We start from the raw sequence: 47,225 nt of genomic DNA, 5'->3' as shown, positions 1-47,225 counted from the left end.
AGTACAAGTGAAGGCGGATCTTCTGTAGGAAAGGCAAGTGCTCCTCTTCATGAAGAAATTCAAACTTCCGGTTACGGCGGAAGTACAAGTGAAGGCGGATCTTCTGTAGGAAAGGCAAGTGCTCCTCTTCATGAAGAAATTCAAACTTCCGGTTACGGTGGAAGTACAAGCGAAGGCGGATCTTCTGTAGGAAGTATGAGTACACCTGTTCATGAGGAAATTCAAGCTTCCGGTTACGGCGAAAGTACAAGTGAAGGTGGCTCTTCTGTAGAAAACGTAAGCTATCCTACACCAACAAGAGAACCTTCTACTTCCATGCCGACAGGGATGGATCAAGCACAAGCACAAGTGGCAGCTACACAGGAACCTCGTCAAGTAAAACAACCAATTGAACAAGACACAGTTCCTGCTTCAACAGAAGACATTCCAATGCCACATCAACATCGAACAGAAACACGTAATATTGCACAAGTGGTACGGGATAATGTCAAAGAGAGCGTAGGAAAGGTAAGAGAACGTATTGATAACTCACAGACGATTCATAAAACAAAACGTTCTTATCAGATTGGACGAAATACAGGACGAGATTTACGAAACCTTGGATCAAAGAAGCGAAATAAACCAGAAGAGAAGTAACAAGCGTTACTTCTCTTTTTTATGGAAAGGAGAAGAGTCATGGCAAACTATAACATTCCGAAAGAAATCTCTACGGAATTAAAGATTAATAAATCTCTTTATCTCTTTGATTTGCTGTTTATTATTGGCTTACTGATGGTCACGATGATGTTACGTTTTTTTATTCATCCAACGCTTCAAATTCCCTTTTATATCTTCATGGGCGTATTTGGTCTATTGATGATTGTTAGACCAAGTACGAACCCTAAAAAACGGATGTATAAGGCGTTATTGCTTACATTGGTACGAAAGAAGAGCACGTATTGTGCCATAGATCGGGATCAAGAATAAAGGAGGGTATGATTGATGGCATTATTTAATGAAAGAATCCTAGAAAAAGAGAAACCTATTTTAAAAGAAAAAAAGGCAAGTACCTCCCTTCTCTTTGATGAAAAGGAACTGGATAAACAGATTGCTCGTACAAAGAAAAAGAATCCTTTTTCTCTGTTACAACTTCCAAAGGCTGAAAAGGAAAAAAAGAAAGAGAAGCTACCGGAGGTAAAGAAAAGTGTAGCTGATATTATTCCTATCATCGATCAAACGGATAGTGGGTTATTTCAACTAAAGGATGAGGGAGGCTTTTTTGGGATCTGGCAACTTCAGAGTACAGATATCAATGCCATGCATGACCAAGAGGCAGGGCGCAACATCTATACATTGGCGAAAACATATCAGGGCGACAAAGATCCGTTTAAAATTATCTCATTAAACTTGCCTGTTTCCACACAAAAGCAACAACAGTATCTTGAGAAAAAAATTCGAGAGGCTAACAATGCGTTATCGCTTCGATTCTTACGAAAAAAGTTAAAAGAACTTCAATATTTAGAATGGGGGCGAACCAATCGAGAATACTTTCTTTTCCTATATGGACCGACTGAACTGGCTGTAAAAGAACGAAAAGACCAATTTATGCGAGATATTCAACTGGCTATCCCTCTGTTACCTGTTTCGGATGAAAAACAGATTAACCTTCTTTACAAACTCTACAATCAAAACGCCAAGCTTGGTAATAAACAATAAGAAAGGATGATAAAACCATGATAACTTTACCTTTTGGTAAAAAAGAGAAAACACCTCAAGAGATCAAGCAGAAAAAAGGATACAATCCTCATTTTGTGGCACAGATTCAACCACAAGGGGGCGTGAGCTTTAAAGAAAACCTCGTTCGAAACGGAGATGGATATTCGACTTGCATTCATATTTATGAGTACCCAACGAACGTGAATGATTTTTGGCTGGAACCGATCATGAATATGCCCAATGCCATTACTACCTTAGATGTGGTAAGCGATGAGCGAAAACAAGTCGTAGAAGCCATCAATAAAAATATGTCGGAACAAAATGCACGGCATGTAAATGCCAAAGAAAACATTGATCGTATGGATGCCCAAGAACAGTATTTAGATATGAAAGAGCTATACCGTCAAGTCACAAATGGTGAAGTGATTAAACGAATACACCTTCGCATTTATATTGCAGAAAAAACGATTCCTGACTTAGAAAAGCGATTAAAAGAAGTCATTCATCATCTGGAAACGCATAACTTCAGAGGATCCATTTTCTTAAATGAACAAGAGTATGAGTGGGAATCGTTAGTGACGCATTTTGACATACAGAAGAAATACCCTAATAAGCGAAAAGGAAAGGAAATCCCCGCATTAGCACTAGCTGGAGGGTTTCCTTTTCATTTTACACACCTAGATGATCCATACGGCACGTATCAAGGGACAACTCGTACAGGTGGCAGCGTCATTTTTGATTTGTTTCATAAAGATCAACAACGAAAAAGTTATAATGCGGTGTTGATGGGTTTAATGGGCGCAGGTAAGTCCACGTTTTTAAAAAAAGTCACCACAGATAATGCCATTAAAGGCTATAAAATTCGAGGGTTCGATATTGTAGGAGAGTTTGAAAGTCTCGTCAGAGAATTAGGAGGAAAACAGATTGCCCTAGATGGATCGGAAGGGCAAATTAATCCTTTACAGGTATTTAAAACACATGAGCATGAGATTAATAGCTTTACGCAGCATTTATCTAAACTAACCGTTTTTTATCGCTTTATTGCACCAGAAGCAAAAGATGATGAATTAAAAGAGTATGAAAAGCTCCTTCGTAAACTCTATATTCAAAAGCAGTTATGGAACGATGAAAAAGGCGCAAGTAATCACATTACAGGGCTTTCACCAGAAGCCTATCCAACGTTTAGTGAGTTTCTACACCTCATTCGAAAAGAGTTATATACCGATGAGAAAACAAGAGAACACCATCCGAACTTAGGAGAGTATCGAAAACGTAGACTTGAGCTCATCGAGCTGAATATTGAAAACTTGGTTGAAACATACGCTCATTTGTTTGATGGGATTTCAACCATTGAAGATTTTAACGACGAGCAAGTCGTATTTTTCTCCATCCGTCATTTATCGAAATTAAAAGATGAAATTGCACAAGCACAGCTTTTCAACGTCATGAGTTTATTATGGGATGGTATGCTGCAGAATGGTGAACCACAATTGGCAGCCTATACAAAAGGGACATTATCCTTTGAAGATGCCATTCGTTATTTGATTGTCATCGACGAGGCGCACCACATTGTGAACACGAAAAAGGGCAATGAACATGCCTTAGATTTCCTAACAGAGTTTAGTCGAGAAGCACGTAAATACTTTGCAGGCTTGATTTATGCGAGTCATTTAATCAGTGACTTTGTGCCAGATGGATCGGAACAAACAGCGATTGAAAAAATTAAAAAGCTTTTTGATTTAACGCAATATAAATTCATCATGCAGCAAGATGATAACAACTTAGATACGATTCAACGAGTGTTTAAAACAGGGATTACGGACAGCGAATTGACTGAAATTCCGAAGCTACCAATTGGGGATGTGCTGCTTTGTATTAAGTCCGTAAAAAACATTTTGTTTCATATTGAAATCGATGAGGAAGAAAAAGTGCTGTACGGTGGAGGTGCATAAGTCTTGCATATCGTTTTACAGCTCATTCCCAAAAAATATTTGATTGGAGGCACGTTGATCCTGTTAGGATTATCGGGCCTCTTAATCATGAGTACGATTGTAGCCATTACTGGTGAATTTGAAAAAGACAGTCAACAAAGTGAGGTAACAGAGATTGAAGGCGGAGGCATTGGCGTAGGAACGGCTAATGTGTCACCAGAAGTCATGAAGTATCAACCCTTGCTTGAAAAATACGCACAAAAACATGGGTTAGATGCCTCGTATGTGCCGATTATGATGGCACTTATGATGCAAGAAAGTGGAGGACGAGGCAATGATCCCATGCAAAGCAGTGAGTCATTTTGTGGCTCGGTTGGATGTATTTCTAGTCCTGAATTATCGATCGATAAAGGAGTTTTACATTTTAAAAGTGTCCTAGAAAAAGCGCATTATGATTTGAAGCTTTGCCTTCAGTCCTACAATTTTGGCGGTGGATTTATCAATTATGTCATGAAAAATGGAGGGAAATATACACCAGAGTTAGCGATTTCTTTTTCACAATCGCAATATCAAAAAGTAAAACATACTGGTATTTATCACTGTGTCCGTCCCGAAATGGTACCCTATCAAGCTTGCTATGGCGATGCCAAGTATGTTGATGCCGTGCTGAAATATTACACCGGAACGATTACAGCTGATGGAAAACCAGCAGCTCCTGCAAGTGGTGGAAGTGGCGGTAAATCGGGTGTGAAAGTGATTGATGCAGGCAAAACGTTGATTGGTAAAACACGCTATGTCTTTGGGGGTGGACGCTCTCAATCTGATATTAACGCAGGACGTTTTGATTGTTCAAGTTTTGTCAGATGGGCATTCGAACAGGTAGGAATGAATGTTGGTCCAATGTCGGGCGTAACAACCGATACACTCAAAACACAAGGGCAAGCAATTAATCCAAAAGACATGAAGCCTGGGGATGTGGTGTTTTTTGATACCTATAAGATAGACGGTCACGTTGGGATAGTGCGCCCTTAAGGGCTCGAAAGGATTCTACCCTAGCAAGGTAGTAGGCAAAGAACACAAATAGTCTATCGTCACCTAACTTATCCGGATGGGAAACCAATGGGGAGTGTAGCATGTTAGGAAAGCTATAAGTTACCAAGTTGCCATGGTAAGACTGAATAGCAAGACGAAATGTTGTAAATAAGGATGAAAGCTAAACTGCTTGAATGACAGCCCGAGCGAGTATAACGTGGCTTACGACGAAAGGTAACTAGAAGACGTCGTATAACTCTAAGGAAAGACTAATATATGCCGAGTCTTTGCGAGTGTTTTAAGAGTTACGCAGCCCTAATGAAGGGAAAAGGACGAACGTCACATCCGACATTATAACAAGCTATCCTTAGAGTGCTAAAAGGGGATTACCTAAGTTGAAATGCCCAATGAAAAAGGCTATTGAGGATGATACCAAGTGGTAAAAAGCGAGGTATGTGGCTCATGAAAATTCAATAAGGTAACGGAGTTTCCATAGTAGTCAGAGATGGGGAAAGCCTATTACGAGGCGAAGGGAAACAGCTTAATCGTTTAATACAACATATGGAGGGAGCGTGAGGCTTCTTGAGAAGTCCAAATAACGTATTAAACAGTCTAGCTTCCAAATCTAATGATTCCACCTATAAGTTTAAGCGTCTCTATAGGAACTTATATAACCCCGAGTTTTACTATATTGCATATCAAAAGATGTATGCAAAAGAAGGAAATATGACTCAAGGGACAGATGGAAAAACTATAGATGGAATGAGTATCAAACGCATAGACAATCTCATTGAAGCGTTAAAGACTGAATCTTATCAACCCAAACCAGTTAGAAGAGTATATATCCCGAAGAAGAACGGGAATCGTAGACCACTAGGTATCCCTTCAATAGAAGACAAATTAATACAAGAAATAATTAGAATGATACTTGAGTCTATATATGAAGGCACATTCTCTAAATTTTCGCATGGCTTCAGACCTCAAAAAAGCTGTCATACAGCGTTGATGCAAATCAAAACACATTTCGATGGTGCAAGATGGTTTGTAGAAGGTGACATTGAAAGTTTTTTTGATAATATCAACCATCATAAGCTTATACAGATACTCAGGAAAAGAATTCATGACGAAAAATTTATCAATTTAATTTGGAAATTTCTTCGAGCAGGATACTTGGAAAATTGGGAATATCATAAAACGTATAGTGGCACACCGCAAGGTGGAATTATTAGTCCTATCCTAGCAAATGTTTATCTTAATGAGTTTGATAAATATGTAGAACAACTCGTACTGAAATTTAACAAGGGTACTAAAAGAAAGCCGAGTTCTGAATACAAAAGAATCTGTAACAAAATAGGTAGAATAAGAAACATTTTGCGAAATGACGAACTTAGTACAGATAAACAAAGGGATATCATTCTGATGATTAAAGAGCTGAGAGAGGAACGGAGTAAGATACCTGTTGTAAAACCCAATGACGAAGACTTTAAAAGAATGTACTACACAAGGTATGCAGATGACTTCTTGATAGGAATGATTGGGAGTAAGCAAGAGGCACAACAAGTAAAACAAAAACTAACTAAATTTCTTAAGGAAGAACTTCAATTAAATCTCTCACAAGAAAAGACACTAATTACGCACTCGAGTAAACCAGCTCAATTCTTAGGATATGACGTGATGGTATCGCGAAATCAAGATCGGAAAATGTGTAAGGACGGACGGATGAGAAGGTCTAAATCTTACACATGCACACTATACGTACCACATAAAAAATGGGTTGATAAGTTAAAAGATTTAAGGGTCTTAAAAATAACGCCAGATGGCACTTGGAAACCAGTTCACAGAACCAGTCTCATAGATCTAGACGATTTAGAGATTCTCCGAATCTATAACGCCCAAATTAGAGGAATGTACAATTACTACAGGTTAGCTAAGAATGTAAGTGTGCTTAATAAGTTTTACTACCATATGAAATATAGCATGTATAAAACGTTCGCTAACAAATATAAAACAACCATAAAGAAAATCACTAGGAAATACTGTGAAAATGGAGTATTTACAGTGACCTATTCCACAAAAAAAGGTCTACAGAAATGTACTCTATACTCAGACGGCTTCACCTGCAATCCATCTGTAAAAGACAATTCGACCACCGATTTATTAGTGAACGAGCAGAAGAATAAAGGTGAAACAAGTCTAATAGATAGGCTTAAAGCGACAACATGCGAGTGGTGTGGTAAAACAAATTCTCCCCTTGAAATGCATCATGTTAGAAAAATCAAAGATTTAAAAGGGAAAGCAAAGTGGGAAAAGTGGATGATTGGAAGACAAAGAAAAACTGTAGCACTGTGTCTAAAGTGTCATCGAGACCTGCACAATGGAAAGCTAGACTAAGGTTAAGTGGAGAGCCGTATACACCGAGAGGTGTACGTACGGTTCGGAGGGAAGTTCTTGGAAACCTATCATAGTAATATGAAAAGGCGCTGGGTTCTTACCTTACTACGTTGGCAATAATCAGTTTTTAGGCTGCCAAGGAAAAACAGGTGTAGCCATCGCAAGTATGGCAAAAGGAACGTATTTTGGTGAACGATTCAATGGAAGAGTAAAACGATTTTAAAAGGAGAAAAGGCGATGAAAAATAAAGCAGCACTACTATTTGGAGCGCTTGCCGTTGTGGTGGCAGGCGTAACCATTTTCAACATTTACCTGAACCACAATATCTCCAACACAACAGCTTCGAAACAAATTCAAGTCACGAATGAAAGCTTACAAGAAGAAAATAAAGAGTTAAAAAAACAACTACGTGAAGTTCGCCCTTCTGCCCAAGAACAACAAAAACGAGATTACTTGAATACGGTTCATCAATTCATCGATGTGTCTTATCATCGTGAAAAAGAAGGATTTGAGGAACGAAAGAAGGTTGCAAAATCCATCATGGACAAAGAGCTTTATGAGCAATTTTATCCTTCTGAAAAGTTCGTATATGGAGATAGTTACACTTCAGTTCCAAACGATGTACAGCTTTATGTACAACAATATGATGGAGGGCAAGAAGAGGTCGAAGTCATTGCTGAATTTACGAATCATCTTGTCATAAAAGATGAGAATGTCGACGATCAAACGCATGACATTATTAAAGTTTCTCTACGGAAAGAAGAGAATAAATGGGTGGTTTATAGTATCGAAGAATTGAAAACAGAAATCATGAAATGAGGTGGAGCAGATGGCATTGAAGAAGCAATTTGAAGATTATCGATTTAATTTAAATCGCAATCGGTCATGGAAGTATACAGCCGTGTTGATCTTTTTCTTTATCGGTTTTTTATCCTTACTGACATCAAAATTCTATTTAAAAACGGAAGATCCTTTGTATCATACCAAAACCTATGAGGCAGTTTCTTCTAACATAACAGGAACCGTCACGATTGAAAATCGTGTGTATCATCCGGCTAATGGCTCACTGGATATGGTGATCAAAATGGATCAAACAGATGAAGAGGAAGTAAGCTTTGTTGCACAAGAAAAAGCGAATCCAAACATCAAATTACCTGTTCATTTATTGTATGAAGATGATGGCTATTATGTGGTGAGAATCAGTGATCTATCTCCAAATTGGGAAGCACTTGCCTTTGATCTGTATCAAGAAAATGAAGAAAAAGAAACGGTAAATGTGGATGATGTAACGAGTGATTCAGAAACAGATTCAACAGAGGAAATAGACGCTCATGCGTTAATTACGACACTCTATTCTGACCAACGAAAAACAAAAAGTGAAGCAGGAAAAGGAACAAAAACTAAACAAGAATATGCGCTTTTGGTCAATGATTTAGAGAAACAGCTTGTCAAAAAGAAAATGAAAAACTATGAAAAAGCCATCACAGTAGAAGCCAAACATAAACGTCAAACGCAACAAGAAATGAACGAGTTACAACGTGATATGAAGTACCAAGTACAGGAGGAAAAAGCCGATACAGAATCAAAAATTGCGATAAAAAAGGATGCCATTCAATCGAGTGATGCAAGCATTCAGCTCTATAAAGATGAACAAAAAAGTTTACAAGAAAAGCTTCAAAAATTGAGTGAAAAGCAACAAGATTTAGCCATGAAGTGAAAAAACACATGTTAACAGTAGGTCAACATGTGTTTTTTTGAGGTTCACAGTAGGTTCACATCACTGATTTTTTATGTTAACAGTAGGTTCACTTGGCAGGGTTTAGGTCAACAGTAGGTTCACATTCAACAGGTTTTCTTGTACCCACGGTTTCGCTAGGCTCTGCCTAGCCCCACACCTATGGTGGGGGCAAAAAACCCTTATGCTCTTCTCTCTTTTTAAGGGGAAGAGCACTACTACAAAAGAGAGGTCGGATAAAATGGAAATTAAAATTCGATATGTTGATCCAGTTGCACTTAAAAAAATTGATAAAATCGCAAAAGAAAAAAAGATTTCTCGGCAAGAATTTTTAAAAGGTCAGATTGAAACACTGGCAGTTTTTCAAGAACAAAAAGATCGTGAAGCAGAGCTAGAACGTCTCATTGATCGGAATATAAAGATGATGGAAAGGTGTGCAGTTGCAATTGAAACAATCAATGGATTTATTGAAGATATGATGGGAGAAGGTGAGGAATGAGTACATCTCCTGTTATTCCAGGCGTAGTGTTGAAAACAAAATTTGTTACATCTGATAAGAAAGCTTTTCAAGATTATGTCGATTATGTAGATCGTGATGATGCGAAAAAAGAACAGCATACACATGAGAAACTGTTTACTCTTTATCAAGATTATATGGATAACCCTGATAAGACATCTTCGTTGTTTACCGAACAGTCAAATCAATTGAATGACGAGGAGAAAAAACAATTAAAAAAGGTGTTTGAAAAAGCACAGAAAAATAACAGTATTATGTGGCAAGATGTCATTACATTTCATAACCCGTGGCTCCAAGAAAATGGTTTATATGATGCTGATACTCATACAGTGGATGAGAAAAAATTAATGGATATTACCCGTGAGTCTATGAAGGAAATGCTTAAAAGGGAAAGGCTAAATGAGTCGGCTGTTTGGTCAGCTGCCATTCACTACAATACAGGAAACATTCATATTCATATTGCGACAGTAGAACCACAACCTACTCGTGAACGAGGCAAAAGAAAGCCTAAAACATTGGATGCGATGAAATCAACAGTCGTGAATCAAATTTTAAATCGAGGTGAGCAGCACCAAAAAATAAATGAGTTAATTCGAAAGGATATGGTCGGGAAAAAGAAACAGGATTCTTCATTAAGGTGGAAGAATCGTGACATTCAACCATTGTTTCTACAAATCTATAATCATCTTCCAGAAGATAAAAGGCAGTGGCAATATAGTTACCGAACATTAAAACCAATGAAGCCATTTATTGATGTGTTGAGTCAAAAATATATTGAAAAGTATCATCGCAATGAGTATCAACAATTACTTGGAAAATTAGATAAAGAAGTAGAGGAATTAAAGAAAGCATATGGAGAAGGAAAGGTTGATGAGAAACGATACAAGAACTACAAGCAAACAAAAATAGATGATCTCTATAAGCGAATGGGAAATGCTTTTTTAAAAGAAATGAAGGATTACGATAAGCAGCAGCAACAGATTAAAAGAATGATAGAAAGCCGAAAACAATCAAAACGTCCTGCAAATTTCAATCAACATGTCTCCATGCACTTTGCGTTAAAAAAGATGGAAAGAGCGTTTAAATCAGAATATGACAGTTGGAAGAACCAAAAACATTATGAGCAATTGCAAAAAGATATTGAACATAATGGAGAAGCTGAAAGGGGTTATGAATGATGGAGAAACATCGACGTACCATTTCATTAGATACGAAAACAGATGAATATATTCAAGCCTATATGGAAGAACATCACTTTCGTTTTCCTGGGGAAGCCATTATGGATATTTGCCAAAAGTATCAAGAAACCAAGGAAAAGGAATGGTCATTACAATATATTTCGGAAGTGGTCAGCAATAACTTACATCAGGTTTTAAAAGATGAATTAACAAGAATTCGTCTTGGGGCAAATAGTGCTGATAAAAACACACAAATTTTAATTGAATATATGAACGGTCTTTTCTTCCATCACGGTTTTGATGGATTAATGACAACCGATTTACAAGAGTTAGATAGCACAAAGGTTGCGAAGGAAGCTGTTGAGAAGCGTATTGCAAATCAACGTCAAAAACGGATTGATTGGGAAGAGTCCAAAGGGAAACAACCATCTTAATGATGGATTTATATAAAGGTAGTTTTAAACATGTAGAGGAGGAATCAAATATGTTTTTTAACAAAGATTTAGTGTTAGCTTCGATTAAAGCTGTAGGAGAGGATCATGCTATTGTACAGTATCAAGACAAAGAAGTAGAGGTGAATTTAAGTCCAGAAGAAGCGAAGGAGTTTCATCAATATGTGGTGCATCAGGAAAATATGTTGGTGCCAATGAATATTAAAACACAGAAGCTTTTTGTGGATTTAGAGGAGCCTTGGTATGAACAAGAATTAGAAGAGCTCAAGGGGATCTCCTATCGAGAAGAGGAGGGAGAAGATGAGTAAAGCCTATACAAAGAAATCAGCCGAAGATAAGCGTAAAGAGGTGGAGGAGCTAACTAAAGGGATGGAGAAAAAGGTGGAGCAACATTTTCATTCTGCCGAAGAATTAAAAGACTACTTATCTTTTATGGGTAAGTTTTATCAATACTCCATGTCGAACACAGCTCTTATTCAAGAACAGTTCTTTGGTGCTCAAGCTGTTGGATCATTTAAGTTTTGGAAGGATAAAGGGTTCTCTGCCAATAAAGGGGAAAAGGGTATTAAAATTCTAGTTCCAAATAAAACGGTTCCCAAATTTAAAGATGAAAATGGGAAGTTAAAGTCTATTAATAAAGCTACTCCTCAAGAAAAAAAGCTCATTCAAGAGGGGAAAAAAGAAGTTACTCAAGGCCGACTGTACTTTTCAGTCGGCCATGTTTTTGAGATTTCACAAACAAATGCAAAAGCAAGTGATTTACCTAAGATTTTCCCGAATCGTTGGTTAGAAGGCAACGTGGAGGACTACAAGGCACTTTATAAAGGGATGGAAGCCATTGCCGAAAAGAATGGTATTTCTATTATTCAACCAAAAGAGGAGCTTGGCGCTGCAAAAGGAGTTTCATATACATTAACAAAAGAAGTTGCGTTAAATCCTCGTAACTCTGAGCGTCAAAATGTAAAAACTTTGGTGCATGAGTTAGCTCATGCGAAACTTCATACCAAAGAGACACATCTAAACTATACAGCTGCCGAAAAAGAGTTTCAGGCAGAAATGACAGCCTATACGGTTTCCTCTTATTTTGGAATTAACACCAGTTCTTATTCGTTGGATTACTTGTCACATTGGACGAAAGGAAAGAGCTTTGAAGATAAAACGAAGCTTTTAAAAGAAGTACATGAAACGTCTGTTGGCTTTATTGAAACAATCGAAGAAACGTTGGTAAAAGAACGAGAAAAAAATCAATCACCAGAAAAAAGCGATGAAAAACAGCAGCAATCAGATCCTCTTTCTTCTGAAAATGTACAAGAGAAAATGAAAGAAGGATATGAAGATTATAAACAAAAGCAGCAACAGGAATCGGCACAAAATGTAGATAGTATTTTAGATCGTGTCACAGCTGAAGAGAAATATTATTCAACCAAAACCCAAGCGATCAAAAATGGATGGATGACAAAGGAGGAAGTCGTGAAACTTGAACATCAGATTGATTCAACCATGACTAAAAACGAAAAGGGGGTCATGAATGGTCAAATTCAGGAACAATCTCTTACTTTTCAAGACCGTATGGAAGTGGGCAGTCAAATGCAATTCCAAAAACGTACAGGCACCGTCAAAAAGAAAAAAGAAGAACAGGAACTCGAAAGGTAAGGGAGCATAAAAAGCTCTCTTTTTTATTGTCCAAATACTACTTTAATGGAGGAATTTATGATGAAAAAAATTACGTCTCTTTCAAATGACCAATTTAAAACGCTTGTTTCCGATAAACGAGAATTAAAGAAGTTTATGAAGCACCCACAAAATGAAAAAATTGAGGCAGATTGGGCAAACATCAGTGAGAAACAGCTGCATGACATCCCTTCTGGTGCTGTTTACTTAACACAATCAGCTCTAGGAGAGGAAAAACCGCAGGTTTTACTTGTTTCTACGGATGAAAAAGGGCAAAAACAAGCCTATAAAAGTGAAACAACAGTTGATTTTTTGAGAAGTCATGATGTGAATCCTGTTTTAGAGAAAGATCGAGAAACGCAGCTCAAAACAAGCTATCTTACATTTTTACAAGCTCATGAAAAAGAAAAGCCTCAAGATATTGATAGTATGTTAGCCCGTGTGAACGCAGAAAACGATTATGTGATGTTGAAATCAAGTGCTTTAAAGGAAAAACAGTTCACCCCTGACCAATTGAAAGGAATGGAAAATGAACTTTCTCATCAGTTTCAAGCACGAAAACAAGCACAAGAAAAGGAGCAATATCAAGACGATTACAAACAAGAAGTGCTAGAAGTTATGCAGCAGCCTAGTGAAGAAACACAGTATAAGCAGCTATTTAAACAAAGCTTGCTGGCCCAATTAGGCATATCAGATGAAAAAGAGTCTTCTAAAGAAGTGAAAAAGGAAGCTGAATTAGAAAAGGCTCCTGTCGAAAAGCAGCTCAAACAAGAAACACCTCAAGAGAAAGAACAGCGTTTGGCCAAAATGAAGGAATTTGAACAAAAGCACTCTTTTGATAAGGTGTACAAATTAAAAAAAGAAGTGTTGCGGGAATTAAAAGAGCTGAATTTGACTGATTCTCAACGTGAGAAATTAACCAAACTTGAAAAGGCTTTGGACACAGAGCAAAAGGATCATGACAAGCAGAAAAAAGAAGAGAAATCACAAAATGGATTTACAAAGTTTTTTGCACGGAATAATGGAGCAAATTCTTCAAAAAAACAGAAAGAGACACAAGAAATAGAACGTTAAAAAAAGCAAAAGTTTAGACGGAATGGGAGGGCTGAAAAGCTCTCCTTTTTCATATCGTGGAGTGAAGGAGGGATTAGATGGGAGAACGAAAACATGTCAAGGAGGAGGAGGTTATGAAGGCGAGAGATATTGATTTGTTGTCGTATCTGGAAGCCAAAGGCGAAACCTTTGTAAAAGAAGGAAAGTATTATCGTCATACGGAACATGATAGCTTACTCATCAAAGGAAATATGTACGCTTGGAATAGCCGGAATGAAAAAGGATACGGAGCGATCAGTTTCGCTCAAATGTATTATGGGATGTCTTTTCCACAAGCTGTATTAGATATCAATAAAGGCGATTATAAAGAGCTTTCTCAGTCGCATAGGCAACCGTCGGTTTCACCATCAAAAGAGCCTTTTCGCTATCCAAAAGAGTTAGAAGTAAAGGATCAAAGCAAAATAAAAGACTATCTCATAAAAGAACGTAAAATAGATTCTCGGTTAGTTGACTGGCTTCTTCAAAAAGATTTAATCGCCCAGGACAAACGGAACAATGTCGTGTTTAAATGGCGTGAACATGGAGGTAAAGGAAAGGTAATTGGGGCGGATCGGCAAGGTACAGCTTCTATAAGCAATAAGCGTGGTTCCTTTAAACAAGTCTTACCGAACGATAACCCACATACAGGCTTTTCAGTTGATGTTGGTCGCCCCAATAAGATTCATTTTTTCGAAAGTCCAATTGATTTGTTTTCTTATTGGAGTATACAAGAAAACCAATTGCAGAATACACGCCTTATTAGTATGAATGGTTTAAAGCCTAAAACCGTTGCACAGTCTTATATTGAAGCTCGAAGAGAAGGCTTAGGTATTAAAGAAATGGTGTTAGCTGTCGACAATGACCAAGGAGGAAAAGAATTTATTGACAAAATGAACCAAATCGTTAATGCTGATTTAATAAGAGCAGATATTCCAAAGGGAGCGAAAGATTGGAACGAAGAGTTAAAGAAGAATGGGAAAAGCATTCAACCTGTGGCATCACGTCTCCGGAATAAACAAACTGAACAGGAGCTTTCAATGAATGGATAAAGTGTTTCAAGGTGTATTTTACCTCTTTCTTATCATGATTTTAGTGAAACTTTCTCAATTTGCTTACCGTGTCCTTCGTGAACGGAGGTATATGAAAGAGTTAGCCCAATCGGGTATGCCCTATATTGATAAAATGGATGGTTATCAGTTTGAAATTTATTTGCAGGCCCTTTTCCAACAGTTAGGATATAAACCTCAAGTAACCAAAAAGTCTGGTGACTTTGGGGCTGATTTAGTGATGAAAGGCAAAGAAAAAATTGTCATTCAAGCTAAACGATATGGAATTAAAAATCGGGTCAGTATTTCATCTGTACAAGAAGTGTATGGGGCAAAAGCGTATTATAAAGCGAATCAGGCGTGGGTTGTGACCAATAGTTATTTCACAAAACAAGCAAAAGAGCTGGCAGCTGCATGTGATGTGACTTTATTGGATCGGGCGGACCTTCAAAAGTTTATTAATGAAGTCAATCCCGTTTTTAAGGCACGGGAAATCTTTGAAAATATTACACCAGAACCTCGTAAATGTCCAAAATGTGGGCAAGATCTAGTCGTACGAGATGGGAATGGCACTCGCTTTTTTGGCTGTTCCTCTTTCCCTTCTTGTCGTCATACGGAAAAAATTAATAAGGAAGTAAGTAAGAGCAGACCTTCATTATAGTAAGGTCTGTTTTTTCTTGCTCTAAAAAGGAGCTGATGTTATGAGTTCATATACCATTTATAAAACGTTATGTGATGTAGTCGATCAAGCTTACCCTTTAGAAAGTTATCCTGATAATAAATTTAAAAAGTTCTTTATCGATATCAAAGTAAAAGAAATGAAGTCCATTCATGGACGATATTATCCAGGTAACCGAAAAATTGAAATCTTTAACCTTTCAAGACCTAATGGACACATTATTGCGACGACTCTACATGAAGTCGCTCATCATATTGATTGCTGCATTCGCAAAAAAAGTGACCACTCAAAGCCTTTTTATGAGATTTTTCATCAGTTACTTGTAACAGCTATTGGAATGGGGGTTATATCAAAACAGGATATCTTAACAGCACGTGATAATACAGATAAGAAATGGCTAGAAAAGTATTTTGGTGACATCGAGGAGTGGGATATTTCAACTTTAGATTATAAGCAAGATTCCTACTTTATCAAAGTGTATCAGTCCTTTTCTATTAAAGAGAAACTGAAAAATAGGGGCTATAAATATAGCTCCTTAGATCAAGCTTGGGTGAAGGAAATGAGTGTTTCTGAAGCTGAAGAAGAAAAACAGGTTGTATCTCAATGGATTGAAGAAAAGAATATTAAAATTGAGCAGGCCAATACGATCAAAATCGAGTCTTATTATTATTTATGTGTGTCCAATTGTTACGATCACAAATCCTACTTAAAAGAAAATGGCTTTATGTGGAATGGTTATGGAATGAAAAAGGCTTGGGTCAAAAAGGTTCCTTGCCAATCCTTAAAATCAGAAGAAGCAAAACTTCTTAAGCTGCCTAATATTAAAGTATCTGTAGCAGCAAAGAAATGACTCTTTTTCTAGGTGATGAAATTTGCATCGAATGAGCAATACTACGAAAAACAAAAGTTAATTTCGTCAGAGAGCGTTTCTCTGCATGTCAATATCGTCGATTAACTAGGTTTTTATTTATAAATAATTGTGACGAAACAGCACTTTCTAATTAGAAGGTGCTGTTTTCGTTTCTTATAAAAATATAAAAAAGAGGAGAGTTTTTATGAAGAACATTTTTATGAAATCAATGACTGTTCTTACATTATTAATGGTCGCATTATGTGGAGTAAATCAGGGGAAAACAGAAGCAGCAAGTAAGCCAGCGAATCAAGATTTGATTATCATTAACAAGTACTATAACAAGCTTGCGTATTTTCACAATGGCTATATTGAAATCGTTGATCCAGTAGCAACGGGTAAAACGTGGGATAAAACACCTGTTGGATTTTTTAAAGTCGTGAACAAAATTAAAAATCGTCCTTACTATACAGGACATATTCCTGGGGGCGATCCTCGCAATCCGTTAGGAAAACGTTGGTTAGGGATAAATGCAAACGATACGTATGGTGATACATACGGCATCCACGGCAATAACAATGAAAGCAGCATTGGAAAATATGTGAGTCAAGGTTGTGTAAGAATGCATAATGCAGACATCGAAAAGCTTTATGAGAAAGTCCAAGTAGGCACACCGGTTGCCATTACGTATTCCTATAAGAGCTTTGTTGATCTAACTAAAGTTTATGGCTATAAATTCAAAGGCTATAAAATGAAAAATAACTAATACCTGAGCAGCATTCCGTGTTTTTTATCACGGAATGCTGCTTTTTTATTTGGAGAAAATGCGTATTTTTTCTTGGTTTAACCTTTTAAATGAATTTTCAATAGAGGGGTAAATACTTTCCTTATTTATACTTAAAAAGGTAAAATAGGTGTTATTTCATCTTATTACTTTAGGTAGATGGTAAAATACAATATGAAGGTAGAACCTATAATCTTTCAAAAAATATAAATTATTTGAATAGTTTTAACGGAGGAGATACTAATGGGTGGACGTGAAGGCGGAAGAGGATATTTATATCAATCTATCGCAACTTTACTTAGCTCTTTGTTTGATAAAGAGTGGAAATACGTAGAAGTTGAAGTTGAATCTGAACTTGATAAGATTGATATTCAATGGGAGTACGAAGAAAATAAAAAGAAAGTTGTTCAAGTTAAATCATCCCAAAACAATATAAGCAAGAGTAGTATTTTACATTGGTTAGAAGAATTAATTGAGGATGCACCAACAGCCGATGAATATGAATTATTCCTTATCGGCAATACAAGTGATACTACTTCTAGCTTTATAAGTAAGTTAAATCGAATTAAAGAATTACCGAAAGAAGTAGACGGAAAAAAAGATCCTGATTTTGACGATTTGAAAAAATTTGAAGCGTCTTTATCGAAAATCAAAGTACAAGTAGAAAACTTTACTCTTGACTCATTAGAAACAAAAGTTAACTGGAATTTATCTAAATTACTATCAGATATGGGGCATGTAGTGAGTCCTACAGTGATAGATCTAATAGCCGGTGGAATGATAAACCAATTCACCAAGTTTTCAACTGAAGGTACAAAAATATCGAGAGATCAATATATAAGTAAATTTGAAGAGTGGGTTCAATTTAACTATCCTCAAGTACGAGGAGCCGGATTAGTTAAGAAAGTATTAAGTGTAGAATTCTACTTGAAAGATCAAGTGGAATTTAGCACTTCGATGAAAGCACTAAAAGGTAATTCAACTGGAATTATCAATGCTTATAGAGGCTCATTAATGGCGTTAATTGAACCAATCCAAGAAATAGATCTACCTTCTTATATATCGGAACTTCCTGGGGTAACAACTTTTGAAAAAAAGGGAATGTTTGACTTTAGTGGATTAGGAATTACTGCTAAAAGTGAAGAATACTCAGATGAATTGAAAGAAAAACTGATAGCCAAAACAAAATCTCTGTTAGATGTAGATATCGATAAAAGCTTTTTTTACGTAGGACAATTGGAATCTGAATCTAACCGACTTAATTTAGCAACGAGAATTAACCCTAATTCTACTACGTTAAAGGGAACCGAAAAAGAAAAAGAAAAAAGCGAATTAATCGATGCTTTTTTTGTTAAATTATACGAATATGAAGGAATTGTAGAGTATTTAAACTACCTTGATAGCTTCAAAGTTGTTCCGCTGGTTCTTCGAAATACTGGTGCTGCTTCAGATGAAGAAATTGAAGTGAATATTAAAATTCCTAAAAACGTAAATGTTGCTACAGCAGAAACTTTAGACATTCCTAATGATTTTGCTATCAGTCAATTTACCGAAGATGATGGTTTGTTGAACTTACTTAAGCATGGAAGAAGTTATAATATTGAAAAATATTACACTTCAACATTCAGTTCCACTAAATATATTGCACAATTTGCTCATTTAAATCAGACAAATCATAAAGAAGAATTTGCTGACCAACTAAAAGTTTTGTTTGATTTTAAAGTGTATGAAGACACAGAGTTTACGGTATTACAGTTTAACTTTATAAAGTTAAATTCGAGTAAAAACATGGCGTTTCCATCCTTCTTGCTAGTGAATGCAGAAGAAAGCTTTAGTATGGATTATGAAATAACGTCGAAGAATTTAGGCACACAAATTACAGGCAGTTTATATTACGAAATTTAAGAAAAATATTGTTCAGAAGGGATATACCTATTTAAATAAAGGTGGCCACTTTACTTAATCTAATATAATGAAGCAGCATTCCGTGTTTTTTTATCACGGAATGCTGCTTTTTTTATTTATAAAATGTTTATTTCTTTCTATCATACCCTTGTAAGGGTTAGTTAAAAAGTGTATAATATCCTTATAAGGGTTGGAGGTGATAACATGAATAAGCTTGAAAAAAAGGCTATAAGAAAATTAAAGAAAGAGTTCGAAAAGCTACCTCAAGAAAATCAGGATCAAGCAGCATTTTACATCGACAGGCAAAATGATAAGCATTACGTTTGGGACTTTGAAATTGAGAATAGGCGCTTTGAATGGATTTACGTCTACGAGACAGGGAACATAGTAAAGTGTACGAAGTGAATCACCCTTGAATCTAAATATGGAGGAGATGTTAATATGAAGATATCTAATAAAGAATGGTTAACATTAAGTGTAGAAATTCGTGAAAAGTTGATTAGACTTGCGTTCTTAGAGAGTCAGAACAAAATAAATACCCTTCGCTAACTTAGGACATTAGCAAAGGGCAATACGAAATGACAATATCGCAAGAGGGAATCTAGACCATTCCCTTTTGCTCTTCTTTTTTAGAATAACATAAAAAGGAGAACATGACAGTGAAAGAAATAGAAAAATACATGACACCAATTGAGGCAGCTTATATCTGGGGGATTAGACGAGATAGCTTAAAAAATAAGTTTAGCCCTTCAAAACTAAACAAAGAAAAAGAAGAAGAGTTAAATCAAATGATTGAAGAAGGATTGATTAAATTTTTTCTCCATCCAGAAAGAGAACGAAAAGAATGGATCATCAGCAGAGAAGCCATGATAAAGTGGTTTGGAGAACCTAATAGTAAGGATTAATCCTTAAAGGAGATGAGTGAATGATTGGAAGCGTCTTTTTAAGTGGTATGACTGACGTTGTTCAAAACTTTTTAATTTTAGTTATAGTAATTGGGGCTGCGCTCGCTTTGATACCTGTTATTGGCTATCTAGGAATATGGGTTTTCAATGGAAAGCAGATGAAAAAAGAATGGACTTTATTCAATGAAGCAGAAAAGAAACAGGAACAATTAAATGTGCTTAAATATGTGATGCCGTTTATCATAGTTGCAGCTGTAATTTTCGTTCTTATCTCGTCTACTATTTTTATGGGGAATTAATTTTAAAAAAATATAACTACAAGCAAAAAAACCTTAGCAGAACTAAGGTTTTTTTATTTAAGTAAATTCATCAATTTCTTTTATTCCTTTAAGTAACCTTTAAAGTACTTTATTTAAAATACCTTTATCATTTACTCATGTTGTAGAAAAAGCCCATATTTGTCGTCAGGTAGAGTAAATGATAAAACAATGATTTTTAGAAAATAGTTTATTCATTTACTGTTTTATATAAAGTAAGTATTATTTTTATTTTTGATTGAATTTTCCTTATTAAAAACACATCAACATTAAATAATTGTAAATTTTATGTTTATTTATCGCGAATACAAAGATTTCTCCAAAGGAAATTAGAAGAGAGAGTGGTATATGATAAGAAGTAAAAACTTTATATCTATATAAGGAGGGATAAGTAACATAATTTCAAATAAATAATAGACAAAACTAAGTATAATTGTATATATAAACTAACTTTGTATTATGATAAAGATATAAACTGTAATATATTGGTTATCGTTTTTTAGTTGACGATATATTTTAAGTGTGTTAAATTTGCCTTACACCTTTCAAGCGCAATATAAATCTCTTTTGCATTACAATATCGGGAAAAAGAGATTAACTAACTTTCATTTACAATAATGTTAATTATATTCACGTGGATACAATTGAAATATCCAAAATATATTTTTTTACACCAGTTAATCGGTTTTTACCGATTAATAAATGTGTTTTATTTAAAGCTTGAAAGGATAGAGGTACCTTTTAATTTTAGTGATATAGAATAGAATTAAAAAATATATAGGAATAAACCATATAAAAATTTTTAAATGTTAATATCGGTAAAAACCGATTAATACTCTGTATTGTGCTTGAAAGGTTTTATATTTGAGTAGTTAATGTTTGTAATAAATAGGTGTAGTTTTAACTGAATAAATGAAGTTAATCTTCATAATTTTAAGGAGTGTTATATATGAGTAACTATAAAGATATTCAAAAAGCAAATAATTTCTTCAAAGATAATATACCTGACTTCACTATTCCGGTTGAAGAATTACGTGTACAAGCTGAGAAAATGTATGGGAAATTACCAGTTGCTGATGATGTAGCAACAGAAAAAGTAGATATTAACGGAATGGAAGGCGAGTGGCAAATCGTTCCTCAATCTAAGGATGATCGTGTACTTCTTTACCTACACGGCGGAGGTTTCTTATTTGGAAGTATTGCATCTCATCGCGGAGAAACGAGTGAATTAGGAAGAGCAGCTAAAGCACGTACACTTGCAATTAACTACCGATTAGCTCCTGAGCATTCATTTCCTGCACCAATTGAAGATGCACTAAAAGCTTATACATGGTTATTAGATCAAGGTTATGACGCTAAAAATATTATTATTGCTGGTGAATCAGCAGGAGGAAGCATGACTGCTGGATTATTAATGAGTATTCGTGATACAAAGTTACCTCTTCCAGCTGGTGGTGTAATGATTTCACCTTGGATTGATTTGGCTCAAACTGGTGAAACTTATATAACAAAAGAAGGAATTGACCCAATGAATTCAACTGCAGGTGTTAAATATCTAGCAGAAACATATTTAAATGGTACTTCACCAGAGGCTCCTTTAGCATCACCAATTTATGGTGATTTAAGAGGGTTACCACCAATCTATGTAATGGTGGGAGAGGTTGAAGTAATGTTAAGTGAGGCTTTAACATTTGTTAACAATGCTGCATTAGCAGGAATCGACATTAGATTTAGATCCTTCCCTGGTATGGTTCATAACTGGCCAGCATTTCATTCTTTCCTAGAAGAAGGAAAGGAAGCTATTCTAAGTGCTGGAGATTTCATGAACGAAATCTTTTCAAAACAAACTAAATAAAAAAAGAGGAAAAAAAGCCCGGATATATCTCCGGGCTTTTTCTACAGGAAGGTTAAATGTTAAATATGATAAACTATAAATACTATGTTTAAACGGTGACAAAAATATATTATATATTCGTTTATTCGATTTTATTTTTAGAAAGGTAGATAGCATATGGATACTTTAACTTTACCTGTGTTAAAAGCATTGTCTAATGAAACCCGATATAACATTTTAGAATGGCTAAAAGATCCGGATGAAAACTTTGAACCTCAAATTAATTTACCGAAAAACTCCGACTTTAAAGGGGTCTGTGTAAGTTCTATTAAAAAGAAAACTGGAATGTCCCAATCAGTCATTTCCGATCATTTAGTTCAGCTGCAAAAGGTAGGCTTAGTGGAATCGAAACATATTAGCCAATGGACTTATTATCGAAGAAATGAGGAAAATATTAAACGGTTCAAAGAAAAGATTCAAGTCGATCTATAGAAAAGAGCCATTCCTCAATCATTTCGCAGGAGTGTGCATAAAATGTCCAATTTATTTAGTCCATATAAAATTAAAAACTTAGAATTAAAAAATAGAATTGTCATGTCTCCCATGAGTATGTATGCTTGTAAAGACGGTTCTGGTCTTGTACAAGATTGGCATCGTATCCATTATCCTGCAAGAGCTATTGGCGGAGTGGGACTTATCATAATTGAATCAACAGCAGTTACTAAACAAGGAAGAATGGGACCAACCGACCTTGGTATTTGGGAAGATGGACAAGTAGAAGGTTTAAGGGACCTAGTCAATTTAATTAAAGGTCAAAGTGCGGCGGTAGGAATGCAATTAAATCATGCAGGGCGTAAAGCTAAAATCGATGGTCCTATTGTGGCTCCATCTGCTATAGCCTTCTCAGAAGGTGGAAAAGTTCCTGAAGAGCTTACTAAGACTCAAATTAATCAAGTAGTAGAGGCATTTGGTCAAAGTGCAAGACGTTGTACAGAAGCTGGATTTGATGTGGTAGAAATCCATGCTGCGCATGGTTACTTACTTCATGAGTTTCTTTCACCAGTTACTAACTATCGAACTGATGAGTATGGAGGCTCTCCAGAAGACAGATTTCGTATTCTGAAGGAAGTCATTGAAAAAGTACAGTCTGAGTGGATGGGGCCTTTATTTGTAAGGATTTCTGCAACTGATCAAGCAGAGAGAGGCAACACAATTGAAGATAGCATTGTATATGCTAAATGGTTAAAAGAGCTTGGAGTAGATTTAATTGATGTAAGTAATGGATTACTTACGCCTGCAAAAGCAAAAACATTTCCTGGCTATCAAGTTTTATATGCAGAGTCTATTCGCAAGGAAGCAGAGATTGCTACAGGGGCAGTAGGAAAAGTCATTCAGCCAGAACAAGCTGAAGAAATTATTTCAAATGGACGTGCCGATTTAGTTTTTATAGGACGTGAATTATTAGTGAATCCTCACTGGACATATTATGCAGCCAATCGTTTGAATTATGATTTAGAATTGCCGCAACAGTATTCATGGTCATGGATTAAAACGCTTTAAATATAAACAGCTGTTGGCAGAATTTCGAGATTTGTTAAAGAAAATGCCCTTAATTTAGATTATCATAATAAAAAAATCCTTTGCTTGTAATCAGCGACTGTAAAATACTCAATAACAGCGATTCCAAATTCCCCAATAATAACAGATAATCGTTTCAAGACAACATCATGGATGGAGTGGAGAAACGGTGCTGAAGATTGGGGAGTTTTTTATGATTAGAGAATTGTTTCAAAAAGGTTGGACGAAAACAGCTATTGCAGAAGCAACGGGTTTCGATCGCAAAACAGTCAGTAAATACCTAAAAGATAACCAGTTACCTAAGCGTAAAGGAAGTAAACAGAAAAAAGAAAGCAAATTAACCCCTTACAAACCGTATATACTTGGACGGCTTAAAGAGGGTACCACTAATTGCGTAGTCTTATTAGAAGAAATACAAGCAATGGGTTATGAAGGTCAGCTCACAATCTTAAGAGATTTTGTTCGTCCTCTTCGCCAACAACCAAAGAAACAGGCAACCTTACGGTTTGAAACGCCACCTGGAAAGCAAGCTCAAATGGACTGGGCGTATGTCGGGAAGTACTTAGTAAATGATGTGCTGCAAGATGTATATGGATTTATCATGATTTGGGGTTATTCCCGGATGAAATATGTAGAATTCACAACGAATATGAACCTAGAAACTTTAATGAAATGCCATATGAATGCTTTCTCTTATTTTAATGGGATACCAGACCAAATCCTTTACGATAACATGAAAACAGTGGTGATCAAGCACAGCCCAGTGGAAGTTCGTTTTAATCGGAAATTCGAAGATTTCTTGGCTTACTATGGAATTGTGCCAAAGGCCTGCCGTCCAAGGAGGCCTCAAACAAAAGGGAAAGTAGAAAGAACGGTAAAGTATTTAAAAGATAACTTTTTTCAAAGAAAACATGAACCAACACTGAATGCGTTAAACGAGGATATAAAAGAATGGTTAAATCAGGTGGCTAATAAAAAGGAAAATCAGACAACAAATGAAGCACCCTTTAAGAGGTTTGAGCAGGAACAGAAGTTCCTGAAGGGCTGGGGGGAAAAACCTTTATTTCCTACTTCCCATTGGGAGCATAGAGAGGTTAGTCGAGATTGTTTTATATCATACGGGGGAAAACAATACTCCGTTCCTTATCGTTATGTTGGACAGACCGTTAAAGTAAAGGAAACATTAAATCATCATATAGAAATATACGATGAACATGAATGTATAGCAAAACATCCTATTCTTACTGGAAACGCAACGACACATATCCGGATGGAACATTATCAAGGTTTACAGAAGACAGAGATGGGTCAGAAAGAGAAACACATTGAAGGTTTGGCGACCGATGTTTCTCAATCACAAGACCCATCCCCTAAAGTAGAGAAACGTCCTCTCGCTGCTTACGCAGCATTAGAAGAAGGTGAACATGTATGATGAACGAGCTCTTAATTGACCGGCTAAGGAAGCTTGGTTGGCACCATACAGCTAACCAACTAGATAGTGTATTAGAAGACGTATCTAAAGATAATGTATCATATTCTGAATTTCTTCACACCATCGTTTTACAGGAAATAGAGAAGCAAGAGTCGGGACAATTGGAAAAACGAATGAAACAGGCAAAACTCCCTTATAACAAAACGATTCACGACTTTGATTTTACATTTCAACCAAGTCTTAGTGAGAAACAAGTAAAAGAGACACTTACGTGCCGATTTATCTCGAATGGAGAAAATCGAATTTTACTTGGTCCACCTGGTGTAGGGAAAACGCATTTAGCTATTTCTTTCGCGGTAGAGGCCATTACCAAAGGATATACAGCTCTCTTCTTAACCTCAGATGACTTAGTAGAACAATGCCGAAAGGCAAATGAGAAAGGTACCCTCCATCGGCTTGTCAATCGATGGAGCCGGCCAGATATTTTAATTATAGATGAAGTAGGATATTTTCCATTTGACGAACTCACAGCAAATGTTTTCTTTCAAGTTGTATCTAAACGGTATGAGAAAGGAGCAATGGTTTTAACATCAAATAAATCCTATCTTGATTGGGGAAACGTCTTTGGAGATGAAGTGTTGGCAACAGCTGTATTAGATCGGCTTCTTCATCATGCGATTACATTTAATATAAAGGGAGATTCATATCGTCTACGCGAAAAGAAAAAGGCAGGAATTTATCCTGCCAAGTTGACTACTTAACCGTTTATAACGGGGAATTTGTTTTCGCTGATATTGGGTAAATTTAAAACGTTGTTGACATTGCTATAAGTAGCAAAGGTTTTTTTTATTAATAACTATATAAAGTTAACCTATGTTGAAGGCTGGCCAGTGTAGATAGTTCAAAAAGGTATACATTTTTAGTTACCATAATGTCTCTTTGTGAAATCAAGCAAAAAACCAATCCCTTGGGAGGCAAGGGATTGATCTAGGCGTCCTTTTATGTTTTATGCAGCTTTTCATACATCCTTGATATGACTACATTTTCTCAAGACCTAGATGGAGGCAGTATGTATACATAGAATATATCATTTTCATTTTATATACTTTTACTTAAACTAACGATGAGTTTAAATACAAGTATAAATTCATTAGAAACTGTTCTTGAACTCAGATAATATCAAAAATAATCATACTTATTAAAAATTGGAATGACAGATTCTTTTACTAATTCAACAAAAGCGTTTACTATTGGCGATTGATTTTTATTTTTCCATACAAGAGCTGTGACAGTATTAAATTTGTTATCTCGAATATCACGATATACCACTTCATTTTGTAATAATATTTGTATTGAAGCAGGGACTATAGCTATACCAATTCCTGCAGAAACTAAAGATATAACAGTAGACATTTCTTTTGTTTCTTGTATGATGTTTGGGCTAAATCCTGCATCACAACAACTATTAATTACCCCATCATAATGACATTGATTTGACTTTCTTCCAGTTAAAATAAAAGGATCGTTGGCTAACTCAATAAGATCGATTGAGGATGTTTTGGAAGCTAAAGGGTGTTCTTTTGGTAAGGCTACAACCATAGGTTCTCGTCTAATTATTTCAAGGTTAAGTGATTCAGTTTCAATTGGTTCACTAATTATCCCAATATGAATAGTTCCCTCTTGTAAAGCTTTTAGTTGTTCTGTAGACGTAAGTTGTTTTAAATTCACATGAATAGAAGGGTATTGTTTTCTGTAATGTTTTATGATGGCTGGAAGAACGTCATAAGCTGCTGAAGCTAAGAAACCAATAACGATTTCTCCAATCTCTCCTCGACTCACCATTCTAACTGCCTCGATTGATTCGTCTAAATTTTTGAAAAGTTGATAAACTTTTTCTAGAAACACTTCCCCTTCTTTGGTTAACTCCACATGCCTTTTCGTCCGATGGAAAAGGGATACTCCCAATTCCTCTTCTAAATTGCGGATCTGAAGACTTAATGGTGGTTGTGCGATATTTAAACGAGCTGCAGCCTTGCCAAAATGTAGTTCTTCAGCTACCGTTTTGAAATATTTCAAATGACGTAATTCCACTGTAATCCCTCTCTTTTCATTCATTAATACTTTAAATGTATTAATTAATTATAATATATATATTAGACATATTTATTGGCGTCTTGTAAAGTAGAAACGAAGAATTCTTCATTCCACAGTTACATTATTTAGGGTCACTAATAAAGAATTAATAAGTTTTAATCACGCAGAAAGAAGGTTTTTAGGTTGTATTCATCAGCATCGAAATTGTGGACGTGGCAGTTTTCCCTTATTATTTTAATAACTATCTCGTTCTACCTATGTCTACAAATGCTTACAGGGGGATTTTCAATTTTTGTTACAGAGTTTAGTCATAACCCAACTTTAGGAGGCGTTATGACGACGGCCTTTATGCTGTCCGCAATTATAACTCGTCCATTAACAGGAATTTTAATGCATAAAATAAATATCAAAAAGGTACTATGCGTTATGATCCTTTTTGTGCTTGTTTGTATTATGATTAGTTACGGTCAACAAGTTATTCCTTTATTAATATCAATACGGATTTTAGAAGGTATAGGCTTTGGAGTTACAACAACTCTATTAGCTACTCTTGCAACAAATTTGATTCCCGAAGAACGAATGGGTGAAGGAATTGGCTATTTTGGAATGGCGACAAGTCTAGGAACAACCCTTGGTCCGATGATTGCTCTGTCAATTCTACATTCATTCTCTTTTAAATTTCTTCTTTTTATAACGATGTTTCTAATAGTAGTCTCATTGGGTTTTTCATTGTTTATCAAAATCAAACAATCATCTTCATTCGATGAATCACCGACCCAAAAAGAATCACTAGTAGATTATATTTTTGATAAACGGGCTATGCTTCCATGCTTTTTAGTCATGCTTTTTTATTGCACTTATTCAGGCATTGTGAATTTTATTAATGGTCTAGGGGAAGCAGAGCATTTAGGTAGTAAAGTTTCTCTCTTCTTTTTAATTATTGCGGTTGTCATCGTAATAGTTAGACCCTTTTCAGGTAAAATTTACGATCAAAAGGGGCATACGTACTTAATTTATCCGGCAAGTATCTGCAGTATCATTGGTTTGATTTTAATAGCATTTGCACATGGCCTTACGACATTTTTCATTGCAGCTGTACTTTACGGTATTGCTTACAGTGTCATGCAACCTTCATTTCAAGCATGGGCAGTAAGCAGAGTAACGGCTGATAAAAAAGGAACGGCTAATGCTATGTCCCTCAGTTCTATGGATTTAGGTATGGCTCTTGGTGCTCCGGTTCTAGGCGGAGTTGCTAGTCTAACTGGTTACAGAGAGATGTACAGTCTTTCCTCATTGCTAATTGTCGCACTTATATTAATGTATGCGGCGAGACACCTTAAGGATATTAAGGAGCAAAAGGAGATCTAACTAAAATTTTAAGAGAAAAAAGAATTTTTTAACACTTAAATTGATTTCATAAAAAATAAAAAAGAATCCTTTGCCGATAGGCAAAGGATCTTTTTTGTACATGTAAATATTTTTTTAAGGTGCAAACCCTTGAAAACTAACAGCAAGATATATACCCAATGAAATAGCACATAAAGAAACAAAATGCAATGTTAAAAAAGGAATTTTCTGTTTACCTTTGATAAAGAAAGAATATATAAATCCTAAAATTGTAACCAGAGTTAAGATAGGAACAGTAATCTTAATTACAGTACCAAAGGCGCTTGCTGTAACAACTGATAAAAGAAAGAACCCAATTATAACTACATATAAAATTATTGAAGTGACTAAAGAGGCTATTGATACCTTTAAAGCGTTTTTAACGAATTTCTCCATCTAATTTCCTCCTATTTGAGCACTGCACATTCACTATAATATACATTATAAGAGGGGATAATTACCTTTTAATTTTCACCAAAATTCATTGCAAAAAATAGCATACCTAACATAATAAGTAGTGGAATTACAACAAAAGAGGTCAAACTAAAATATTTCATTAGCCCTTTTTCATGTTTTCCAAAAGCTATTACTCCACATAAAAAGCCCACAAGGTAAATGACAATTCCTATATAAAGAATATTTGAGCTATTTATTGGTGTAAAATATTGTCCTACCCCAATAACAATTCCAAGCAACGATAACCACAATGAGTATTGACTAAAACGTTTTTTCAAGTTGGTCCTCCAAGAACTAAATATATTGGTTAATTATACCATTTATTTGTCTGCCAGTTAACATAAAACATGTTATAAGAACCAGAATTGCAGCATTTACTGATAAGATTCTTGCAATTAAACGATATAAAAATACCATTTTTAAATATTATATTAGGATTCCTTCTCTTTGTTATTTAAATAAGATTTTATATTTTTTAGTCACAAAATATCTTTTTGTTTAGATTAGAAAAATAGCCTACTAACCAGCAAATAAATGCTTTATAACAATTAAAATTCATTCCTCCTTTGATAGCCTTACAACTTCCTGATTAATAAAAACTCCATATCGTGGAATAGTTTATTGTGGGAAGAACTTTAATTAGTTAACGTTTATTTATTACGAGCCTATCGTGAAAATACATCCAACACGTTTAATAATTAGTAACTATTCACTGTTAGCTTATATCGGACAACATTAACTTTTATTATGAACGAGATATTGTCAATACATATACTCTAATATATTATACCCCCATTTTATGGATAGGAACGAAAAGTTTGATATTTCAAAAAAAACATGTCAACCGATTGACATATGTAAACGGTTGACATAAAATACTTCTTGAAAGCGCTTTTATATATGTTTGTTGTGAATAAGGAGAAATAAGGGGGACTGGAACGTATGAAGAAATGGTTTTTAGTAGGTATATCTTTACTATTAATTCTTGCTGTAGCAGGTTGTGGTAAGGGTAAAAGCGTAAGTAGTGATGGCAAACAAATGGTTACAATGTGGGTACACGTATCAGACGATAGTGAAGAAGGTAAGGTTTATAAAAAAAGAGTAGATGCTTTTAACAAGAAATATGCATCAAAAAATGTTAAAGCTAAAATTGAATTTATTCCACGTAGTGGGAACGGCGGAGGATACGAAGATAAAGTAAACGCAGCATTGACAACGGATACATTACCCGATGTAATTACGTTGGATGGTCCAAATACAGCTGCTTATGCAAAATCTGGCATCATTGCTCCACTAGATGATTACGTGAAAGATCAAGATGATTTACTACCGAGCATCAAGCAACAAGGTACATATAAAGACAAATTATATGCAATTGGTGCGAGTGAATCATCCGTGGGAATTTACTACAATAAAAAAATGTTACAAGAGGCAGGCATTGATTTAAATACGTTACCAACAGTTGATAATCCTTGGACATGGGATCAATTTATTGCCCTTTGTAAAACGTTAAAAGAAAAATATAATAAACCGGCTATTGATATGCAATTACAATCAAAAGATGAAATGTTAACGTATGCACTAACACCATTTGTATGGTCTGCAGGTGGAGAAGTTCTCTCAAAAGATGGTATGAAAGCAGAAGGTGTGTTTAATAAGAAGCCTACTGTTGAAGCAATGAGTTTTATTCAAACGATGTTAAAAGAAGGCTATACAACACGTACTCCGGTCAAACAAGCTTTTGAAACAGAAAAGTACCCAATGAAGCTTAGTGGTGTATGGACAGTAACGGATATGAAAACAAACTTTCAAAAAGTTGATTATGGTGTGATGCCTTATCCTGTATCACCAAAGACAAAGAAACTAGTTTCACCTTCAGGAAGTTGGCAGTTTGCAATGACTCAGAAATCTGAAAATAAAGAATGGTCTGCCAAATTAGTAGATTGGATGACAAATAAAGATTCGAATTTAGAATTAAGTCGTACAATTGCAGCACTACCAGTTCGTTACTCGTCTGAAAAAGTACTTACAAAAGAATTTTCTGATCAAATGAATGTGTTTATGAAGCAATTAAAGGAATCAGGACACGCACGACCAGTAACACCAGCATATCCACAAGTAACACGTGCTTTCCAACAAACAATTGATGATATTAGTTTCTATGATCAAAATAAAAACATAAAAAAAGTCTTAGATACACGTGCTACAGAAATGCAAGCAGCTATCGATAAGGCTAATCGATAAAAGCAGCTAGAAGGAGGCATTATGATTAAAACCGGATTAAAAGGAAATAAGACTGTTTACACATTCCCGAGAACTGAAAAAAAGACCAAAAATAAAATTAAATGGAAAGAAAATGTAGTAGCTTATACATTTTTAGGACCAGCATTATTACTTTTGTTGCTGTTTCTAATTATCCCAGCTATTATGTCTGTCTACTATGCATTTACGGATTATTATCTTTTAACACCCGATACGCGCAAATTCGTAGGATTAGATAACTTTATCAATTTATTTAAGGATCCTATTTTCTTGAAAAGCCTGGTGAATACACTGGAATTTGTCGTTTGGGTAATTCCTTTACAGATAGGGGCAGCTCTTGGGCTGGCCCTCCTGTTAAACAAACAACGTAAAGCTAACATATTTTTTAAAGTAGCTTACTTTAGTCCTGTGGTAATGTCACTCGTTGTTATCTCAGTTCTTTGGCTTTATTTGTTAAATCCAAATGAAGGAATTATCAACAATGTACTTACTTATTTTGGTATTTCAGCTCAACCGTTCTTAACAAGCCCTAAACAGGCTATGTTTACAATTGTTTTTGTTTCAGCATGGCAGGGAGCTGGCTTTCAAATGTTAATTTTTCTAGCAGGTTTGCAAAATATACCTGGAGACGTCTACGAAGCTGCACAATTAGATGGAATGAATAAATGGCAACGATTTATTTATATTACGTTACCATTATTAAAGCCAACCTCTATTTTTATATTTATTACGACATTAATTGGTGCGTTTAAGCTATTAGTCCAACCAATGGTTATGACACAAGGGGGGCCAGTAAACTCGACGATGACGGTTGTATATTACATTTATCAAACTGGCTTTACGGATCGAATGGTTGGATATGCTAGTTCCATTGCTCTTCTATTTGGAACAATTATTGGGCTAGTTACGCTAGCGCAACGGAAATTAGTAAAGGAGGAAGATGACTAATGGGACGAAAATTCGGTCCTTTAACAATCCTAGAATACATTTGTTTAGTTTTGCTGGCGGTATTATTTATATTCCCGTTGTTTTGGATGATTGCATCCTCAATGAAACCCGAAGCAGAAGTTTATAATAATATGAATAGTATCAAGGCTTTCCTACCTTCCTTTCACCCGTCAGATTGGTTTATATCCTATAAACAAGTTCTGTCACGTTTTCATTTACTTGGTTATATAATAAACAGCTTGTTTTACGGTTTATGTGTAGCTGCAGGTGCTGTCATTATCAATGGGATGGCAGGTTATGCGTTCGCTAAATTGAATTTTAATGGAAAAAGAGTTCTGTTTGGTCTTTTATTGGCTCTTTTAATCATACCATTGGAAACAATCTTAATCTCACAATTTACTATAGTTCACAAACTAGGATTAGTAGACACTCGTCTTGCTGTAATCCTGCCTGCTTTGGCGGGGGCATTCAATATCTATCTATTCCGAAACTTTTTCATGGCTATTCCAGCAGAAATTATTGAGTCAGCCAAATTGGATGGAGCAAATACATGGCAAATATTCCTGAAAATTATGCTACCGATGTCTAAACCGGCTGTTGCTACAGTTGGAACTTTAGCCTTTATCGGAAGTTGGAATGATTATATTTGGCCTTTAATGGTTTTAACAGACAAATCAAAATTTCCAATTCAAGTAGCCATTACAGCTATCAATAGTACGGAGCCGGTTTACACAAATCAAGTTATGGCTGTACTTACCATATCTACCATTCCATTAATCCTTATTTATATCGTAGCCCAACGATATATTTTGGAGGGAATTGGGGGTTCAGGGACAGGTATCAAATAGATAATAGTATATAATTGGTAAATTAATAATCAAGAGTCGAGGGGTTGGATGTCTATGTTTAGGAGAAAGCTAATGATTCCAGTAGTAGCATTAATTGGATTAGCGTCATTTAGTTGTTTTGTGAGTAAGGATGAAGCAAAGGGTACAGATTATAAAAAGAATATCTCGGAAGTAACTTCCTACAACGAATTATATCGTCCACAATACCATTTTTCACAACCCAAAGGTAATTTAGCTGACCCAAATGGTTTAATTTTTTATAAAGGAGAATATCATTTGTTCCATCAACAGAATGGAACTTGGGCTCACGCAATTAGTAAAGATCTTACTCATTGGAAACATATGCCTGTTGCCTTCGGGCATGATAAATTGGGCCAGGCTATTTCAGGGAGTGCTGTAGTGGATTGGAATGACACAAGTGGCTTCTTTGATGGAAAATCTGGTCTTGTTGCGATTTTTACTAACACATTGGATGGCTTAGAACAGCAAAGTCTCGCTTACAGTAAAGATAATGGTAGAACTTGGATAAAGTATAAAGGTAATCCAGTTCTTCCAAACAATGAAGGGAAGGATTTCCGGGATCCAAAAGTTTTCTGGCATGAAGAAACAAAACAATGGGTAATGGTTGTATCCACTAATCAAAGTGTTACCTTTTACGGATCGAAAAACCTGAAAAAGTGGACAAGAATGAGCCGATTTGGTGACCAGGAAGGCTCACATGCAGCAGTCTGGGAATGTCCAGATTTGTTCCAGCTACCTGTTGATGATAGTGGAAAGAAGAAATGGGTTCTTCATGTAAGTGTTGGCGATAATGATGAAACAAATGGATCAACTGCTCAATATTTTATTGGCGAATTTGATGGAAAAGAATTCAAAAATGACAATGGGCCAGAGACAGTTCTGACAACAGATGTAGGACAGGATTTCTACGCAGGGCAGACATTCTCTGATATTCCCGAAAAAGATGGAAGGCGTATCTGGATTGGCTGGATGTCTAATTGGCGTTATCCATACCAATCACCAACTTCTCCGTGGATGGGTAATATGTCTATCCCTCGTGAATTGAAATTAAGGACAATGCAAAATGGTGAAATTAAATTAGTACAAGAGCCAGTGGATGAATTAAAACGATTAAGAGCAACCACTACAAAATTTAAACCTTTTACGTTCGAAGGAAATAAAAAGATTACTAATTTTAAAGGAAGTACATTTGAATTTGAAGCAGAAATGACATGGAAGGAAATAGGTGAGCTAGGGATTCGTGTGCGACAAGGGGGTTCAGGAAAAGAACACACAGATATAGGGCTTGATGTGAAAAACCACAAAGTTTTTGTTGATCGAACAAATGCTGGGTTGAAAGAATTGATCGATCGAAATGGAAAACCATTTGCATTTGGTTCACGTCATGAAACTGATTATCCAAAGAATCGCAAAAAGATCAAAATTCATGGCTTTGTGGATGAATCATCGGTAGAAGTATTTATTAATGATGGGGAACAAACTTTTACAAATTTAATTTATACTAATCCAGCTAATCGTGGCATTGAATTATATTCAAAAGGAGGTAAAGTACGTGTAGACTCCCTGCAATTTCATCATTTAAACTCTATTTGGCGTGATAAACTCAAAAAGGACAAGTTAGAAAGAATTGCATTAAGTGAACAAGCAGTCGTTCTTAAAATAGGTGAAAAAAAGGATGTTCAAGCAGTAGCAAAGCCGGATTGGTTAGATTACAAAGGTGAGTTAAAATGGGAAGTAACTGACAGGTCAATTGTGAAAGTATCTACCCAAGCTAGAGGTTCCGAAGGAACATTGGGAGGATTAAAGATAGGTAACACAACTATTAAAATCTCTGACAAAAATGGAAGAGTTATTACGGAGTTGCCTGTAAGTGTAGTAGGGAACTAGAATAAAGATAAATCTATTTAATCCTAAAATATAAACGGCTTCAAATGTTTTCTTTATAAATATTATGTCATTTTAGACAAACTCCACTAATTAGTGAAGTTTGTCTTTTTTATTATATAATACACGAGAAACTATTTTATGAGTGTAAAACCTAAACGTAGAGCGTACTCATTTTTATGTAAGATGGCTATTATTAAGCTTTTTAAAAATTAATTTATGCTAATCGGTTGACATCTAAGTGCAAAAATAAAATGTAAACATACTACCTTCAAGTGGTTGTTCCTTCTAAAAGCTCAACAGGAAGGTTTGTTTCAAGTGGTAAATCGTTAAATTCACCTTCAACTTCTTTTGTTAAAATCTCAATGGCTTTCTTAGCAATTGACTCGATTGGTTGACGTATAGTTGTTAATCCAGGTAGGAAAGCTTGACTGGTTTCTGTTCCATCATATCCTATTACTTTTAGTTCGTTTGGAATGTCTTTTCCCCTTTTTTGTGCCTCAACTATAACAGAAGCAGCAATTAAGTCATCACTTGCAAAGATACCGTCTACCTCTGGATGCTCATCGAAAAGTTTACAAATTACCTCTTGCTGAATTTTACGATCAAATGTATTTGAAATTTCATACGTAATCGGTGTCTTCCCCTGTTCATTCATAACATATTCATATGCTTTTCTTCTTAAATTTGCTGGTGTTTCTAGTTGAATTGGTCCGTTAATATGGATAATATGCTTACAACCTTTAGAGATTAATAATTCTGTTGCTTGGATTCCTCCAGAATAATTATCAGAAGAAACTGTAGGTATCTTTTTCGATAAATAATGATCAATCGCTACAATGGGGAGAGTTTGGTTATGATGATCTAGTATACCTCGGTTATATGTCACAGCTATTACACCGTCTACCTGATTTCTTATTAACATTTCCCAATATTTCTCTTCTTTATCTATACGATTTAAACTGTTACAAAGCAACACCTTATAATTGAGCGAAGCACAGATACTTTCAATATGTAAAACTAGCTCACCAAAAAATGGATTACTTGTCTGTGGTACGATGACTCCTATGAGATTTGTTCGTTTATTGAATAGAGAACGAGCAATATCATTGGGAAAGTAATTGACCTCTTTCATTGCTTTGAAGACATTTTTCTTTGTTTCATCACTTATATAGCCGCGATTGTTTAATACGCGAGAAACAGTTGTTGGCGAAACACCTGCTATTTTTGCCACATCGCTAATTTTGGCTTTCATCCTATTTCCTCCTAATTTCTTAAGAACCATTTATTCGTATTATACTTAGATATGTTGTAACAGTAAAATGCATTGAAATGAAAGAACTTCTACTTAAATAGTTTTGCTTAATCATGTTAAACGTAAAGCCGGTTACATCCATTCATATTAGAACATAAGACTTTGTGAATTAATAATCTTTTTGAGAAATTACAAATTTAATAAGCCCTAAAAAGTCTAGAATATTCATATTTTAATTATAATCTATTTATTTAATGAGCCAAAGTGACGTAATTATTTGAATATTCAACAATGAAACCGGTTGACATATGAAACCGGTTGACATAAAATAATATTGAAAGTGCTTTCAGATTTAAAAATTACTATTCTACATCACTAGCTAAAGGGGCAATTAACGTGAAAGGTTCAAAAAGTCTATATTGGAAGTTAAGTGCATATTTCTTCTTTTTCTTTTTTACTTGGTCTGCTAGTTATTCTTTATTTTCTATTTGGTTAGGACAAGAAATAAAATTAAATGGTTCAGAAACAGGTTTGATTTTTTCTGTAAACGCTATCTTTTCCCTATGTATACAGCCTTTGTATGGTTACATTTCTGACAAAATAGGTTTAAAGAAAAATATCTTATTTTTCATCAGTTTATTACTTGTATTTGTAGGGCCATTCTATATCTTTATCTATGGACCTTTATTACAATACAATGTCTTTTTAGGTGCAGTTGTTGGGGGACTATATTTAGGAGTAGCTTTTTTGGCTGGTATCGGAGCTATCGAATCTTACGTTGAAAAGGTTAGTCGTAAGTATAAGTTTGAGTACGGAAAATCAAGAATGTGGGGCTCGTTAGGATGGGCAGCAGCTACATTTTTTGCAGGACAGATATTTAATATCAACCCTCATATTAATTTTTGGGTAGCATCTGTTTCAGCCATCATATTGGTGACAATAATTATGTCCGTAAGAATAGAAATGTCAGATCACGAAATGGAGAAAGCCGATTCTGTTACATTAAAAGACATTGGACGACTTTTTCTATTAAAAGATTTTTGGTTTTTAATGATGTATGTTATCGGAGTGACATGTGTTTATAGCGTTTATGATCAACAATTCCCAATTTATTATGCATCTTTATTTCCAACTGAAGCTCTAGGCAATCAAGTATTTGGATATTTAAATTCCTTCCAAGTATTTTTAGAGGCTGGGATGTTGTTTCTTGCCCCATTTGTAGTAAATAAACTTGGTGCAAAGAATAGTTTAATTTTAGCAGGACTTCTAATGGCCTTTCGAATCATTGGTTCTGGACTTGTAATTGGACCAATTGGAATTTCATCCATGAAATTAATTCACGCACTTGAATTACCAATTATGTTGATTGCTATTTTCAAGTACTTGGCAGCTAATTTTGATACAAGACTATCTTCTGTATTATATTTAGTGGGTTTTCAATTTGCCTCTCAAGTAGGTGCATCTATTCTTTCACCAATCGCAGGTGGATTATACGATAGTGTAGGTTTTCGTCATACCTATATCATCATGGGAATCATGGTTTTATGCTTTACAATTATTTCAATTTTCACGTTATTAAATTCGAAAAAGGGCATAGAATCGCAAGTCAAGGCAGAAAAGATACAAAAAGTTATCTAGGAGGATATTAGGATGTTAACAGTAAATAGAATTCAGCAAGCAGAAGAGGCACTTAGGAATACAAAAGAAAAAATGAATAACCGTTATCGACTAGGTTATCATATTATGGCACCAGCGAACTGGATCAATGATCCAAATGGTTTAGTACAGTACAAAGGAGAATACCACGTATTTTATCAGCATCACCCTTACGATGAAAACTGGGGTCCGATGCACTGGGGACATGTAAAAAGTAAAGATCTTGTTCATTGGGAACACTTGCCTATCGCTTTAGCTCCCGGTGATGATTGTGATAGTGACGGGTGTTTCTCAGGAAGCGCTGTAGATAATAAGGGGGAATTAACATTAATCTATACCGGACACAATTATACTGATAAGGAAAAAGATATTTTTTATCAAAATCAGAATATTGCTGTTAGTACCGATGGTGTCACATTTCATAAGATTGCAGAAAATCCAGTAATTCCTGAGCCACCTAAGGATAGTAGTCATCATTTCCGTGACCCTAAAGTATGGAAATACAAAGATAGTTGGTATATGGTACTAGGAAATTCGACTAAGGAGAATGTTGGCAGAGTAATTTTATATCGTTCTCCAGATTTACGTACGTGGTCATATATTGGTGTATTGGCACAAGGGAACGAAAACCTTGGGTTCATGTGGGAATGTCCAGATTTCTTTGAATTAGATGGAAAACACGTTCTCATGATTTCTCCACAAGGGATTAAAAAAGATGGAGATTTATACAACAACTTATTCCAAACGGGATATTTAATTGGAGATTACAATTACGAAACAAACGAGTTTACACACGGCTCATTTAATGAGTTAGATAATGGACATGATTTTTATGCAGTTCAAACGTTATTAGATGAAAAAGGACGTCGAATTGCGATTGGTTGGATGGATATGTGGGAGTCAGATATGCCAACAAAAGAAGATGGATGGTGTGGAGCACTTACATTACCACGTGAAGTTACTTTAGGAGAGAATGATAAAGTTTTAATGAATCCTGTGGAAGAATTAAACTTATTGCGTGAGATTGAACATAATACACTTACCAATGTAACTTCTAATAGCTATTTAATAGAAACAAACGAAGATTTACTTGAAATAAAAGCTGTGTTTGACCTAACCAATTGTAACGCTCAGTCGGTTGGAATAAGAATTCGTGGAATTAACGAGGAAGAGACTGTATTAACGTATCACTTGGACAAACAAACACTAAAACTCGATTGTTCTAAGTCTGGTAAAGTTAAAGATGGTGTAAGAAATACCATTCTTAGGGCAAATCAAGAGCTTTCCTTACGCATATTCCTTGATCGATCCTCTATTGAAGTATTTGCAAATGAAGGACAAGCAACTATGACAAGCCGTATTTATCCAACTGAAGATAGATTAGGCATTGAAGTATTTACAGATATTGAAGATGTAAAGGTTAAGGAATTAACATACTGGAAGTTAAAAGATATCTGGAAATAAACTATGAATGAACAAGTGTACAAGCACTTGTTCATTGTTTTGGGGTGAAGATGTTGAAAAAAGTTTTTTGTATTGGCGAAACATTAATTGATTTTATTCCTGTTCAAAAAGAAAAGTCTTTAAAAGAAGTTACTAGTTTTGAACGTGTGGCTGGGGGAGCTCCTATGAACGTTGCAATTGCGATTGCAAAATACGGGGGAAACTCTGTTATGCTAACGAAAATAGCTAATGATAGCTTTGGCGATTATTTAGTAGATGTGCTTGAAGAAAATGGGGTAGATACTTCATATATTATTCGATGCAACGAAGGAGAGACCGGTTTGGCATTCGTATCTGTAGATAAATTGGGAGATAGAGACTTCAGTTTTTATAGAAAGAATTCAGCTGACTTATTACTTTTACCAAACGAGGTGAAAGTAGAGTGGTTTGATAAGGGAGACCTTCTTCATTTTTGTTCTGTAGATTTAGTCGAAAGTCCAATGAAACACACTCATATCAAAGTAATAGATAGTTTTCAAAAAATAGGGGGGATTGTCAGTTTTGATCCCAATGTTCGTCTTCCCTTATGGCCTGACAAAGAAAGCTGTCGTCGAACAATTCTAGACTTTTTACCTTTAGCAGATATCGTGAAAGTATCGGATGAAGAATTATTTTTTATAACCAATATTAAGGGAGAAAGGGAAGCTATTAACTCTCTTTTTGTTGGCAATGTAAAAGTAGTAGTTTATACCAAAGGAAAAGATGGAGCCATTATTTATTTGAAAAATGGAGAACAATTCGAGGATAAAGGATTTAAAGTGACTGTCTCAGATACAACCGGAGCAGGTGATGCATTTATAGGTGGTTTTTTATCTGAATTGCTTTCAATTGATATATCGAGCGAAAATCTATGTCAAAAAGTGAGTGAACACCATCAGCAGTTGCTTACCTTTGCTAATGCAAGTGGGGCACTTACTGCCTCAGTAAAAGGAGCGATTCACGCAGCACCTGGAAAACAACATATAATGAATTTTATTGCTACTCAAAGAGCATAAGAAAATATGTATTTATAGTTAGGAATTAGTATGAAATTCACGATATAAGCAAGGGTTAAAAGAAAGGATTTAAATAATGAGGACTGAAAAAGAAAAGATGTTAGATGGAGAAATGTATAATCCTGCAGACGCACAATTAAGAAAGGATCGAGAACATGCTAGAAGGCAGTTTAGAATATATAATGAAACTTTAGAGAGTGAAGATAATAAGCGTATTAAATTACTAAAAGGTTTATTCGGTTCTACTGGGGAAAACGTATATGTTGAACCAAATATTAGAGTTGACTATGGCTATAACATATTTGTTGGCGAAAACTTTTTTGCAAACTTTGATTGTGTCATCCTAGATATTTGTGAAGTGAGGTTTGGAGATAATTGTTTACTTGGTCCTGGTGTACATATCTATACAGCAACTCATCCAATTGACCCAGATGAACGGAACTCAGGAAAGGAATATGCAAAACCAATTATTGTTGGAGATAACGTATGGATTGGTGGGAGTTCAGTGATAAATCCAGGAGTATCGATAGGAGACAATGTGGTTATTGCATCTGGCTCAGTAGTGACTAAAGACGTACCTAACAATGTAGTGGTGGGTGGGAATCCCGCAAAAATCATTAAAAAAATTGGGAATTAAAGATATAAGGATATTTCACTAAATTTTAGTAACAGTACTCTAAATAAAATTTGAATTTCTAACTTATTAGTTAATTGGTGATTAAATTGGATATATGGATGGGGAAAATTAGAGATTATAATCATTTGGGTCATTATTTAGGGACCTATCAAGCAATTATAGAGAAACAGGATAAGATGCTTTATAAGATGACACTATCGTTTGCTCCAGCATATACGCTAAAAAAGCGAGATGAAAATAATCATTTAAAAGATAAAATATTGTATAGTTCAAGTGTAGAAGTACTTAAAAGAAAATTTAGAAATAAAATTCCTCTTTTAAAGCAACAAACAAAAGTAATATGGATAAAAAGAGGGTTAAATATTTAATTTTCAAGTGAAAGGTCATAATGGCAGGAAATCTTACTTGTAAAGCTAGTTTTATTGGTTCTGGTGCAAGCCAACCCATTATTATGCATTTTAAGTATATACAGAGTAAAATAACTTAGAAGGACATATCTTATGATATGTCCTTTTAATATGGTTAATTTTCATCTTTTTTTCACCATTAAATGATAAATTAATTGCTAATCATGCTGTAAAGCATTTTCCATAGATATCCCCTTTCGCAAGCTTATCTAAAAAGATAAGCTTTTTTCTTATACTTTGCATTTTGTTCACATAATGTCTCTTATCGGAAACATAAATATCATCGTTTGTACCAGTTTCTTCAAAATGTTAAAAATTACTAATTAAGGGTAGAAGGATATAAAAGTACTCGAAAAAAACATGAAGGGGGAGAGAATAGTGTTATGAAATTTTACAAACATGTTTTAATACCTTTAGCCACAGGGTTTTTAAGCTTTTTATGCTTTATAATTTACAGCGAAATATTTGGAGATAAGAATCTTGAAATAAGTAATTCCTTGTTTATTTCAATTGGTATATTTATTGGCGCAATCCCAGTATCTTTTTTTGTAGATTACCAAAAGAATAAAGACAAAAGAGATTTCAATAATAAAATATAACTGTGCTAACTATACAAATCTAGTTACCATAATCCAGATTCTCGGAAATAAAACGGAAAAAGGCTTCAAATAAGTATGAAACCTTTATATTTATAAAGAAAAGCTTAATTCTTTAGAATATGATGCTTTACTAAACTTCGATAATAGCCATAAATAATAAAATACGCTATTAAATAACTGATAAAGGTTCCTATAATATTCCATCCATTAAAATATTCTACTTTTCCTAAGACTAAACCGATGCCTTCAAAACCTGTAGTAAAGAGAGTAAAACAAAGTAAAAGGATAATCGTATTAATCTTCTTTTTTATCTTAAAATAAATTAAAAAAGAAGATAAGACAGGATAGAAACCAATATTTAAAGGGAGTGCTGATAAACTTAGATCTCTAAAAGTCGGTTTGAATTGCCAAAAGTAATTACTTCCCCAATCATTTAGTATAAAAGCTACTGTCATTCCTATTGGTGCAATTAAAAGAACGATTATAGGTTCTTTCTTGTATAATATGAAACCAAAAACCCAAGGTACAATAAATCCCATAATAATATTTACTAATATTTTCTCTCTTCTCCTCTCACTAAGATTACCTTTTAACAGGATTGTCCAAAACGTAAGAAAATAGTATGGACTAGTATTATATAACTTGCCCAACATGAATATTTTCTTATATAGTGAGCAAACTACCCAAGATGCTGCGAAGCATCCTCTCATAGAACCCAATTGCATAACATCCAAGTAACAGAAAAAGCCACTGATGAGGACCAGTGGCTTTTTCTGTTATTAATCTGTATATGATATACATCTTTAGTTAACATAATGTCTCTTTCCGTAAGACATCAAAAAAGAGAACCCTTACGCCACAAGGGTTCGAAGAAGTTCTCTTTTTCTCTTTTATGCAGCTTTTTATACATCGTTGATAGAATAGGCATTCTATTGAGCAAATCAATGAAAACAATGTATAAGAAGTACGCCTTTTATACATATGCTAACCCTCTAAAATGTAGTATTTATGGAAAATATATATTATAATGTGTTTGCACATGCATTTTAGAGTAAAAAGCCACCTGTCCTGCAAATACTGGGTGGCTTTTTATTTTGCATATATTAAAAATAGACAATTAATCATTTATATTAGTTTCTTCTAATTTATTTAATAACTGGTCTACAAATTGACTAATCAAAATCGTATTATCGCTAGTAAATCCTTCTTCTAACCCTATTTCAATCATAAGTTCCCTCGCTGCTTCTATATCTACGAGCAGAGCCTTCCTTAACATACTGTCGTATCTGTATCTCTGCAATTATATACTCACCTATCTCTCTAAGTTGTTAAGTCTTCATTTAACAATAACTGGATTTTTAACATCTAACAATACTTGTTCTTGTAAAATCCAATTAAGAGCGTAAAAAGCCGGTTTTAGGGTTTGAATAGTTAAGTTTTTATGCTTAATACATATTTTAATTGATAAATTAGGGGAAAATAATAGAGTTCGCAAAAGTATATCTTTACGGACTTTTCTTTTATATAAGGAATCTATCACTTTTATCGTTCGTTTTAGTTTGAAAACAAATTACGAACGTCTTCATAAGTTTCTACACTTTTATGAACGTTTTTGATTAAATAAAAGGAAGTTTGATATTGGAATAAATAAGTTAGATTGGAGGAGCTGGCGCAGGAAAAGCAACTTCAATGCCTCAAGTAGTATTGGACAGTCCTAAAGAAATTGTTGATAGAAGATGCATCTATGTTATTATGTATACTAATGCTCTAAGAGACCGTATAAAAAATTATCAATTTAAATAAGAAGATACCTAAGCAGTTAGGTGCTAAGATCTTGCAGTTCCTCTTATTAAGAAAGTTTATCCCTCCATTGAACCACCTTTTTTATGAACAGCAATTTATAAAAGGAGCAAAGATAAAATTGTTACTTAATTAAACGTAGCGAAGTCTTATATAGCTGTTACATCAAATAATTCAGGGGAATACATGTTAATTATACGAATGATTCATCACCTACTATAAGTAAGTATATAAAACGTTGAATTATATAGTTTGACTTAGAGTGCAAGCAGCAAATGGATGTTTATTTAGTCAGTTAGTATCATCTAATTACAGGCATTCATGTGTATAAATATCGGTAATTATCTTACAAGGTGGTATATCTATTGAAAGTTGAAACACGTAGCGTTGAATTTGTTCCAGTAGACGAACGTCATGGAAAAGCAAAAGATTTGTTCCCCATTTGGTTTGGAGCAAACATGCACATTACAACTCTTGTAACAGGTGCATTACCAATTAGTTTAGGCCTTAATTTATTTTGGAGTTTCGCAGCTATTATACTTGGAACCTTATTGGGTGCTATTTTTATGGCTTCACATTCTGCTCAGGGGCCTAAACTTGGAATTCCTCAAATGATTCAAAGTCGAGCACAGTTTGGAGTAATCGGAGCTATTTTCCCGTTATTTCTGGTAATGTTCGTGTATTTAGGTTTTTTCGCAAGTAGTAGTGTGCTTGCAGCACAAACATTAAACAGTTTAATACCCATTAATCAAAGCTGGGCCATAATAATCTTAAATATTCTTTGTTTTATTGTTGCAATTTTTGGCCATGATTTAATTCATAAAATGCAGAAAGTATTATCATGGTCTTCATTTGTTGTGTATCTAGCAGCAACAATTATTATATTTCAGTTACCACTTCCGACAGGAAGTTTTTCATTAAGTGGTTTGGATTTACCTGTATTTTTACTCGCTATCAGTATTGTAGCAACATGGCAATTAGCATATGCACCATACGTAGCAGACTATTCACGCTATCTGCCCGTTAATACATCAACTGCACAAACCTTTTGGTATAGTTACCTGGGTACATTTGTAGGGACTGTATGGATGATGATTTTAGGAGCAACTTTAACAACTACTATTCCTAATTTCCTTGATCATTCTGGTGGGAATTTAGCTCACTTATTCGGAAGTTTTGCTATCTTTATGTATTTGATCATTATTTTTGGTCAACTAGCTATTAATGTTTTTAATTTATATGGTGCTTTCATGTCAACCATTACAACTATAGAGCCCTTTTGGAAGCTGAAAGTAACACAAAAAGTTAGAGTAGGGATGATGTTTTGTGTTACATTGGCAGGGACTATCCTATGTTTATTAGGTCAAAGTAATTTTCTCTCATTTTTCTTGAATTTTATCTTTTTCATTAGCTATTTCTTGATTCCTTGGACGTCTATCAATCTTGTGGACTATTACTTATTACGTCGTGGTCAATATAATGTGAAAGATATCTTTGATGTAAATGGTCAATATGGAAAAATAAATGGAATCACTTGTATGGCATTCGCTGTATCAATTGTTGCAGAGATTCCTTTTATTAACACATCATTCTATATTGGTCCTATAGCAAAGGCATTTGGTGGCGCAGATATTGCCTGGCTAATTGGAATAATAGTTCCTGCAATCTTATATTATTTTCCGATGAAACAAAAGTTAAATAAAGAAGTTTGTGGTAACTGAACTCGAAAGAAAGGCCTGTATCTAAACAGATACAGGCCTTTCTTTAACCCATGAAAAGAGAATAAACATTCTTTTTTTGTGTAACAAAAACGAGATGCAAACGATTATGCATCCCGTCATGTGAAGAAGGAAAAATCAGCTTTTAATGCAGCATATGATCTTTAAGGAACACCTCATTTACGTAATTCCATTGCCTAATGAAACAGTCACTTGAAAAAGTATATTCTCTTTAACAAACACCTCATTTAAGCATTGAGCTAAAAAATATACAATGTGAACGAAATCGTTCTTGCTCTGGGACAAACACCTCATTTATATAGTGATAAATGAATATTATTGTCTACCCATTATATATATTCTTACTACGTTCATGACTACCATCCCCTTATGAATCAAACATACATCGATTTACAATAAGGTTTTCTGAAATATGCCTGCTGTAGACACCTCATCCCAAATGTAAGAAGCTTTGTAATGATTAGTTGTAATCAATAACTTGTTTTCCTTATTTGCTATCAACCCTACTATATGTTACACTATAGATAACTTATTTTTGTTCGGTATATTGAGAAAAGAAAAAACCTAATTAGAAGTTTTTATCTTGAAATAGTATGTTTGGGCAAGATCGGTAATACATTTGTGGAGTATTCCACAGCAGGAGGCAACATTATGACACAAGGTACAGTAAAATGGTTTAATGCAGACAAAGGTTTCGGTTTCATTGAAATCGAAGGCGGAGACGATGTATTCGTTCATTTCAGTGCTATTCAAGGTGAAGGCTTCAAATCATTAGAAGAAGGTCAAAAAGTTACTTTTGATATCGAAGAAGGTCAACGTGGAGCACAAGCTGCTAACGTTCACAAAGCATAATCAAAAGTGATAACAAAAAAGACTCCTATGAAGGGGTCTTTTTTTATGGTCTCATAATTAGCATACTATTGGTTCAATAGAAAACCCAGGCTTTAAAAAAGCCTGGGTTTTAGACAAGACGATCGATACAAGGTTAATTAGTTATAACATACAATAGAAATAGAAAGCAAATATGAACAAAGACTTTTTTATGTATAGGTATTGTTAAATATTTCTAAAATCATAGGTGTATATTATCTTCTATGGGGATTACGGGGGATTTTATCAATAAGGCGTTTTTCAGCTTTCATATGGCTTTTACACAAAGGACATCTCTGGTGACTATCGTAAGAGAAGTCTTTCCTCATCCAGCCTTTACACTCTTCTACTGTACATTCCCAAATTTCTGTTTCTTCTTGAACCGGAGGTTCTTGATTTCTTTTACTATAATACATACTCATCACTACTCCTCTGTCTATAAGTATACCTTATAAACAGTGCATAAATACTTTATATCTTTTATTCCGTTCATATTTTACTAGCATCGATCTCATATTTGAAAATAAGAGTAAAAAGGTGGAGTATGGATATTAAAGTACAACAATAAATGTTTGATGAATAGTTGTTACGGTGATGTGTAAAATAAAACGGAAATAAAAAACAATGTTTTTTATTAGAAAAACTATTGACGTTTCATTTGATATGTTTTATTATTATTAAGCGTCGTTGAAGCGACAACTTATGATTTGAACATTGAACTTTGAAAACTGAACAAAGCGACAAACGTCAACGTTAAATTTTATTTTTTTAAATGAGCAAGTCAAACATTTCTTCGGAGAGTTTGATCCTGGCTCAGGATGAACGCTGGCGGCGTGCCTAA

At 34.8% G+C, this 47,225-nt stretch carries 46 protein-coding genes and 1 pseudogene; 40 read left to right on the top strand and 7 right to left on the bottom strand.

The window, feature by feature from the left end:
- The 27 genes and pseudogenes from AC3WJG_RS25250 to istB all read left to right on the top strand — a co-directional run.
- On the top strand, positions 1 to 636 hold a 636-nt coding region (locus tag AC3WJG_RS25250), incomplete at its 5' end, for a hypothetical protein (RefSeq protein ID WP_492588837.1).
- 39 nt (positions 637 to 675) lie between these two features.
- Positions 676 to 966, top strand: coding sequence for a DUF5592 family protein (locus tag AC3WJG_RS25245; RefSeq protein ID WP_492588836.1), 291 nt, complete (start codon positions 676 to 678; stop codon positions 964 to 966).
- 15 nt (positions 967 to 981) lie between these two features.
- A complete protein-coding gene (locus tag AC3WJG_RS25240; protein ID WP_492588835.1) occupies positions 982 to 1,695 on the top strand; it encodes a TraC-like domain-containing protein in 714 nt (237 codons plus the stop codon).
- A 17-nt stretch (positions 1,696 to 1,712) separates the two neighbouring features.
- A complete protein-coding gene (locus tag AC3WJG_RS25235; protein ID WP_492588833.1) occupies positions 1,713 to 3,647 on the top strand; it encodes a VirB4 family type IV secretion system protein in 1,935 nt (644 codons plus the stop codon).
- 3 nt (positions 3,648 to 3,650) lie between these two features.
- Complete coding sequence (locus tag AC3WJG_RS25230; RefSeq protein WP_492588831.1) at positions 3,651 to 4,658, top strand: bifunctional lytic transglycosylase/C40 family peptidase; 1,008 nt, start codon at positions 3,651 to 3,653, stop codon at positions 4,656 to 4,658.
- 582 nt (positions 4,659 to 5,240) lie between these two features.
- Positions 5,241 to 7,049 carry a reverse transcriptase domain-containing protein gene (locus AC3WJG_RS25225; protein WP_154975141.1) on the top strand — a complete coding sequence of 603 codons (1,809 nt, stop codon included), beginning with the start codon at positions 5,241 to 5,243 and terminating at the stop codon, positions 7,047 to 7,049.
- 237 nt (positions 7,050 to 7,286) lie between these two features.
- Positions 7,287 to 7,868 carry a YddI family membrane protein gene (locus tag AC3WJG_RS25220; RefSeq protein WP_492588829.1) on the top strand — a complete coding sequence of 194 codons (582 nt, stop codon included), beginning with the start codon at positions 7,287 to 7,289 and terminating at the stop codon, positions 7,866 to 7,868.
- Between the two features lie 10 nt (positions 7,869 to 7,878).
- Entirely contained in the window at positions 7,879 to 8,766 is an 888-nt protein-coding gene (locus AC3WJG_RS25215) for a hypothetical protein (RefSeq protein ID WP_492588827.1), read from the top strand.
- A 259-nt stretch (positions 8,767 to 9,025) separates the two neighbouring features.
- On the top strand, positions 9,026 to 9,283 hold the full coding sequence (locus tag AC3WJG_RS25210) for a hypothetical protein (protein WP_097812183.1): 258 nt from the start codon (positions 9,026 to 9,028) through the stop codon (positions 9,281 to 9,283).
- Complete coding sequence (gene mobP2, locus AC3WJG_RS25205) at positions 9,280 to 10,479, top strand: MobP2 family relaxase (RefSeq protein WP_492588825.1); 1,200 nt, start codon at positions 9,280 to 9,282, stop codon at positions 10,477 to 10,479. Before AC3WJG_RS25210 ends, mobP2 begins: the two co-directional genes overlap by 4 nt.
- Positions 10,479 to 10,913 (top strand): hypothetical protein, encoded by a 435-nt coding sequence (locus AC3WJG_RS25200; protein ID WP_280157706.1) that lies wholly within the window; start codon positions 10,479 to 10,481, stop codon positions 10,911 to 10,913. The genes mobP2 and AC3WJG_RS25200 overlap by 1 nt, the downstream gene beginning before the upstream one ends.
- A 50-nt stretch (positions 10,914 to 10,963) precedes the next feature.
- The gene (locus AC3WJG_RS25195; RefSeq protein WP_492588823.1) at positions 10,964 to 11,239 is read left to right on the top strand and encodes a hypothetical protein; all 276 of its coding nucleotides are present in this window, start codon (positions 10,964 to 10,966) and stop codon (positions 11,237 to 11,239) included.
- Positions 11,232 to 12,233: pseudogene (locus tag AC3WJG_RS25190) on the top strand (ImmA/IrrE family metallo-endopeptidase); the annotation flags it as partial. The gene AC3WJG_RS25195 and the pseudogene AC3WJG_RS25190, both read left to right, overlap by 8 nt.
- Before the next feature lie 408 nt (positions 12,234 to 12,641).
- Positions 12,642 to 13,676: a hypothetical protein gene (locus AC3WJG_RS25185; RefSeq protein ID WP_492588821.1), complete on the top strand. Its 1,035-nt coding sequence runs from the start codon at positions 12,642 to 12,644 to the stop codon at positions 13,674 to 13,676.
- 77 nt (positions 13,677 to 13,753) lie between these two features.
- Entirely contained in the window at positions 13,754 to 14,743 is a 990-nt protein-coding gene (locus tag AC3WJG_RS25180; protein WP_492588819.1) for a toprim domain-containing protein, read from the top strand.
- Positions 14,736 to 15,401 (top strand): restriction endonuclease, encoded by a 666-nt coding sequence (locus tag AC3WJG_RS25175; RefSeq protein ID WP_492588817.1) that lies wholly within the window; start codon positions 14,736 to 14,738, stop codon positions 15,399 to 15,401. The genes AC3WJG_RS25180 and AC3WJG_RS25175 overlap by 8 nt, the downstream gene beginning before the upstream one ends.
- Positions 15,402 to 15,441: 40 nt before the next feature.
- Entirely contained in the window at positions 15,442 to 16,269 is an 828-nt protein-coding gene (locus AC3WJG_RS25170; protein WP_492588815.1) for a hypothetical protein, read from the top strand.
- A gap of 205 nt (positions 16,270 to 16,474) precedes the next feature.
- Entirely contained in the window at positions 16,475 to 17,035 is a 561-nt protein-coding gene (locus tag AC3WJG_RS25165) for a L,D-transpeptidase (protein ID WP_492588813.1), read from the top strand.
- Between the two features lie 261 nt (positions 17,036 to 17,296).
- Complete coding sequence (locus tag AC3WJG_RS25160; RefSeq protein ID WP_492588811.1) at positions 17,297 to 18,958, top strand: hypothetical protein; 1,662 nt, start codon at positions 17,297 to 17,299, stop codon at positions 18,956 to 18,958.
- A 204-nt stretch (positions 18,959 to 19,162) separates the two neighbouring features.
- Complete coding sequence (locus AC3WJG_RS25155) at positions 19,163 to 19,363, top strand: hypothetical protein (RefSeq protein WP_492588809.1); 201 nt, start codon at positions 19,163 to 19,165, stop codon at positions 19,361 to 19,363.
- 254 nt (positions 19,364 to 19,617) lie between these two features.
- Positions 19,618 to 19,863: a helix-turn-helix domain-containing protein gene (locus AC3WJG_RS25150; protein WP_492588807.1), complete on the top strand. Its 246-nt coding sequence runs from the start codon at positions 19,618 to 19,620 to the stop codon at positions 19,861 to 19,863.
- 20 nt (positions 19,864 to 19,883) lie between these two features.
- Entirely contained in the window at positions 19,884 to 20,162 is a 279-nt protein-coding gene (locus AC3WJG_RS25145; RefSeq protein ID WP_492588805.1) for a hypothetical protein, read from the top strand.
- Between the two features lie 967 nt (positions 20,163 to 21,129).
- Entirely contained in the window at positions 21,130 to 22,035 is a 906-nt protein-coding gene (locus tag AC3WJG_RS25140; RefSeq protein WP_492588803.1) for an alpha/beta hydrolase, read from the top strand.
- A 156-nt stretch (positions 22,036 to 22,191) separates the two neighbouring features.
- The gene (locus tag AC3WJG_RS25135) at positions 22,192 to 22,506 is read left to right on the top strand and encodes an ArsR/SmtB family transcription factor (RefSeq protein WP_097825324.1); all 315 of its coding nucleotides are present in this window, start codon (positions 22,192 to 22,194) and stop codon (positions 22,504 to 22,506) included.
- A gap of 42 nt (positions 22,507 to 22,548) precedes the next feature.
- On the top strand, positions 22,549 to 23,574 hold the full coding sequence (namA, locus tag AC3WJG_RS25130) for an NADPH dehydrogenase NamA (RefSeq protein ID WP_492588801.1): 1,026 nt from the start codon (positions 22,549 to 22,551) through the stop codon (positions 23,572 to 23,574).
- A gap of 187 nt (positions 23,575 to 23,761) precedes the next feature.
- The gene (gene istA / locus AC3WJG_RS25125; RefSeq protein WP_492588800.1) at positions 23,762 to 25,024 is read left to right on the top strand and encodes an IS21 family transposase; all 1,263 of its coding nucleotides are present in this window, start codon (positions 23,762 to 23,764) and stop codon (positions 25,022 to 25,024) included.
- On the top strand, positions 25,021 to 25,785 hold the full coding sequence (istB, locus tag AC3WJG_RS25120) for an IS21-like element helper ATPase IstB (protein ID WP_047932902.1): 765 nt from the start codon (positions 25,021 to 25,023) through the stop codon (positions 25,783 to 25,785). The genes istA and istB overlap by 4 nt, the downstream gene beginning before the upstream one ends.
- 418 nt (positions 25,786 to 26,203) lie before the next feature.
- On the opposite strand, the gene AC3WJG_RS25115 is transcribed toward istB, so the two are convergent.
- On the bottom strand, positions 26,204 to 27,115 hold the full coding sequence (locus AC3WJG_RS25115) for a LysR family transcriptional regulator (protein WP_492588799.1): 912 nt from the start codon (positions 27,113 to 27,115) through the stop codon (positions 26,204 to 26,206).
- A 186-nt stretch (positions 27,116 to 27,301) separates the two neighbouring features.
- Between AC3WJG_RS25115 and AC3WJG_RS25110 the strand changes: the two genes are divergently transcribed.
- Positions 27,302 to 28,486 carry an MFS transporter gene (locus AC3WJG_RS25110; RefSeq protein ID WP_492588798.1) on the top strand — a complete coding sequence of 395 codons (1,185 nt, stop codon included), beginning with the start codon at positions 27,302 to 27,304 and terminating at the stop codon, positions 28,484 to 28,486.
- A 114-nt stretch (positions 28,487 to 28,600) separates the two neighbouring features.
- Here the strand turns inward: AC3WJG_RS25110 and AC3WJG_RS25105 are convergent, their stop codons facing one another.
- On the bottom strand, positions 28,601 to 28,900 hold the full coding sequence (locus AC3WJG_RS25105) for a hypothetical protein (protein WP_492588797.1): 300 nt from the start codon (positions 28,898 to 28,900) through the stop codon (positions 28,601 to 28,603).
- A gap of 68 nt (positions 28,901 to 28,968) precedes the next feature.
- Positions 28,969 to 29,238, bottom strand: a complete 270-nt coding sequence (locus AC3WJG_RS25100) for a hypothetical protein (protein WP_305281289.1) — start codon at positions 29,236 to 29,238, stop codon at positions 28,969 to 28,971.
- Between the two features lie 664 nt (positions 29,239 to 29,902).
- Here AC3WJG_RS25100 and AC3WJG_RS25095 point away from each other — a divergent pair.
- The 4 genes from AC3WJG_RS25095 (at position 29,903) to AC3WJG_RS25080 (ending at position 34,926) form a co-directional block, all read left to right on the top strand.
- The gene (locus tag AC3WJG_RS25095) at positions 29,903 to 31,204 is read left to right on the top strand and encodes an ABC transporter substrate-binding protein (RefSeq protein WP_492588796.1); all 1,302 of its coding nucleotides are present in this window, start codon (positions 29,903 to 29,905) and stop codon (positions 31,202 to 31,204) included.
- Positions 31,205 to 31,225: 21 nt separating this feature from the next.
- Positions 31,226 to 32,170, top strand: a complete 945-nt coding sequence (locus tag AC3WJG_RS25090; RefSeq protein WP_492588795.1) for a carbohydrate ABC transporter permease — start codon at positions 31,226 to 31,228, stop codon at positions 32,168 to 32,170.
- Entirely contained in the window at positions 32,170 to 33,018 is an 849-nt protein-coding gene (locus AC3WJG_RS25085) for a carbohydrate ABC transporter permease (RefSeq protein ID WP_492588794.1), read from the top strand. The genes AC3WJG_RS25090 and AC3WJG_RS25085 overlap by 1 nt, the downstream gene beginning before the upstream one ends.
- A gap of 72 nt (positions 33,019 to 33,090) precedes the next feature.
- The gene (locus tag AC3WJG_RS25080; RefSeq protein ID WP_492588793.1) at positions 33,091 to 34,926 is read left to right on the top strand and encodes a glycoside hydrolase family 32 protein; all 1,836 of its coding nucleotides are present in this window, start codon (positions 33,091 to 33,093) and stop codon (positions 34,924 to 34,926) included.
- A gap of 268 nt (positions 34,927 to 35,194) precedes the next feature.
- Here the strand turns inward: AC3WJG_RS25080 and AC3WJG_RS25075 are convergent, their stop codons facing one another.
- Positions 35,195 to 36,178, bottom strand: a complete 984-nt coding sequence (locus AC3WJG_RS25075) for a LacI family DNA-binding transcriptional regulator (RefSeq protein WP_492588792.1) — start codon at positions 36,176 to 36,178, stop codon at positions 35,195 to 35,197.
- 396 nt (positions 36,179 to 36,574) lie between these two features.
- Here AC3WJG_RS25075 and AC3WJG_RS25070 point away from each other — a divergent pair, with 396 nt between their 5' ends.
- The 6 genes from AC3WJG_RS25070 (at position 36,575) to AC3WJG_RS25045 (ending at position 41,975) form a co-directional block, all read left to right on the top strand.
- The gene (locus AC3WJG_RS25070) at positions 36,575 to 37,816 is read left to right on the top strand and encodes an MFS transporter (RefSeq protein ID WP_492588791.1); all 1,242 of its coding nucleotides are present in this window, start codon (positions 36,575 to 36,577) and stop codon (positions 37,814 to 37,816) included.
- A gap of 12 nt (positions 37,817 to 37,828) precedes the next feature.
- Positions 37,829 to 39,298 carry a glycoside hydrolase family 32 protein gene (locus AC3WJG_RS25065; protein WP_492588790.1) on the top strand — a complete coding sequence of 490 codons (1,470 nt, stop codon included), beginning with the start codon at positions 37,829 to 37,831 and terminating at the stop codon, positions 39,296 to 39,298.
- A 53-nt stretch (positions 39,299 to 39,351) separates the two neighbouring features.
- A complete protein-coding gene (locus AC3WJG_RS25060; RefSeq protein WP_492588844.1) occupies positions 39,352 to 40,332 on the top strand; it encodes a carbohydrate kinase family protein in 981 nt (326 codons plus the stop codon).
- Positions 40,333 to 40,408: 76 nt separating this feature from the next.
- The gene (locus AC3WJG_RS25055) at positions 40,409 to 40,969 is read left to right on the top strand and encodes a maltose acetyltransferase domain-containing protein (protein ID WP_098287995.1); all 561 of its coding nucleotides are present in this window, start codon (positions 40,409 to 40,411) and stop codon (positions 40,967 to 40,969) included.
- An 86-nt stretch (positions 40,970 to 41,055) separates the two neighbouring features.
- The gene (locus tag AC3WJG_RS25050; protein ID WP_098400012.1) at positions 41,056 to 41,337 is read left to right on the top strand and encodes a hypothetical protein; all 282 of its coding nucleotides are present in this window, start codon (positions 41,056 to 41,058) and stop codon (positions 41,335 to 41,337) included.
- Between the two features lie 422 nt (positions 41,338 to 41,759).
- Positions 41,760 to 41,975, top strand: a complete 216-nt coding sequence (locus AC3WJG_RS25045; RefSeq protein ID WP_492588789.1) for a hypothetical protein — start codon at positions 41,760 to 41,762, stop codon at positions 41,973 to 41,975.
- A gap of 104 nt (positions 41,976 to 42,079) precedes the next feature.
- Here AC3WJG_RS25045 and AC3WJG_RS25040 read toward each other — a convergent pair whose 3' ends face one another.
- Complete coding sequence (locus tag AC3WJG_RS25040; protein WP_433648376.1) at positions 42,080 to 42,628, bottom strand: CBO0543 family protein; 549 nt, start codon at positions 42,626 to 42,628, stop codon at positions 42,080 to 42,082.
- Positions 42,629 to 43,092: 464 nt separating this feature from the next.
- A complete protein-coding gene (locus AC3WJG_RS25035) occupies positions 43,093 to 43,275 on the bottom strand; it encodes a Spo0E family sporulation regulatory protein-aspartic acid phosphatase (protein ID WP_492588788.1) in 183 nt (60 codons plus the stop codon).
- A gap of 865 nt (positions 43,276 to 44,140) precedes the next feature.
- Between AC3WJG_RS25035 and AC3WJG_RS25030 the strand changes: the two genes are divergently transcribed.
- Positions 44,141 to 45,496 (top strand): purine-cytosine permease family protein, encoded by a 1,356-nt coding sequence (locus AC3WJG_RS25030; protein ID WP_492588787.1) that lies wholly within the window; start codon positions 44,141 to 44,143, stop codon positions 45,494 to 45,496.
- A gap of 669 nt (positions 45,497 to 46,165) precedes the next feature.
- Positions 46,166 to 46,366 (top strand): cold-shock protein, encoded by a 201-nt coding sequence (locus tag AC3WJG_RS25025; protein WP_025751380.1) that lies wholly within the window; start codon positions 46,166 to 46,168, stop codon positions 46,364 to 46,366.
- Positions 46,367 to 46,599: 233 nt separating this feature from the next.
- On the opposite strand, the gene AC3WJG_RS25020 is transcribed toward AC3WJG_RS25025, so the two are convergent.
- On the bottom strand, positions 46,600 to 46,800 hold the full coding sequence (locus tag AC3WJG_RS25020; RefSeq protein WP_492588842.1) for a cold-inducible protein YdjO-related protein: 201 nt from the start codon (positions 46,798 to 46,800) through the stop codon (positions 46,600 to 46,602).
- Positions 46,801 to 47,225: the final 425 nt, after the last annotated feature.

It is taken from the genome of Priestia sp. FW507-14D1A (assembly GCF_058781295.1).
The sequence above is the reverse complement of the archived record's forward strand: the minus strand, read 5'-3'. Positions and strand labels throughout refer to the sequence as shown.

Bases quoted from the DNA above. Each gene is read 5' to 3' on its own strand.
- AC3WJG_RS25025 (WP_025751380.1), top strand. From the start codon at position 46,166: ATGACACAAGGTACAGTAAAATGGTTTAATGCAGACAAAGGTTTCGGT.
- AC3WJG_RS25095 (WP_492588796.1), top strand. From the start codon at position 29,903: ATGAAGAAATGGTTTTTAGTAGGTATATCTTTACTATTAATTCTTGCT.
- AC3WJG_RS25210 (WP_097812183.1), top strand. From the start codon at position 9,026: ATGGAAATTAAAATTCGATATGTTGATCCAGTTGCACTTAAAAAAATT.
- AC3WJG_RS25085 (WP_492588794.1), top strand. From the start codon at position 32,170: ATGGGACGAAAATTCGGTCCTTTAACAATCCTAGAATACATTTGTTTA.
- AC3WJG_RS25180 (WP_492588819.1), top strand. From the start codon at position 13,754: ATGGGAGAACGAAAACATGTCAAGGAGGAGGAGGTTATGAAGGCGAGA.
- AC3WJG_RS25140 (WP_492588803.1), top strand. From the start codon at position 21,130: ATGAGTAACTATAAAGATATTCAAAAAGCAAATAATTTCTTCAAAGAT.
- AC3WJG_RS25235 (WP_492588833.1), top strand. From the start codon at position 1,713: ATGATAACTTTACCTTTTGGTAAAAAAGAGAAAACACCTCAAGAGATC.
- AC3WJG_RS25195 (WP_492588823.1), top strand. From the start codon at position 10,964: ATGTTTTTTAACAAAGATTTAGTGTTAGCTTCGATTAAAGCTGTAGGA.
- AC3WJG_RS25105 (WP_492588797.1), bottom strand. From the start codon at position 28,900: ATGGAGAAATTCGTTAAAAACGCTTTAAAGGTATCAATAGCCTCTTTA.
- AC3WJG_RS25160 (WP_492588811.1), top strand. From the start codon at position 17,297: ATGGGTGGACGTGAAGGCGGAAGAGGATATTTATATCAATCTATCGCA.
- AC3WJG_RS25080 (WP_492588793.1), top strand. From the start codon at position 33,091: ATGATTCCAGTAGTAGCATTAATTGGATTAGCGTCATTTAGTTGTTTT.
- AC3WJG_RS25165 (WP_492588813.1), top strand. From the start codon at position 16,475: ATGAAGAACATTTTTATGAAATCAATGACTGTTCTTACATTATTAATG.
- AC3WJG_RS25075 (WP_492588792.1), bottom strand. From the start codon at position 36,178: ATGAAAGCCAAAATTAGCGATGTGGCAAAAATAGCAGGTGTTTCGCCA.
- AC3WJG_RS25170 (WP_492588815.1), top strand. From the start codon at position 15,442: ATGAGTTCATATACCATTTATAAAACGTTATGTGATGTAGTCGATCAA.
- AC3WJG_RS25240 (WP_492588835.1), top strand. From the start codon at position 982: ATGGCATTATTTAATGAAAGAATCCTAGAAAAAGAGAAACCTATTTTA.
- AC3WJG_RS25220 (WP_492588829.1), top strand. From the start codon at position 7,287: ATGAAAAATAAAGCAGCACTACTATTTGGAGCGCTTGCCGTTGTGGTG.
- AC3WJG_RS25065 (WP_492588790.1), top strand. From the start codon at position 37,829: ATGTTAACAGTAAATAGAATTCAGCAAGCAGAAGAGGCACTTAGGAAT.
- AC3WJG_RS25145 (WP_492588805.1), top strand. From the start codon at position 19,884: ATGATTGGAAGCGTCTTTTTAAGTGGTATGACTGACGTTGTTCAAAAC.
- AC3WJG_RS25185 (WP_492588821.1), top strand. From the start codon at position 12,642: ATGATGAAAAAAATTACGTCTCTTTCAAATGACCAATTTAAAACGCTT.
- AC3WJG_RS25040 (WP_433648376.1), bottom strand. From the start codon at position 42,628: ATGTTGGGCAAGTTATATAATACTAGTCCATACTATTTTCTTACGTTT.
- AC3WJG_RS25090 (WP_492588795.1), top strand. From the start codon at position 31,226: ATGATTAAAACCGGATTAAAAGGAAATAAGACTGTTTACACATTCCCG.
- AC3WJG_RS25200 (WP_280157706.1), top strand. From the start codon at position 10,479: ATGGAGAAACATCGACGTACCATTTCATTAGATACGAAAACAGATGAA.
- AC3WJG_RS25155 (WP_492588809.1), top strand. From the start codon at position 19,163: ATGAATAAGCTTGAAAAAAAGGCTATAAGAAAATTAAAGAAAGAGTTC.
- istB (WP_047932902.1), top strand. From the start codon at position 25,021: ATGATGAACGAGCTCTTAATTGACCGGCTAAGGAAGCTTGGTTGGCAC.
- AC3WJG_RS25135 (WP_097825324.1), top strand. From the start codon at position 22,192: ATGGATACTTTAACTTTACCTGTGTTAAAAGCATTGTCTAATGAAACC.
- namA (WP_492588801.1), top strand. From the start codon at position 22,549: ATGTCCAATTTATTTAGTCCATATAAAATTAAAAACTTAGAATTAAAA.
- mobP2 (WP_492588825.1), top strand. From the start codon at position 9,280: ATGAGTACATCTCCTGTTATTCCAGGCGTAGTGTTGAAAACAAAATTT.
- AC3WJG_RS25055 (WP_098287995.1), top strand. From the start codon at position 40,409: ATGAGGACTGAAAAAGAAAAGATGTTAGATGGAGAAATGTATAATCCT.
- AC3WJG_RS25245 (WP_492588836.1), top strand. From the start codon at position 676: ATGGCAAACTATAACATTCCGAAAGAAATCTCTACGGAATTAAAGATT.
- AC3WJG_RS25020 (WP_492588842.1), bottom strand. From the start codon at position 46,800: ATGTATTATAGTAAAAGAAATCAAGAACCTCCGGTTCAAGAAGAAACA.
- AC3WJG_RS25215 (WP_492588827.1), top strand. From the start codon at position 7,879: ATGGCATTGAAGAAGCAATTTGAAGATTATCGATTTAATTTAAATCGC.
- AC3WJG_RS25175 (WP_492588817.1), top strand. From the start codon at position 14,736: ATGGATAAAGTGTTTCAAGGTGTATTTTACCTCTTTCTTATCATGATT.
- AC3WJG_RS25045 (WP_492588789.1), top strand. From the start codon at position 41,760: ATGAAATTTTACAAACATGTTTTAATACCTTTAGCCACAGGGTTTTTA.